Below are 41128 nucleotides of genomic sequence, written 5' to 3'. Positions count from 1 at the left end.
CCTGCGTCCATCTGCTTCAACGCGGCGATCATCTCCGCTTCCGTGTGCCGGCTCCGAGACATGCTCCTCCCCGATCTTTCGCTTCCGCGAAACTGTGAAATCATACTCAGTTGTGTGCGGATTTAGGGGAGCAGGTCACGTGCTGCTTCAGCTGTTCATTCCGTACTGCAAGAAGATGTACCAACTCATGGGGCACTTCGCATGAAGGCAGTTCGTCGCTTGTCCCAAAATCTTAATTGCCCGCCCCGCCAAATTAATCGGACGCGCTACCCGAGGCGTCACTGCTGCGGCGAATGATTTTACGGCTTCAAGCAGTGAGGTGTAGTGCAAAGAAAAGCCGCAAAGGGTCGGCCACCCGCCATTATCCTCTATTGGGTGCCGTGTCCTGGGGTGCCTTGTCCATTTCGGGACGCTGGCTGCGAGGCTATTACGTTTTGGGATTGTTAAGGTCGCTTGTAGAGCAGTACAGTTTGTCGCATGAAGAGTTCGCTGTCCTTGTGTCTTGTAGTTATTGCCGCGTCAGCAGTTGCGATTGCCCAAGAATCCTCATGCCCCGCAGGGACGTCGCGCGTTTCGACCGCGTATGGCTCCTCCTGTGAGGCCAACTTCCCAGACACGCCTTGGCGAGATGGTAAGCCGATGTCGCCTGTCGACCGCCTCACGCACGCGGCAGGCAACTCCCCACAGACACCGGGCGAGATTAAACCGTCGCAGGTACCGAACGAGATTCAAAACTATGCGCCTTACAGCATCGCTCTAATGCCGGACCGCCCTGGTGCTGAGGTTGTTCTCCCTTTTCTAACGACTGAAAACAAAATAGCCTTTTTCCGCGTTTCGCACGTTGTACAGGCGTCAAACGAGAACAAACTGCTTGGGCGACCAATTTCCTACGGCGAAGTGATCGCATTGATTGGCGAACTGCAAATCGAAGTGAACCGCCTGAAGCAGGAAAACGAAAAACTGTGGGCCGTTGTAGCCAAGTCTTCACCGCCGCAGACAATTGTCGTTCAGACACCGCCCGCGCCGGCACCAGCCCAGCAACCCAGCAATGATCGCTTGATGAAATACTTACTGCTCCGACAGCTATTTCCTTCACCGCAGCCTTACGCGTTGCAGCCTTTGCCGCAGCCCGTAGCGCCACGGTCTAACTCCCTAAACTGTACAACCCAGTACGTCGGAGCTACGGCGTATACCAATTGTCAAAAAAATTGACCGCCCGCTCAGATCACCACGCGCGATGAGTGCGATGCAGGCGGCTGCCTTGTTCAGGGGAAAAATGCGACCATTCGTAATGGGAGCTTTTCGTTTGGGATATTCCCGCACGATTCGACAGGTAGTCCGAATTCAGAATCGCCCAGTTGACATTCTGATAGCACGTCAACTAGTGGACCTTCGCAGCGTCCAAGCTCGCGACAACAATGCCTATGGCGATCTAGCCCTGTCCCCACCACCCCATGAATCTGCCGACTAGGTAAGCGACGAAACAGAGCGTGCAGAAGCCAAAGAATGCCCCGACCACTTCCCGAGTGTGGGACGAGGTATTTTCCTCCCACCACTTCACCACGCCGGTCACCACGTACAGCACGCCAATGCCAACAAGGGCGCAGCCGAGCAGAACACAAAGCTGCTTGAAATCTTCCATGTTCCATCACTGAGCCCGCACTCTAGCACCAGAACAACTCTCATGACGATCTCTCGCGCTTTCCTGCGCGCCTTTATTCCCTTTCTGGGCAACTGGCGGCCTCCGAAATGAAATCCAGAGTCTCCACCGGTTTCACTCGGGAAGAACAATTGGGGGCTGGCCCGCCCTTTCCGTCCACACTCACGAGGTTGCCCCACCCTTGTCTCGCCGGAGGGAACTTGCCCTGAGCGGACCGATGGGCGAGACAGGGTGGGAGATTTTCGCTACCGGCTACCGTCCCTGCGAATCCAATTCCCCACACCATCATCCAACTCCCGTAACCGCGCGCCACCCACTAACTATCTGGTAACTTTTCATCATCGCGTATTGGCCTATAATTTGCCTGGTCCGCGCTAATCGCGGCAGCTCACGGTAACCGTGCCAATTCGACGGTATACCGTACGTAAGTTATTGAATTATCATGTAGGGCAGGGGAGAGGGGTAGGGTAACCACGGATACGATATCAAGTTTGTCATCGTTACCAACTGTGAACGCTTTCTTGAATGGCGCAAGCGCGCTTCTGATCGTCGCTGCGCGCAATTCCATTCGCCGCCGAAACATCGCCCCGCATCGCGCCCTGATGATTTCCGCGACCGTGACTTCGTCGCTGTTCTTCGCCTCGTACGTTTACTATCACGCGCACGTTGGCAGCGTTCATTTCCGCGGCCAAGGCTTGGCGAGACCGATCTATTTCGCCATCCTGATCACGCACACCCTGCTCGCCGCGACCGTTCCGCCGCTCGTCATCATCACCCTGACTCTCGGCTTGCGCCGTCGCGACCAACGCCATCGCGCCATCGCGCGTTGGACGTATCCGATTTGGTTGTATGTTTCCGTCACCGGAGTTGTGATTTACTTGATGCTGTATCAGCTTTTCCGCGCCTGAATCCATGCCCCTCGTGAAGCTCAAGATCGATGTCGGTGGAACCATTGGCCACGAGGCCTGGTTCGCGCTGCAGCAGTTTCCCGAAAGCCAAGGCGCGTTCTTCGGCCCCGAGTTCGGCTCCAGCGGAGCTTGTCAGCATCCTGCCAACATTCCGCATCCCAAAGGCGAATGGATCGGAGCGGAAGTGTTGGTCGCCACCAGCCTGCTCGCGCAGTACGCCATGTCGCATTATCTGGAGCAGGAGCGCGTGCTCGACGTCGATATCGAGGAGTGAGGACTCTTGCCTTTACCGACTCCGATCGTGAAAGACCCTAACTTCGAGCGCAAGGGCATGTCGGTGCGCAACCGCATCCTCTTCTTCGTCGTCGCCTGGGCAATCGTGCTGCTGCCCTTTCTGTTCTGGCGCAGCACCTGGTTCGGGCGCGCGCTTACCGACCGCGAGCTCGACCAGTACATTCACGACCAGCAGAAGCCGCGCCACACGCAGCACGCGCTGGTGCAACTCGGCGAGCGCATGGCCCAGCGCGATTCCAGCGCCGAGCGCTGGTATCCCGACGTCGTGCGCCTAGCCTCCAGCCCGGTCGAGGAGATCCGCAACACCGATGCATGGATCATGGGTCAGGACAACACGCGTCCCGAATTCCACCAGGCGCTGCTGCCCATGCTGCACGACCCTGCGCCGATGGTGCGCGCCAACGCCGCGCTCTCGCTCGTCCGCTTCGGCGACGCCAGCGGTCGTCCGCAACTCGTCCTGATGCTCCAGCCCGCTAAAGTCACTGCTCCGCAAGCAGGCCGCGTGACCGACCTCGCCAAGGTTGGTGAAGCGATCCGCCAGAACGGCACCATCGCCAAGATCGAAGCCCATGGAAACGCCGTGGAAGTGCGCTCGCCGATCGCCGGACGCGTGCGCTCCTTCAGCGTCGCGCGCGGCGCGCAGGTGCAGGCTGGAACCGAGCTGGCGACCATGGATCCTGCTCCCGAGCAGGTCTGGGAGGCGCTGCGCGCTCTCTATCTCGTCGGAGGGAAGGAAGACCTTCCGGTAATCGCCGCTTACCAGAAGAGCCTGCCTAACATGCCCGAGCGCGTGCGCGAGCAGGCCATCCTGACCGAGAAAGCGATCCTGGAGCGCGAGAGGAAGCAGTAGCTATGCGGCAGGTTTGGTGGTGCGGCGATTGGCAACTACGAACGCCGCCAAGAACATCGCCAGGGAAAAGCCGACCAGGACAATCAGCGAAGTGCTGACGGCAAAGGTTGCGCTGGCAGGGAACAGCAGCGTCCGCAGCGCTTCGGTGCCGTAGGTCAGCGGATTGATGCGCATCAGCAGGCGAATCCAGCCCGACGCTCCGGTCAGCGGAAACAGCGAGCCCGAGAGCAGCCATAGCGGAATCAGGAACAGGTTGATGACGGCGTGAAAGCCCTGCGTCGAGTCCATCGGCCAGGCAATGACGAAGCCCAACGCGGTCAAGCAGAACGAAACCAGAAAGACGGTCAGCGCGATGAGACCAAGCTGCGCCAGGCCGATGTGAATGCGCAGCGCGGGCGCGAAGCAGAGAAACACCAGTCCCTGAATGGTCGCCAGCGTGGTTCCGCCCAGAACTTTGCCCAGCACGATCACTGAACGATGCACCGGAGCGACCAGCACCGAAAGCAGGAAGCCCTCCTTGCGGTCCTCGATCACCGACATCATGGTAAAGATCGAGGTGAAGAGCACGATCATGATCAGCGCGCCGGGAAAGAAGTAGTCGAGATAGTGCTCGTTGCCCGCGCCGCTGCCGCCGCGGAAGGAAGTTCCGAAGCCTGAGCCAATGACGATCCAGAACACCACCGGCGAGGCGATTACTCCCACCACGCGCGAGCGCTGGCGGTAGAAGCGCACGATCTCGCGCCACCAGAGGCTGAGCGCTGGAATCACCGACCCGACCGATGTCGGTGCGACGGTTGCTGCCATGGTTTGGGTTTGCGAAGCCATGGTCGTTGGCCGTTGCTCGTTCGTCGTTGGCAAATCACTGGCGGTCAGCGGCACGTTGTCCCTCAGAGTTCTTGTCCTCGGTCCAGAATCTGTGTCCGGTGCGATGGATGAATACGTCCTCCAGCGTCGGCTTGCTTACCGATATAGATTGAATCTCGCCGGGAAAAGCTTCGACAACATCGGTGACGAAGCGATGGCCGCTTTCGCGCTCCAAGCGCACCTTTCCGGCAATCACGGTCGCGTCCAGGTGGTAGCGCCCGTGGATGCGCCGCGCCAGCGATTCCGGATCGGCAGTTTCCAGCAGAATGACATCGCCGCCGATCTCGTGCTTCAGCTCTGCGGGAGTGCCCAGCGCAACCAATTTGCCTTCGCTCAAGATCGCCAACCGGTCGCAGCGTTCCGCTTCTTCCATCAGGTGCGTGGTCACGATGACGGTGACGCGTTCCTGCTCGCGCAGGATGTGCAGATATTGCCAGAGGTCGCGGCGCGCTCCCGGATCGAGGCCGGTCGTGGGCTCGTCGAGCAGCAGCACCGACGGATGATGTAGCAGGCCCTTGGCCAGTTCCAGGCGCCGCTGCATGCCGCCAGAGAAGGTTTCGGCGCGGTCGTTGGCGCGATCGGCGAGCCCCACCCTTCCTAGCATTTCCTCAATGCGCGATTTCAGCGGCGCTCCGCTCAGTCCGTATAGGTGTCCGACGTGGCGCAGGTTTTCCTCCGCGGTCAGCTTGATGTCAATGCTCTGCGCCTGGAAGACGACGCCGATGTGACGGCGCAAGCCGGTTGGGTCCTTCGCGGCATCGTGACCCATGATGACGGCGCGCCCGCTGGAGGGAAGCATGAGCGTGGAGAGGATGCGGAAGAGCGTGGTTTTGCCGCTGCCGTTGGGGCCAAGCAGGCCGAAGATCTCCGCCGGACGCACTTCGAAGGTGACGCCGTCGAGCGCGGGCCGCCCCTCGTAAAGATGGCGAAGTTCCTGCACCTGGATGACCGGCGCGGCGGCGGCAACTTGTGGCGTGAGTTCGGCGGACAAGGCCACAAGACATTCTACAAGCTTCGGGCATCAGGTGTCAGGCGTTACCGGGCGCCCGTGCGATGTCACCCGAGATGAGAGACACTTGTCCACGGACCCGTCTTGCTTTGGTTCTTGGTCCCCTGCCTCGACAGGCGGTTTCAGGCCGCCTTGCGAGTGTGGCCCGCCATCTCGGTCGAGCGGCCGCGCTGCGCGAACAGGTTGTACACGCAGAGCAGCGCGGCTGCGCCCAGGATGACCAGGCCCATCGAACTCAGGTCGAAGCCGTCGCTGGCACCCGCAAGCTTGCGCAGGAAGCCGCCGACAATTCCGCCGCAGACGCCAATAAGCACTGCCGGCAACCAAGCCCGATCGCGGTCAAACCATATGGTCGAGAGCGCACACCCAGCCACCAGTCCTCCGAGCACCGCCCAAAAAAACAAAGCAGTCATGCCACCCTCCTTGTCGAACTATATATCGTGATACGATACGTTTACATCGTAGCACGATGTTAGTCGCTCGTCAACGGGAAAAAACTGGCTGCGGCTCAGCGGCTAAAGGGAGTCACAATTGGCAGCTTGCTGATGGAAATATCCCATTCACATTCGGCGCCGCAAGGCTTGACTCCGAATGACGTGCTAGCTAGCGTAGGGTTGCGTTCGTGATGCGCGATGCTGGAGGCCACGCCGTGCATTTCTCTCTCCTCTGGTTGCTTCTTGCCGCCGTCCCTCTGCGGCAGGTCCCGGAAAACACCGGAACCAAGATGACGATCCGTCACGGTTTCGGCGGAAATTCGAGCGAGCAGATCATCTACCTGCAGGGAGACCGGAAGCGGATGGAATTCCGGAATTCCCTGGGAGGGACAAAAGCAGATGGCTCGCAGCAATGGTTATCCGGGCCGCGGCTGGCTGCCATTACACGGTGCGACTTGGGACAGACGTTTGAGTTGAATCTTGATGCCGGCGAATACGTGTCGGCACCCTATCCTCCGAAACCGCTGACCAGAGAAGAGGTCGAGGCGCGTGGCTTAAGCAAGCTGGAGATGTCCCAGTCTAAAAAGCCGACGCTACGAATCGAAACAACTACGGTGGATACCGGCGAACGAAGAGAGTTTTTTGGACGCACTGCGAGACATGTCATCACCACAAGAAAGCAGACACCGCTTGAAGGCTCCCACTCCGAAGCACAAGAAACGGTGACGGACGGATGGTATATCGATCTCGACCCTCAAATTTCGTGCGAGCGGAGGTTGAGTGTGGGGAAACGAGCTCACAGCTATCTGATAGCAGGGAGCCAGCCGGCCGAAAAACTTGAGTTCGTCGATATCGGGGACCCAGAAACAGGATTCGCCGTGCAGTTGGTAACGGCTTCGAAAGACACGTACACACTGCCGGACGGAACCAAGAAGCAGACAGATGCAAAGAGTGAAACGCTAGTGACACAGCTTGAGCAAGGGTCGCTCGATCCGGGTCTCTTCGAGATTCCCTCGGGATTCAAGCATGTGCAACAGATCGAGCGAAACCCCAGAGTGCCAGCATCCTCGAGTCAAACGATGGATTTGTGGGAACGGCTCAAGACCAGGGTGGCCAGCCTTCTTAACCGGTAGACGCCGTCTTCCGTATCTCAGCGGCTCAAACCGAAGCTCAATTGGTGGCTTGGCGGCACGGCTGCGTTCCTGATTCAGGATTGTCCTGAGTTCCGTAACGGATCGGCCGGCGTCATGCCACCGCCGCAGGAGTCGACGTCGTAACTGACCCGGTTGATGTCCGCGGCGGCAGGAAACGTTCGCCAGCCAGGCTTGCCAGTGAGAGTTATTGCGCGTTCAGCATCATCAACGCGAAGAGCAGCGGCAGGTAGAAGACGGTGGCGAGCAGAAGCTGGCGGGCGCGGCGCTTGGAGTGGCCCGAGGTCAGCGGCTGCTTGAACGCAGCGAGGCGGACGCCGACATAGAAGAAGATCATGCCCATGACAGCCGCGCCAAACAGATAGATGTTGCCGGACATGTGCAGCAGCGTGGGCGCGAAGCTGGCGGGCAGCAGCGCGATGGAGTAGAGCACGATCTCGCGCGAGGTCGCTTTGCCGGTAGCTTCAACCACGGGCAGCATGCGGATGTTGGCGCGCTGGTAGTCCTCGCGGTAGAGCCAGGCGATGGAATAGAAGTGCGGGAACTGCCAGAAGAAGACGATGGCGAAAAGGATGAGGCCTTCGAGTTCGATGCGACCGCGAACCGCCGTCCAGCCCAACAGTGGCGGCATGGCGCCGGGAAAGGCACCGACAAAGGTGCAGACGGGCGAAATGCGTTTCAGCGGGGTGTAGGCGGCAAGATAGACGATGGCAGTGGCGAGCGCCAGGCATCCGGTCAGCAGGTTGCAGTAGAGCGCCAGGTAGAGCGCGCCGCCGAAGACGAGAATCCCCGACACCATGGAAGCGTGGACCAGCCCCATTCGTTTTGCGGGCAGAGGGCGATGGGCGGTGCGAAGCATGAGGGCGTCAACGTCGTGCTCGAAGACCTCGTTCAGCGCGGCACTTCCGGCGGCGATCAGAGAGATGCCGATGAGCGCGTGCAGCACCGGCCAGGAGAGCCGTGCGACACCGGCGCGCGGGGCGGCAAAATAGGCGCCGGCCCAGGCGCTGAGTACGATCAGGCTGGTGACGCGGAGCTTGATGAGCTCGGAATAGTCCCTAAGGAACGCCCCCACCCTATCGCTCCAAAACCGGGAACGATCAGGGTGGGGCAACCGATCGTGCGTCACCGCTTCGCGGATGGGAGGTGTGGCGGTGCTCATATGGCCACCGGCTTGGCGTGGGCGGGGACGCGTTCTGCGATCGGGATGGCGACGTGGCGCCATGCCTGGATGGCGATGATTACGGTTGTGGCCAGCAGCAGCGCGCCGATGGCGACGTGCGCTACGGTGGCATAAACCAGCGGCATTCCGGGCTGGGGCGCGTCCCGCCCCCACTCGACGCGGGTGAGCCAAGCGCCGAATCCAAGCGTGAGCTGGACCATGAGCAGGGTCAGCAGGATGAGCGCGGGCCGGCGAAGTTGCGGCACCTGCGAGTATTCGCTGAGCACGCGTACGATGGTCCACAGCAGGATGAACGTGACCACAGCAGCACTGATGATGTGCGGCAGCAACTTGATGCCATGATGGCGGAAGGCGGCGCCCAGCATCAACTGCACGTACACGCAGGCCACGGCGGCGGTGGCAAGGAAGGGAAGGCCCGGACGCTTACTGGGAAGCTGCATGCGCGGCTCCTGTACCCAGGTGCGCCCGGTAAAGAGCCAGATGGCAACCACGAGGCAGAAGAACGTCTGAGCGAGCGTGGCGTGGGCGGAGGAGATGCTGGGCGGCAGGAAATTCAGCACGGTGATGCCGCCGAGAATGCCCTGCGCGATCACCGTGGCGAGCGCCGCCCAGCCCAGCTTGCGCATCCAGGGACGGCGGTCAACTTTCGAAGTCCAAACCGCCAGAATGATAGTCAGCAGGCCGATGAATTGGGCGATGATGCGGTGGCCGTGTTCCCAACGGATTCCGCCGACCAGCGGCACGGTGAAGTAGCCGTAAGTGATGGGCCAGTGATGAAACGAGGTGGGCCAATCAGGGACGGCGAGGCCGGCGTCGTTGCTGGTGACCAGGGCGCCGGCGATGATGAGCAGAAAAGTGCAGAAGGCGACCAAGGTCGCGAAGCGATGGTGAGCTCGATTGAATGGTGTGGTCAGCGAATGCATAACAGCAGAGGCCCGTGGTTAGTGGCCAGTGGCACGTTCAAAATCCTTCCACGTACAGCACGCGTTTCGTCGATCCTCCTAACCCACGGCTTACGCCGTGGGTTAGGTTCTGTCGCGTACAGCGCGCTCTGACTCGATCTGCCGGCTTCACGCTGCTGCTGCGTATGCGAGGGCGCGTGTGCAAGACAACAGCTTCAGGGCTACTGTGAAGCCTTCATGGTGAAGTCGGCGGTCTTAGCTTCCTTGGGGCCGACCGTCACCTCCTGAGTCTGTTCGCCGAGTTTCTCCTGCACGACGGCGATGGTGTACTTGCCCGGCGGGAGCCCCTTGAGCGAGTACTTGCCATCCTTGTCGGTGACCGCGAAGAACGGGCTCTTGACGACGTTAATGTACATCTTCATCCATGGATGCTGATTGCACTTGACCGGGAGCATAATTTCTTCGCGGGCGAAGGTTTTCTCGATGGGAGCGGCCTTAGGCGGCTGCGACTCGTTCCACTCGCGGTTGTCTTTCGGCGTGGGGTGGATGTTGTGGGTGGTGGGGTCGCTGTTGATTACGCTCAAGGTTTGCCCGGTCATGATGCCGAGGACGTGCGGGTGATAGCGGCAGCCCATCTGATCCAGCGTGACGGCCTGCTTGGGAACGTCGAAGGTGCGGCTGCCAAGCCCGTCCTTGACGTAGACGAAAGCGTTCTCGAGATTGCCGTTGTTCACGACCAGGGTCTCGACCGTATTCGCGCCTTTGCAGGCGGGATCTTGGCTCATGTCGATTTTGGCAGGCTTAGGCGCGGCGCCTGCGTATTTGACCGTGCCGCTGATGCTGCCCGCAGTGGCCTGGTCGATGGGTGTGGCGGGGGCAGCAGCGGCCGCCTTTGCCTCCGGCTTGGCGGCGGCCGGCTCCTCCTTCTTGCTGCAGGCGGACAACAGCAGCACGCCGAGGATGGTCAGCGCGAGCAGTACGACTGTCGATCTAATTTTCATAATGTGACTGCCTCTCCGTTCAGTTATTGAGGGCCTGACAAATCCAGCTATTTTAGCGCGAGCCACCTGCCCCGGCTGTGCCCGGGGATCGCCTGTTCTGGGCCAAGCCCGAGTTGGAACCGGATCTGGAGCTGCTGGATGACTTGTTGCCCGGCACAGCGCCGCGCGGCAACTGGGCCGAGAGGCGGCGCTGCTCCTCCGGCGTCAATTGAAAGATGTAGCGAACCAGCAGCTTGGTTTGATCGGCGGGATAGTTTTGCAACGAGGGCGGAGTCGGCCCCGCGAAAACAATGCGCCCGTTTTCCTTCTTGAACAGGCCGGAAGGCATGGCGGTACCGGGGCTGATGTTAGCTGGGTCCATGAGCCAGCGCTCGGTCCACCCGGGCTTGAGGCGCTCCTTGGCGAGCAGGAAGTTGGGCGCGGTGGCGGTTTTGTCATGGGCGGGATCGCCGGTGGCGTGGCACTTGAGGCAGGGCGCGGCTTGGCTGGTAAACAGGGCGCGCGCCATGTCGGTTTCGGCGGCGGTCAGGAGCTGCTGCTTCTGCGGGATGTAAGGCATCGGCTGCTGGGAGAGCGCCTGGAAGAAGCGTACCAGCTTGCGCAGCTCGTTTTCGGAAAAGAAAAACGTCGGCATGCGCACGGCGAGATAAGGACGTACGCCGTTGCGGTGCTGATCGTTCGGGTTCGGGGCCATTGAGGGATTGGCCAGAAAGCGGAGCAGCCATTCGGGATCCACGCGCGCGCCTTCGGTGAGCAGCTTGGGCGGCAATTGCTCCTTGGCGTCCTGATAGCGAGGCACGGTTTCGATGGCGGTCTTCTGGCCGGGGGTGAACTGGTGGCAGCCGACGCAGTTGTACTTGCGCACGATCCACCAGCCTTCCTGGATGTCGCGACGGGCATCCTCGGGACGGTACTGATAGCTCGCGGGAAGGGAAGTCTCCTGGCTGCCAAGAAGGAACGTGGCGAGAGCGCGGATCTGTTCCTTGGTGAGGTGCGGATCCGGCATACGAAGTTTTTCAGTGTCGCTCTTGATCATGCCCTGGTCGTAGACGTTGGGCATGGCGAGCTTGTGCTCGAAGAAGCCCTTGTGGTTGTACCAGGGGGCGTGGGCCGGACCTTCGGGTAGGCGCGCGCGGAGGGCGGGATCCTGGATCGGCTCCTTGCCACTGTCCTCGGCGACCTTGGTGAGCAGCGCGAAATCGAGGCGCTCGATGGGCTTGCTGCCTTCCGTGGTGAGCTCGGTGCCGATGCGACCTTCCTCTTCAAGTCCGGCGATTTCGTGGCAACCAGCACAACCGAATTGCTGGATCCACTTCTTGCCCTCGGCCTTGAGCCTGGGATCATCCATGTAGGGCGCCTCGGGATAGGAAGAGGGCTCCTGCTTTTTCTGCGCGAGCAGGTAGGTGGCGATGTCGGCGACCTCGTCATCGGCAAGGCGCAGGCTGGGCATGACGGTCATCTGCTCGACTTGGAGCTCGTGGCCGTCGTTGGGACACTTGCTATGGTCGAAATCGAAGACGTAGGGCAGGCCGTGCTTGCCGTAGTCCTCGGGGCCGATGTCCTTTTTTTCGTAGGCGCAGTAGGGTCGCGTGCGGACGCGCGGGTTCTTGATCCAGCGGACGATGTAATCGTAATTCGCTTTTTCGCCCAGGCGCGAGAGGTTGGCAGCGAAGTCGCCGCCGATCTGGTCGCTGCCCTCGCCGATGGAGTGGCAGGCTAGGCAGCCGCGGGTTTCAAAAAGCTCCTTGCCGCGGGCAGCGTTGCCGGGCTGGGCCCTGGGCAGAGGATCGGTAAGCGCGGTCTGCCAGAGGTATGCCGCGATCGCCCTGATCTGATTGTCGTTGAGGCGGAAGTTCGGCATCTTGGTGTTGAGGCGGAAGTCGGTGGGCTTGTGCAGCCAAACGGGGATCCAGTTGCGATTTAGTTTTTCGCGGACTTCCTTGAGGTCGGGGCCGATCTTCTTCTCGTCGCGCAGCAGGGAATTGGAGCGGAGATCGAGTTGCTCGATGCGGCCTGCGATTTTGCTGTTCTCGACGCGCAGCGCCTCGGCGCGCTGGTTGAGTTGAATGGCTTCCTGGTTTGTTTCAGCCTGATCAGCCTGCTGCATGGCGATGGAGGCCTGGTGCAGGTTGTCTCGCTGCTGCTGCTCCATTTGCTTGATCTGCTGGCCGATGTTGGTGAGTTCTTCGGGCTCGCGATCGTAGCCCTCGTAGCGATGGCATCCGTTGCACCCGCGCTGGCGGAAGAGGAACTTGCCCTCGCTGATCACCTGGCCGACCGAACCGGCCTGGATGAACATGTCCCCCTGATGGCAGGTTTGGCAACCAGCTTCCATGTTGGCCTTGCGGAACAGCGGCCACAACCAGTGCTCGTAGCGGCCGTGCGCCTTTTCCACGCTGGTGGTGGCGCGACCGTTGCCCTGATGACAGGGCGAGCAGCCGAACTTGTCGGGATCGTGGATAGTGAGCAAGTCAGTTTCGGGATGGCTGGTAAAGGCGAGGGCGTAATCGTCAGGAGACTTGCGGCCCTTGGGAGTCATCAGCGCGGCGGTGAGGCGAACGGGTTCACGCGTGCCCATGTGGCAGGACTCGCAGCGGTCCACGATGTTGGCTTCCGCGACGTTGATCTGAACAATTTCCGGGTCCCAATTGGCGATCTTGTTCTGCAGCCCGCGGAGCGCTTCGGGCGGGAGCGACACCAAGTGCTCCTTGATCCAGGTGTCGCGGGCGAGCTTGGCTTCGTTGATGGGCTTGAGCAGGTCGCCGAGTTGACCGCCGAGCCGGCCTTTTTCGTCCTTGAGCTGGTTATACGTTTCTTCAAGTTGCTGAAAGTTATATTTCTTGCTGCTGCCGTCGGGATAGCGAACCTCGAATTGCTGTGCCTTGTACTTGTCGAGGTCCTTTTGCTTGGACGCCTTAGAGCTAGGGCTGTCGTCGGTTTCGATCTCGTAGGTGAGGGCATTGACGTAAGCGCGCTTGTCGGTGAAGACGCTTTGGACGGCGAGGATATCGGCGGATTTCTCGGCGAGCTGCTTGTTGATGTCCTGGATTTTCGGCTCGGCGGATTTGTAGGCAGACTGGTAGGCGTCGTTGAGGGCACGGAAGTCGGGGTTGTTCTGCAGGTCTTTCTCGGCGTCGGCGGACTGCGAGCGCGCCTGCTTGAGGAACGAGATGTAGCGCTCCTGGAAGACGCGCTGGTAGCGCTTCCATGGGCGCTGGCCGTAGTCCTCGTCCCACATGGCCCACAACAGGGTTCCGATCAGCACCACGATGGCGACGGTGTAGTGCAGGGCATACGATTTGGTGGTGATCGGGTCTGACTCGGGAATGGATTGCTCGGACACCGCGTTCCTCCAAAAGCGTCGTGGCCGTTGGTCGTTAGCGAGTGTCGTCAGCGTTAGCGCCAACGACCAGCGACCAGCGACCAACCGACCGTCACACGTTGAACCAGGGCGTTATCCACACGTACTTGATGTGCAAGCTCAGGCGCAGCAGCATCTTGATGGGCAGCGCGACCATGGTGAGCATGAGAAACATCATGATCTGGTACTGCAGCAGGCTCATGCGGCGCCAGTCCTTGGGCATTTTTCGGCGGAACAGGGCGGTCATGACAAAGCCGCCGACCGCGAAATAACCGCCCACGACGATGGCGCCAAAAATTCCCTTGCCCAGATTCGAGGTGATGCCGAACAGGTCAGGCAAGTCGCGGTTCACCTCGTAAATTAATCGGTTGTGGTCCCAGGTCTGGCCGGGCCAAAACCACTGCCAGCCGGGACCGCGAATGAAGGTGCCGATGAGGATCATTGAGACCCAAAGGACTAGAAAACCGAAGCAGAAAGTGGCAATGGAGAACTTCCGTTGCTTCAGGGTGTAGTAGCCGCTGCCCAGCGGATTCGTATCAATGTAGGGAATCACCATCAGGCCGACGATGATGAGCGTGGGCATGACCACGCCGGCAATCCACGGGTCGAAGTACACCAGCATCTCCTGCAGGCCGAGGAAGTACCACGGAGCTTTGGCAGGATTCATGGTCAGGTTGGGATTCGCCGGCTCCTCCAGCGGCGCGCTCATGGTGATGGACCAGACCATGAGGATGGCGGTGACGATGATCGCCGCCAGAAATTCCATACGCAGCAGGAAAGGCCAGACGTGGACTTCCTTCTGCCATCCGGGGCGGAAGGGCCAGGTCTTGCGATGGTGCGTCTTCGCGAGCTCGGGATCGGCTTCCAGTTGCGCGATGAGTTGGTCGTTGCCTTTGGCCTGACGGAAGGCCAGCCAACAATAGAACAGCACCAGGGGCAGCAGGGCCGTGATGGGGATGTTGTCAGGCGTGGTCGCGATGGTCCAGAGCTGATGCCAGTTCATAAGAATTCCAAAGTTTCAGTTTCGGCTTCAGTTTGTCAGCTTCTGACTTTTCCACTTTGCTGAGACAGAAACTGAAACTGAAACAATTTGTCTAAGCTCCTGCCGCCAACTGCGCCCGGCGCGGCTTGTCGGCTTCGGAGGCGAGCATGACCGGAGCGGGACCGGAGATGCCACCATCCTTCCGCACGCGCCAGAAGTGCACGATCATGAAAACCGAAGCGATGATCGGAATCGCGATGCAATGCCAGATGTAGGCGCGCAGCAGGGCATTGGCGTCCACAATGGAGCCGCCTAACAAGCCGAAACGCACGTCGTTGTAGGGCGTCATACCGAGTTGCGAGCCGAAAGGTCCTTCGTTTCCGAGCAGCGGCGTGGCGCGCGCCATGTTGGTGCCCACGGTGACGGCCCAGAATCCGAGCTGATCGTCGGGCAGCAGGTAGCCGGTGAAGGAGAGCAGCAGCGTGAGCACGAGCAGGATCACGCCGACGTTCCAGTTGAACTCGCGCGGCTTTTTGTAGGAGCCGGTGAGAAAGACGCGGAACATGTGGAGCTCGACGGCGATGACCATTAGGTGAGCCGCCCAGCGATGCATGTTGCGCAGGATCTTGCCGAAGGGAACGTCGTGCTCCAGGTACAGCACGTCGCGGAAGGCCTGCACCTTGGTCGGGTGGTAATAGAACATCAGCAGCACGCCGGTGAAGGTGAGGACGATGAACAGGTAAAAGGTGATTCCGCCCATGCCCCAGGTGTAGGGGTAGCGCACGGAGTCGCGATTGATCTTGGCCGGGTGCAGGTGCAGGAAGACGTTAGAGAGCACGCCGAGAGCGCGGTTGCGCGGGGTCTCGTCGTGCTTGTGGCGAAAAATCGAGGTGTAGACCTGCGTCTTGGTGGGGTCCTTGACGCTTTCGATCTGCTCCTTGACCTTGCCGGGCATCTCGGTGCGGAAGGCTTCGACCTCTTCCTTCACGATGATGCCAATGCCTTTCTTCCCGTTCTTGGGCGCGCCGGAGGCTCCGTCACCGGAAGCGCCATTGCCGGAAGCCCCGTTACCTTTTACGTGATCATCGGCCATAAGACCCTCTGGAGTTATCGGTGATCGGTCGTCGGTCATGCCGCGCGTAGCCGCGAAAGACGCAACCGAAAACCGTAAACCTAGTTCCTACACCGAGAGGAACGCTCCCGGATCGTCAAAATGACTAGCTTGGCCCTTGGGCCATTGATACAGGCGCCCGACGTCCACCAGGACCTGGCCGTCGGGAGCGACCTCGACGTGGGCGCGGTCCATAGGGCGCGGCGCCGGACCTTCGAAGTTGATTCCCTCGCTGTCGTAGCCGCTGCCGTGGCAGGGGCACTTGAATTTGTTTTCGCTGGGCTTCCAGTCGGGTGTGCAGCCCAGGTGCGTGCACTTGGCGTAAATCACAAACAGGCGTCCGGGAATGCGGTCCACCCAGATGCGGTATCGCTGCTGGAGCTTGGTGTCCACGCCGAGACCGAAGTCGGATGGATATCCGATTTTGAAAACCGTGCTCGGCTCAAACAGCGTGCGTGGCAGGAAAAAGCGGAAGAACGCCAACAACCATGTTGCGAGAAATGCGACCACTCCGGTCCAGACCAGACGTCGGCGCTTGGCGTCAATCTCGGTGCCGATTCTTCCGGCGCTGCTGACGCCACCGGCGGCGGCGGCTTTCGACGTGCCAACCGCAGGCGTGCCGACGTACTTCACCGCGGAACCGGTGCGCGCCACCTGAGATACGGCGGACATGGCCGCAGCGGGCCTTGCGGCAGGGGCAGCCGCGGGCCTGGCGGACGCGGGCGCCGCAGCAGCAGCGGCAGGGAGCGCAGCCGGGGGCGGAACTTCGCCCAGCAGCAGGGCAAGGTCGGCATCGGTGAGCGGCGGAAGATTGTTGCGTTTGCGGCGCGCCTGCTCGGCGGCGAGGGAGGACTTGCTCCACTTGAAGCCGCTCTTCATCATTTCAGCGGCGGCGGGGCTGGGAGTGGCGGAAGCTGCAGCGGGAGCCGGCGGTGGAGCGGGTGCGGCGGCGGCTGGGACGGACGGTGTCGGGGCGGCTGGTGCGGCGACTTCACCGCCTTCCCACGACATGGGCTGACCCGCCTTAAGAGCTTCAATGTCCTCGTCGCTGATCAACTGCAGGCCGGCACGCTTGCGGTACGCCTGTTCGGCCGCGATCACGGAGTTATTGAGCGGTTTGCGCGGCCAGGCCGGAAGCCGGCCCAACTCGCCGCCGGCCACAGCCTTGGATCCCTCATCAACCATTCTTCTTCACCCCTTGGCCACCACCCGCATGGCCTGGGAGGCGAACGCGGGCTCCTTTCTTGCCGGCTCGACGCAGGCGATGACCAATTGGGCCAGCGCGCCGATGAATTCCAGGGAAACGTTGAGGCCCTCGGTCATCTCGAAGCGCGTGATGCCGGCCTGCGTGGCCAACGCGCGGCCTTCATGATCAATCTCGCCCAGGGTCTCGACGTGGTCCGAGACAAAAGAAATGGGCACCACGCAGACGTCCTTGATGCCGGCGGCGCCCAGTTCGCGGATGGTCGAGCGCAAGGATGGCTGCAGCCACTTGCTGGCGCCGACTTTGCTCTGATAACAGAGCCGATGGCAATTGAGCCACCCGCCGCGCCGCATGAGCAGCGTGGCCGTTTCCTCGATCTGCCGCTGGTAGGGATCGCCTTGCTCGACCACCGCCACCGGAACGCTGTGCGCGCTGAACACGAGCACGACATCGTTGGGGTCAGGGAAGCGAGAGAGAGCTTCGTCTACGCGATCGGCAAGGGCATCGAGGTAAAGCCCGTTGCGATAGAAGTCATGGATGCAGGAGACCTGGCGTCCGGCTGCAGAGAATTTGCGGTTCCATTCGTTGAGGCTGCTGCCGGTGGTGGTTTTGGAGTACTGCGGGTAAAGCGGGAGCAGCACGACATGGTCGCAAGCCGAGGCGTCGAGGGCGGCGACGGCTTCCTCGGTGAAGGGATGCCAATATCGCATGGCGACAAAACAGCGGGCGTCAAGACCTTCGGCGCGGAGCCGCCTTTCCAGCGCTCCCGCCTGGCGCTCGGTGTGGCGACGAATGGGCGACGCGCCGCCGATCGCCTTGTAGTGGTGCGCGACTTTGCGGGCGCGCGTGGTCGAGATTAGCTTGGCGAGCGCCTTGCGGCCAAGGCTGGCGAAGGGAAAGTCGATGATGTCGGGGTCGCAAAATAGGTTGTAGAGAAACGGCTCAATGGCCTCGATGGAATCCGGGCCGCCAAGCTGGAACAGAACCACACCCACGCGACGACTGGTTCGCGCCATCCGGAAGAACACCCCACAGTGCAGAGCGATGATATTCAAAACGTCCGCTGCTCGTCAAACGGTGAGTGGAAAACAGGTGTCCTGAAAGCCGCGCTGGGTGCGGGTTTTGGAAGAGCATGTTTTTTGCAGGATGGTGGTTGGCAATTCGCACCCGGTAGTCCGTAGCCCGTAGTCCGGCCCGGACTACCGACTACCCGCTAGTTACACGACACAAGAGGAGAATGGTCACGCTTGGCGAATCACCGGTTCCGCCTCCGCCGATTTCGGCTGGGCTTCCATGGCCTCGATGATGGCATCGGCGAACTGGGAAGTGGTGGCGCTGCCGCCCACGTCGCGGGTGCGCTTGGTCTTGTCGCGATAGACTTTCTCGATCGCATTGCGGATTCGCCACGCCGCCTCGGATTCGCCGAGGTGGCGAAGCATGAGAATCCCGGAGCGCAGCAGGGCGGTGGGATTGGCGATGCCGCGGCCGGCAATGTCGGGAGCGGAGCCATGCACCGCTTCAAAAATGGCGCAGCCCTCGCCGAAATTGGCGCCGGGAACGACGCCCAGGCCGCCGACGAAGGCGGCGCAGAGGTCGCTGATGATGTCGCCGTACAGGTTTTCCAGCAACAAGATGTCGTACTGATACGGATTGGTGACCAGTTGCATGCAGGTGTTGTCGACGATGTGCTCGCCGTAGGTGATCTCCGGATATTCGTGAGAAATGTTGCGCGCGCAGCGCAGGAACAGGCCGTCGGAGAGCTTCATGATGTTGGCCTTGTGGATGCAGTGGATGCGCTTGCGCTGGTTCTTGCGGGCGTACTCGAAGGCGAAGCGGGAGATACGCGTGCACGCCTTCTCGGTGATGATCTTCAGGCTCTCGACCACGCCGGGCACGACTTCGTGCTCGATGCCGGAATACAGGCCCTCGGTGTTCTCGCGGATGATGATCAGGTCTACGTCGGGATAGCGCGTGGGGATGTGCGGAAGATTGCGGATGGGGCGGAAGTTCGCGTACAGCTCAAAGCGCTTGCGCAAGGCGACGTTGATGCTGGAGAACCCACCGCCGATGGGCGTGGTGATGGGGCCTTTGAGCGCGACCTTAGTGCGCTCGAAGGAGTCGATCAGCGCCTGGGGCAGATATTCCTGGTATTTCTCGTAGGCATCGGCGCCGGCTGCCTGGCGCTCCCATTGGAACCTCACCCCGGTGGCCTCGAGGATGCGCACCACGGCGTCGGTGATTTCGGGGCCGATGCCGTCGCCGGGAATGAGGGTGACAGTGTGGGTCATGGACGTGGCCATTGATCAGTCTTTCGCGTCGTAGAGCAGCCTCGTCACGGAGGTTTCTTACCGCGCGCGCATGCCATGCCAGCCTACGTTAGAGCAAGCCCATGGTTGCTGTAAACCAGGGCTGAAGCCCGTATCCGGCAGAAGCCCGCTCACCCTAAAGGCCAGAGCTTCCACCGTAGGATATGCGGCTAAGCCGATTTTGGAATCTTCCAGCACCTCTGGTTGACGGTGTCCGCTGTTACCGTTTGGTAACGGCAGCAGACCCCACTCCCCCCATCCCATATCGGAGAATCAACAACTTACCCACGGTATACCTTGAAAGTCGCACGGTAACCGTTGGCGTCCCGGCGAAGCGCGTTTATTATCGCAAACATAAACAGGCCCTATGAAAACACAACACCTCTCCGCCGACAAATCGCATTCTCAGCATAGCGGGTCGGAGGAGAAATGTCTGTGACATGCAACACAAAAATGAGGCTTTGAAGGCGGGGGATTTCCCGATTTGAGGCTAGACAAACCGACGCTCCTCGTTCAAAAAATATGGGCCTGGTCTTCGCCCCTAATTTCTATTCTCTTGATACGCACTCCCGTGGGTTCTTCAACGAAATAGATTGCGGTCCCAGAAAGCCTTCTTCGTCAGTTGCTCCGTACCACATTTTGCTTCCCCAATACCGGTCAGCGGAGCCTGTTCGAACCACTCCGCAGCGTGCACCTCATACTTTTTGGATTCCTCGACGAAGTGAACGTAATGTTTGCCATCGACGACTTCCGAGTGGACTAAATACACGCCGGGACGCAGCGTGACATCTCCCACCGTGGCCTGGCGGTCAAGGACGATCTCGCCTTTTGTCGTTCGCTTCCATGCACTGCAGCTGCTCGGCAGCAATGGCGCTGAGCGCGACAAAAGCCATGACGATTAGAATGGGCCAAAGTTTCCTCATGGCCACCTCCTGACGCAAAGGAGAACCAAGATTTCGGCTCGGCTCGCGTCCGCTCTGGTCAACTAGGTGAATTATCGGCTTACTAACGGAGATAGATGAGGAGTTGCATGAAATATTTTGCGCTCGTTCCCGGGTTGGGAAGCTGAAGTGATCCGCCTTCCCCCTCAGCTTCCTGCGGCGCTAAGCAGCGCCAGGTCCCGAGCCGATCCGGAATTATTGTTGTGAACAGCCCTTAGCGTAAGTTACGCCAGAAATTGGGACTGCCGGCACGAGTCTTTCTACTGCGTTTTCGCTCCTGTAGTTTTCGCCTTCACCGGTTCCACCATATCTTTTGCTTTCAGCAGCTCCTTCAACTCCAGCATGAACTCCTGCACGTCCTTGAAATCCAGGTAAACCGAGGCGAAGCGCACGTAGGCGACTTTGTCGTGGCGGCGCAGGCGATTCATGATCAGTTCGCCGATCTCGCTGGTCTTGCGCTCGCGTTCCGGGGAGTTGATAACGAAGTCTTCGGCTTCGTTGACGATCTGTTCCAGCTTGCCGATGGGAATGGGCCGCTTTTCGCAAGCGCGCAGCAGCCCGTTGAGAACTTTCTGGCGATCGAATTTTTCGCGCCGGCCGTCCTTCTTGACCACCATGTAGGGAATTTCGTCGATGCGCTCGTAGGTGGTGAAGCGCTTCTCGCACTTCAGGCACTCGCGGCGGCGGCGGATGGATTCGCCCTCCTTGCTCTCCCGCGAGTCGACCACCCGGTCGTTTTCAAAACCGCAGAACGGACACTTCATCTTGGGGCTTCCATGTTTCGGGTAACAATAGATTGTACACAAGTAGGCTTCAGGCTTCGGGCTGCAGGCTTCAGGCCGGAGAGCAAAGCCTAGGCTTGAGGCTGCAGGCTTCAGGTGGGATGCGCTGAAAATGAGTGCCACCACCGAGTCACCGAGTTCACCGAGACTCACCGAGAAAAGAGTTCAAGAGATGTGTTCGGTGTGTTCGGTGTTCTCTGTGTCTCGGTGGTGAAACAGAAATGGACCGCACCTAGAGTTTGCGGGTCTCGCCGGGAGCCTGAAGCCCGAAGCCTGGAGCCCGATGTTCGAGCGCTTTCTGATCGTGCGCTTCATGGGAAATCTTGCGCAGCGAAAGGTGCTCGCGATGGGCCAAGACAAGTCCGACGGGAATGACGGCCATGAAGGTCACCAGCCAGAGCAGGATGCCGCAACTGACGGCGAGTTCGGGCGGGATGCCGTAAATGACCTGCAGGGCGCTGATCACGGCAAGCTGACTGCCGCCGCCCACGGCGGGTAACTGCACGACCGAGCCGACCATGCTGAAGCCCATCAGCAGCAAGGTGTGACCGACATCGAGGTCGGCCAGATGAGGCCGGTCGCCAATGCGCTTGACCAAGTGATTGCCCTTGTACAGCCACAGGCCGTGGTCGTGGGGACGGTCGTGGCGTTCGATGCGAAAGCCCTTGGGTTCAAGCGCGCTGCGTAGATCCGCGAGCGTCGTGTCGTCCAGCGGCTGGCCGGCGAAGAGGGGATTGTCCGCCATCTTCGCGGTCTCCGCGTCCACCGAACGCGGCTCCGGTTTTTGACCGGTAATCTTGGCCTGGCGCCAACCGGGTTCCGGCGGGTAGGCGTGCGCCACCTCGCGGTAGGCGAGCGCGATGATGAACCAGATCGCCAACGACAGCGCGGTGAGCTGGAGAAACGAGAGGCGATCCTGGATGGTGTTCAGGCCGATGCCGAAGGCGCGCGTTTTCTCCTCCAGATGCTCGGCCAGCTTCCGCGAAAAGGGGCTCACGGTGCGGTGGAGGAAGGCGGCGACGCGCGGCCCTTGGGTGCGGATCAGGTAGCACAATCCCGACACCGCGGCCACCAGCGAAAGCAGCAGCAATGCGGCTTCGCGGAATCTTGGAATATACGGGTTGGACTGAATGCTGCTGGGCACAAAAACATTGATCGCCATCAGGACGGCAAAGGCGCCGACGTCGAAAATGCGCTCCACCGTCCAGACGCCGATCTGCGAGGACAGCGACACGTTCTCCTTCTTGGAGATCAGGTAAGGCCGGACGAACTCACCCGGCCGGCCCAGTAATGCCAGCCCGGTAAAGCCGATGAAAGTGGGCGCAATGAGCCGGGAAACAGGCGCGTTACAGATCGGCTTGAGAAAAACTCTCCAGCGCACCGCCCGCAGGTAGTAGGTGGAGTAGATCAGTGCGATGGCGAAAAAGATGTGGAGCTTGCCGATGCCGCTCGTCTCGGCGCGGAAGCGAGCCCAGTCGAAAGTTCGCCAGTGCTGGATTTGGAAATACACCAGTACTGCAAGCACGACAATGACGACGGCGCTAGTGAGGACTCGCTTCGTATTCATCGGCAAGGCGGGGGGCACATACCTCAACTTAAACGACCCCGTCACGGAGGGTCAATGCAGCGCCCTATGTTTTGAAGCAAGGTCAGGAGCCCGGAGCAGGCGCGACGGCGGGCTTAACGGCGGTCTGAGCCGGCTGGGCGGGAGTCGTCTTCTTGGCTTTGGTCTTATGAGCATTCGGTTGGGCCTTGCGCGCCGCCAGCTTCTTGCGATTGAAATCGCGGATGACGCTGGCCACGTAGGCGCGCGTTTCGTGATAGGGCGGGACCCCATGGTACTGCTCGACGCGTTGTGGCCCGGCGTTATAGGCGGCTAGCGCCTTGGCGAGATCGTTGTCGTAGCGTGCCAGCAACTCGCGCAGATAACGCGTGCCCCCGTCCACGTTGGCCTGGGAATCAAAAGAGTCTTTCACGCCCAGTTTGGCGGCGGTGTCCGGCATAAGCTGCATCAGGCCGCGCGCTCCCTTGGGAGAAACGGCCTTGGGATTGAAGCCGCTCTCGGCGCGGATGACGCTGTCAATCAGGTCGGCGTCCAACAGGTGCTTGTCGCTGGCGGCGGCGACGACCGACTTCAGGTCCCTGACGGCGGGCGGCGTGGGCGCCGCGGCGGGTGGCGGCGGCAGTGGCAGTTGCTCTTGCGAGAGAGAAACAATGTCCGCGGTGGCAACGTCAATGAAACTGTCGTCCCCTGCGTCAGTAAACAGCCGCGAGGTTTCCTGCATGATCTGGCGGTGATCGAAGCGCATGCTGAAGCCGTTGCGCAGGGTGGCCACGTATACGATGCCGGGCGTGGACGCGGTGGCCGCCGGCAGCGACACGGGTGAAAGCGATTCCGCCATGGCCGCGGACACCAGCACGATCACGCAACCTACAATTTGCGCCAGACTTTTCATTGCTTAACGATCATTGCTTACCGATTGCTCCCGCGCCCACACCCAACACCTGCTCCACCGCGACGGCGACACCGTTCTGCTCGTTGGATGCGGTCACCCTCCAGCCGAACCGCTTTAATTCTGGACAGGCGTTTCCCATAATAACGGGTACTCCCGAGAACTCAAGCATTTCCACGTCGTTGTAGTTGTCACCGATGGCCATGACCTGGTTACGAACGATACCGCGATGGCGCGTCCAGCGCTCCAGGGCATGGCCTTTGGAGCAGCCCTGATTGAGGACGTCCAGGATGGTGAGATCGCGGGCGACATATTCCGTTTTTAAGACCGTGATTTCTTGGGACATCCCAGCGGCGGCGAGGCGCGCCTGCGCCTCCACCATGCGGGCGATGGTACCGCAGTACATGATCTGGATGGGATCGGCAACCAGCGCGTCCTCCAGCGGTACGACGCGCTCGATATAGGCTTCGTTCTTTTCCATCCAGCGGCTGATGGAGCCGTGTAGTTCGGCGGTGCGTTCCACCACCAGCGAGCCCCGGTCTTCGCGATCGAAGGTGAGGACGGCGTTGCTGCGAAACTCGTTCATGTGGCGGATCAGCTTGCGCGCACTGGCGGCGGGCAGCTTGTCGGTGAAGAAGTGCTCGCCCTGCGTGGACTTGGTGACCGCGCCATTGGAGCTGATCAGCCAGAGGTCGAATCCCAGCGCCTGCGCGATGGGCAGGGCAAACATGTGGCGGCGGCCGGTGACCAGCACGACTTCGACGCCGGCAGCGTGGGCGCGGCGAAGAGACCTCAGGTTTGCCTCGGAAATCTGGAACTGAGGATCGAGCAGGGTACCGTCGATATCGATGGCCAGCAGTCGGATGGGCGGCTTCACTGGGTCCTAATTCTACCGGGGTCAGCGGCGGATGTCTTGTACGAGCACCTAAGTACTTCAGTACCTGAGTACCTTGCATGCTGAGCACCGGTTGCTGCCGCGAATGCTCACAGAGGCACGTAGGGTACCTAAGTATGTGAACAAGTTGTTCGCGCAGGCGTGCAGCGCGCCTACACCGCTGTTGCCGATTCTACTTGCCGATAAACGATAAATAGTTTATTGTTTATCGATAATGATTACGTCGAAAACCACGATGACACATTCGATGGCGCTACGCACGACCTGCGTCACCTTGCGTATCCTGATCGTCCTCAACTGGATTTTCGGAACCCTGATCTTCGCGCTGCTGGCGATCAGCTTCCAGGCTGAGGAATGGACCTGGCGAGCGCTCGGCGCCGGTGCGGTCGCCGGTCACGAGGGCATCGTCGCCGGGATGCGCTCAATCATGGTGATCGGCATCGCGGGCATCCCCCTCGCCTATGTCGTGTTAAGCCGGCTGCTCAGGATCGTCGAATCGGTGCGCACGGGCGAGCCGTTCACCAAGGACAACGCTGGGCGGCTGCGGACCATCGCCTGGGCGCTGCTCGGCCTCGAGCTGCTCCACATCGGCGTCGTCGCGATTGCGTCCGCGGTCTCGACCAAAGAAGTGCCGCTGCGGATCAACGGCAATTTCCAACTCACCGGTTGGCTAGCCATCCTCCTGCTGTTCGTGCTCGCGCAGGTGTTCCTCGAAGGGACGCGCATGCGCGAGGATCTCGAGGGCACCGTCTGATGGCCATTCTGGTCAAGCTCGACGACCTGCTGCACGAGCGGCGCATGACGCTGACCGAGCTCGCCGAGCGCATCGACATCACGCTCGCCAACCTGTCGATCCTGAAGACTGGCAAGGCGCGGGCGATCCGCTTCTCGACGCTCGAGGCAATCTGCGACGTGCTCGCCTGCCAACCGGGCGACCTCCTCGAATTTCGACCCGATTCGGGCGCGCCGGAGAGGCGCCCGTCCGTGTCGCGTGATGAGATTGGAGATTTGAAATGACTTCCACTGCTGCCACCGTTTCACCGGCCGTTGCGGCCCCCTTCGAGAGCGAAGTCTCTCTCGCTCGGCTCTACCTACTGCGCGCGATGTACCTGCTGCTGGTCATCGGCGGCGCCATCGTGTTTCTGCCGCAGTTGATAGGCCATGAGCCGACGGCGCGCGGGGTAATCCCGAGCATGCTCGGCGCACTGTGGGTGCTTGCATGTTTCGGGCTTCGCTACCCGCTGCAGATGCTTCCGATCCTTCTCTTCGAGCTCGTGTGGAAGACAATCTGGCTCATCGATTACGGGCTACCGCAATGGATGGCGGGCGTGCGCACGGCGCAATTCACAGAGGATTTCAAAGCGATCGCGTTGGCCCCCGTGATCTTCCTCGCGATTATCCCGTGGGCGTACGTTTTCCGGCATTACCTGAAGGAGCCGGGGGCACGTTGGCACTAGGCACCGTGAGTATTGCGCGTATCTCCGACTAAATCGTTGCCGGCGGGCGGCACTAAAACCGAAACACCAGCCCGCCGGTGGTCACGATGTTGTGCTGGCGCTGGTCAAAATTGCCGAGGTTGAAGCCGAGGCCGCCGGAGTAGAAGTCGCGCACTTCGCCGCGGACGCTGAGGTAGGGCGCGATTTTTACGTCAAGGCCACCTCCGTAGTCAAAGACGTTCGTGTTGGTGGTGTCGGAAGCGCCTAGCTGCCGCAGCCCGGAGTTGGCGCTGAAGTGAGCCAAGCCGCCGCCCACGGCAACCCACGGCGAGACGAAAAATCCGGGCGCGAACTTCACCCGCAGCCCGGGCGCGACAAACAGCGCCGAGTAACTCGCCGACGATGTCAGACCGAACGTCGTGACGTGAGAGTTTAGTGTTCCCACCACCGGCACCTCGACATAGGCGGACAGCAGCGGGACGGAAGCGATGCGATAGGCCACGCTGCCCTCGATCGCCGCAGCATTGCCGACGCCGGTGAGGTTGACGGGGAAGTATCCGCCGGCGCCAACGGCCAATTCAATCTTTTGCGCCACAGCGGGCACGGCCAGGAGCATGCTGACAATCGAAATCAGGATGGCTGTCTTGCTGGTTTTGCGCACAGAATTCTCCTCCGGATAAACGTTGGATGCACGTTCGCAGGATTGTGGGTGGCCAGATTCGAGAGCGGCATTTATGCTGGTGCGCGTTTGATCCCAGCAACTGTTCCTCGGGTCAGATACCCGAGCCCAACAGTCGAAGCGGCGTGACCGATGAAACGGTGGCTGAAACGGTGGCGAATTCGCATCCTGCTCATTCTGGCGGTAGTGGGGCCGGGATTCATCACGGCGAACGTGGACAACGACGCCGGCGGCATCCTGACCTACTCGCAAGCCGGGGCGCAGTTCGGCTACTCACTGCTGTGGACGATGATTCCCACCACCATCGCGCTGATCGTGGTGCAGGAAATGGCATCACGCATGGGCGCGGTCACCGGCAAGGGACTCAGCGACCTGATCCGCGAGGAGTTCGGCTTCCGCATCACCTTCTTCATGATGGTGGCGCTGATCGTCATCAACTTCGGCAACATCCTCAGCGAATTTGCCGGTATCGCCAGCAGCCTGGAGCTGTTTCACGCCAGCAAGTACATCACCGTACCGGTGTGCGCGGCCTTCGTGTGGCTGATCGTGGTGAAGGGCAGTTACAAGAGCGTTGAGAAGGTATTCCTGATGGCGTCCTTCTTCTACATCGCTTACATTTTCGCGGGCGTGCTGTCGAAGCCCCACTGGGCGGAAGCCATGGTGAGGACGGTAACCCCGCCGCCGCGCCACAACGTGTGGTCGGATCCGACGTACTTATACATGACCATCGGCGTAATTGGCACTACCATTGCGCCTTGGATGCAGTTCTACCTGCAAGCATCAATCGTGGAAAAGGGGATTACCGTGCGGCAGTACCGCACCTCGCGACTGGACGTGATCCTGGGGTGCGTATTCGCGGTGGTGGTGGCCTGGTTCATCGTGCTGGCATGCGCCGCGAGCTTGCATGTGCACGGCGTGCGTAACATCGAGACCGCCGCCCAGGCCGCCATTGCGCTCCGCCCCCTGGCCGGCCGGTATGCATACCTGTTGTTTGCCGCCGGGCTGTTCAATGCCTCGCTGTTCGCGGCTTCCATCCTGCCGATTTCAACCGCGTACTCGGTGTGCGAGGGTCTGGGCTTCGAGTCGGGGGTGGGGAAGAAGTTCCGCGAAGCGCCGGTCTTCTACTGGCTGTACACGGCGCTGATCGCGGCCGGGGCGGGCGTGATCCTGGTCCCGAATTTCCCCTACATCAAGGTGATCCTGTTTTCGCAGGTGCTGAACGGCATCGCGCTGCCGTTTGTGCTGGTGTTCATGGTCATGCTCATCAACAAGCGCGAACTCATGGGCGAGCACGTCAATTCGCGCTTTTACAACGTGGTCGCGTGGGCCACCACCGCCGTATTAATCGCGCTGACGGTCGCCTGGTTCGTCACCCTTGGCAAGGGCTAGCATTCCATTTCGGGAAAGTCCAAATGCTACAAAGGGGAGCGAATCGCCTAGGGCGGCTAGCCCCTATATTTCATTTTCCATAGCCCGACTATGGATTCAGGAACCAGTACCTCCGATCCGGCCACAAACTGCTTGTAAGTAGCTGATTCTAAATTGCCAAGCTTTGGTCGCCGACGTGCAAAGCTTAGGCTAGTATTCCCCAGACGGACACAGATTCACAAAACGGAGGCAGTATGGACGCTGCGTTTACTCGCCGGTTGATTACAGTGCTTGCGATCACCGTCGTAATTCTCAGCTTGTTATCCACGGCGGCGCTGGCCGACGAACTGTATGCCCGCGTGCGCGGCACAGTCACCGACTCCAGCGGCGCGGTGGTACCAGGCGTAGCAATGAAGATCACCAACCCTGCTACTGGCTTCTCGAGAACGACCACGTCGAGCGGCGATGGAACCTTTGAGTTCATCAACCTGATTCCCGGCACTTACGCCATCAGCGCCACCAAGGCCGGGTATGCCACCACCACGGTTGGCGACATCAAACTGTTGGCAAACCAGACCTTTGTCAGCACCGTGAGCCTGAAGGTGGGAGCTGTCACCGAGGAAGTGACCGTCATCGCCAACCCTGCCCAGGTCGAGCAGACCAGCATACAGTTGACGGCCACCATCAGCGAGAAGACCATCACCGATCTGCCGCTGAACGGCCGTAACTGGGTCACCTTGCAGCAGACCCTGCCCGGCGTAGTTCTGCCGGACACCCGTTTCGGAACCAATTACTCGACCAACGGCAGCCAGGCGCAACAGAACAGTTACCTGATCAACGGCTCGGATTCCAACGACCTGCCGCTGAACAGCCCGCTGGCGCCGCCCAACCCGGACGCGATCTCGGAAGTCCGCATGATCACCAACACGATCAATCCGGAATACGGGCGCAACTCGGGCGCGATCATGAACGCGATCACGAAGTCGGGAACGAACTCGTTCCATGGCACGGCTTTCGAGTTCTTCCGCGACACCTCGCTGAACACCAAGAACTACTTCCAGCTCCACCCGGCCAAGTTCCACCAGCACCAGTACGGTGGGACGGTTGGCGGCCCGATCATCAAGAACAAGACTTTCTTCTTCTTTAGTCTCCAGAACACTCGCAACGTGGTTCCCTCCACCCAACAGACGGGCATCACCACGGTGTATACGCCGGCGCAGTTAACCGGTAACTTCAGTGCAATCAGTTGCACGAAGTCCGGGGTGCGCGGGACAGGAGCCTTCTGCCTCGATCCCGCTAAAACCACGCCCTTTGCCATCGGTGGATTCCCGGCAGGCACGCCGTGGATCAACGTGCTCGCTGGGGGCAGTACCGCCAGCGGCGCGCCAGTACAGGTTCCCGGCGGAGCAGCTTCCTTCAATGCGCAGGCGGCTTCGCTGGTAAAGCAATTTGTGCCTTTGCCGAACCTGGGAACGAACCAGTTCACCTTCAATCCATCGCTGGCCGGCAGGACCAACCAGTACATCGGGCGGTTGGACCAGAACGTCGGGTCGAAAGACGCATTTTGGTTCTATGCTTACGCGAATAACAACGCGTCGGTCGACGATCTGCCCTTCACCGCCTCCACTTTGCCGGGCTTCGGCCAGAAGAGCTCGGCGTTTACGAAGCAGTTCACGGCCTCCTGGAGCCGCACCTTAAGCAGCTCCATGCTGAACGAGCTCCGTCTTGGCTATACGCGCCTGTACTTCCAGGCCGTGTTTCCGATCGCGCCAGTTCAGCCGAAGGATGTTGGGTTCACCAACATCTTCCCGCAACTGCCCAGCGGCGCCGGATATCCGGCAATGACCATCACCGGCTACTTTGGGCTGGGTTTCTCCACCAACGGTCCGCAGCCCCGCAAGGACCAGACCTACCAGCTCACCGACAACTTTAGCTGGGTGCGTGGACGGCACAGCATCAAGGTCGGGTATGAAGGTCGCAAGTTCCAGGTGTGGAACCCGTTTAGTGCCCGGAACAGCGGCTCGTTTACGTTCAACAACAGCGCGACGTTCGGCACTGGCGATCCTGGCCTGAACTTCCTGCTCGGCATTCCAACCGGCTACAACCAGGGGTCGGGTTCGCTGATCATCGCGCAGGCGTATGAACATTACGCCTACGTGCAAGATCAGTGGCGGATGCGCGACAACCTGACGCTGACCTTCGGCACCGGCTACCAGATCGATCAGCCGATTCAGGAACTGCAGAACAACGGGATTAACCGCGTCTGCATAATTGCCGGACAGCAATCCAAGGTTTTCCCCACCGCTCCGGTGGCCTACAACTTCAACGGCGATCCCGGTTGCAACAAGGGCGGCGGCGCCACCACCAAGTACAACCACTTTGGACCTCGCGTCGGCTTCGCCTACAGTCCGAACTGGGGCAGGATTTCCGGCGGACCGGGGAAGATGTCCATCCGCGGCGGCATCGGTCTCTATTACAACCGCGGCGAAGAAGAGCTGAACCTGCAAGACTTGGGCAACCCGCCGCTCGGCCTGACCAGCACTGGCGTCGGAGACCTTCATCTGGCGCCGTCGTTCCCGGATCCTTGGAAAAACATCGCCACCGGGGTGTCGATAACGAACAAGTTCCCGTTTGTTCCTCCGGCGCCGGGAAGTGTGATCGACTTCACAGCCTTTGAGCCGTTCTTCATCAACGTGTTCGATCCCAAGTCCACCATACCGCGCGCGGCTAACTACAACCTGACCGTGGAGCGCGAGCTTCCCGGCCAGACCATTATGCGCGTGGCCTATGTAGGCTCGATGGCACGTCACCTGGTCGCCTCCTACTCCTTCAACTCGGCAACTCCGGCCGGCGTTGCGGACTGTCTGACCAATCCGGCATGCTTCAATGACCCCGAAAACGCACCGGGCAACTTCCCGAGTCACTACCCGTTCGACCCCAATATCTTTGCCCAGTCGGGTATGCAGCACACGAACGCGAATTCGATTTACAATTCGCTGCAGGTCACCGTGGATAAGCACCTCAGCCACGGCCTGCAGGTGCTGGGTACCTACACCTGGGCGCATGCCATGGATCAAGGGTCCAGCTTCGAGGATATTGCGTTCCTGGCGAACGGCGGAAGCGATCCGTACGGCAACCTCAAACGCGATTACGGCGATTCAGCCTTCGATACCCGTCATCGCTTCACCGTCAGCTCCAGCTACGACGTCCCGAACCTGAACAAGCTGAGCATGTTCTCATGGATGCCCAGCCGAGTGATGGGCGGATGGCGGTTAACGGGCATCTACGCCTGGCAGACCGGCCAACCGATCATCTTCCAGGACAACAGCGACAACTCGCTGACCTGCGCCGGCAACTACACGTTCTATGCCTGCCCGGATCGTCCGGACGTGGTCTTTAAGCCGAAGGCTCTGGATCCGCACACGGCCGTATTCGGGACTTTGAACCATTACTTCTTCGACCCGGGCGCGTTCGAGCCAAATGCACTCGGTACGCTGGGCACGACGCGCCGTGGCTTCCTGCACGGTCCCAGCTACGCCAACATCGACTTCGCCCTTCAGAAGGACACGAAGGTCACCGAAGGCACAACCATCCAGTTGCGCCTCGAGGCGTTCAACCTGTTCAACCACACCAACTTCGCCAACCCGACCGGCAACAGTTCTTCGGCCAACTTCGGCCGGGTCACCTCGATTCGTACCAACACGAATTCACGGTTGGTGCAGTTGGGCGCAAAGTTCATCTTCTAAGACGAACCTCCTGCAACACTTTGGGGCATCCGGTTTTCCGGGTGCCCCTACTTTTTGCCTCGGGATTGGCGGAATTCCTAACTCCTCAGATCCGACCATTCTTAAGTGAAATCACACAAACTCGCCGCGGGCGAGGTCGTCCACCAGCCCGGCGTCGGCTTCCAGAAAATCGAACTCCGGCAGTTCTTTGCGCGAAACCCAGCGCACATCCTTGAAGATGCGGTTCTCAATCTGGCCGGCGAAATCGTTGACCACGAAAAAGCGCAGCTCGACCGTGCCGCCGTGCGTGTAGGTGTACCGGATGCGTGTGATCTCGTCCCCGATGGTGGCGTCAATGCCGAGTTCTTCGTCCAGTTCGCGGCGGAGAGCATCGCGCGGCTGCTCGCCGGGCTCGATCTTGCCGCCCGGGAACTCCCACTTCAGCGGAAACGGCTGGTGGCGGGTGCGTTGGCAGATCAGGATTTGCGGATCGCCGGTAGCAGGAGAAGCGGAGCGATCGTCCTCGCCCGCATTGCGGCGCCGCAGGATCAAGGCGGCGGCAACGCGCGTGATGGACCGGCCACGCGTGGTTTTCTTCGCGCCGGGCTTCATCTTCAGCCCTGCTTCTCGATCATGCGCCCGACAAGTTCGGCGCAGTGCTCCACCAGCTTGCGGTCGTCGGCGGTGAAAGCGGCGGGGAAGTGACTGTCAATGTCAATCTCGCCCACCACCTCGCGGTGCACGAAGATGGGCACGACGATTTCCGACTTGGTTTCGAGGGAGCAGGCGAGATAGCGGGAATCCTTGTTGACGTCGTCCACGACCACGGTTTTTCCCGTGGAGGCGGCGGCGCCGCAGATGCCCTGGTTGAGCTGGATGCGGGTATGCGGGGTCATGCTGCCGACGAACTCGCCCAGGTGCAAGACGCGCTCGCCACCGGCTTCATCCCGGATCATGTAGAACCCGACCCAGTTGTACTTGAGCATGCGCTCGTGCAGTCGCGCACAGATGAACTTCATGAGTTGGTCGGCGGAGCGCGCCGAAAGTGCCAGTTCGTCGAGTTCGCGCAACAGGTCCGCGGGCTTGATCGCTGGGGTCATGGGTGATATTAAAGCACAGAAGCGGCGATGCTTCGGATGCCTTCGGCCATGGGAAACAGGTCGGGATGAATGGCATGGCTCAAGGCACGCAGGCCGCCGAGCAGGGTGGGAGCGGGTGTGTTGAGCAGTTCGTCGCGCACGCAGAAGACGCTCCCAGTGCGCGCAGCCGGCAGGTCGTTCCATTGGCGGTCGCGAATGATTTTCTCCAGCGGGACACGGTCGCCGGCGCCGCACCAGGCGGCGATGACGATCTCCGGGTTGTTTTCGCGGACCTGTTCCGCGGTCGTCCGCTGACCGGGTTGGCCGACAAACTCGCCCCCGGCGGCTTCCACCATCTCCGCCACCCACGGCTGCGAATGGATCAGCGGTTTGCCCCATTCCTCACAATAGACGCGCGGGCGCAGCTTGGCTGAAGTGCGCGCGGTGACGCCGGCAATGACATTCCTCATCTCGCCGATCACGGAAGCGCCACACTCGGCCACGCCGAGAATTCCGGCGATGGCGGCGATATCCCCATAAATGTCGGCGAGTGTGCGCGGGGCCAGCCCGAGGAATCGCACGCCAGCCCGCAGAATTTCCGCCACCGCTTTTTCCTGGTAGGGGACGGCGGCAATGACCAGGTCGGGTTGGGCGGCAAGAATCTCCTCCGCCTGCGCCGTCCAGGAATCGGAGACGATGATGCGTCCGGCGGCGGCCTCGGGACAGACATCGGCGCAGTAGCGCGTGCAGGCGACGACGGAATCGAGCCGTCCCAGGCGGTCAAGGATGACTGTCGCGCTGGGCTGGAGAGAGACGATGCGGCGAGGCGTATATGAGGTCATCGCTGAATAGAATCTTGGTAGCTCGTAGCTGGCAGATGGTGGCTCAGCTACGAGCTGCCAGCTACGAACTACCCAGGAGTGGGTGCATCGTTCACCACGAACCGCTCCAGGTCCGCGATGTCGGTCTCCGGCAATTTCTGCCAGCGCGATTTCAGGTATGCCCACGGAATGTGGAAGAGCAGCACCTTGGGACTGAATTTGGACGAGCTGTGAATCCAGCAGGAATGAGTGCACCAGCACTTCGCTTCCGGGATCGCCTTCACCTCTGCGCGCATCAGCGACGAAGCCAGCGCGGCGGAGAGGTTGCAATCGAAATCCTGCACCCGGCCGAGCTTGGGGCGCTGTTCGCAGGCGCGGAAGTGGCCGTCGTGATCGATCACGATGGTGCTCTGACCGGCAGTGCAGGCCATCGGCCAAGCCTTGTCGCTGTAATGGTTTTGCTCATGAATATCGAAGTGAAACTTTATGTTTCCCAGATAGTAGGCCCGAGCCAGCGCACGCGGCAACGCCGGCAGGTGAGAAAACAGTTGCTCGGCGTAGCGCTGGTGAAAGAACATCAGCCGCCGGTGCAGCGCGACCAGTTCCTGGCGCGGCAGGCGCTTCAGCGAAGCGTCCATCGGATCGCCGCGGATGATCTCGAAGTAGTGACCGTCGGAGTCGGTCTCGCGCATCATCTTTTGGCCGAGTTCGACCAGTTCGCGATAGTTTTCCGCCGTGACGCAGGTGACCACGTTGCGCCGCAGCCGCCGCACACCATGCCACTTGCGAGCCGCCATGTCCATGGTCGCCAGCGTCTTCTGAAAATTGTTGGGCACGCCGCGGATGGCGTCGTGGGTGTTGGCCAGCCCGTCGAGTGAAAAGTTCAGGTCGATGACCAGCTCCGGGCAACGCTGCAACAGCGCTGAGATGACCGATTCGATTTTGGCCGGGAGCAGGCCGTTGGTCGGCAGGTTGATGTGCCGCACGCCGTTGTTGACATAGAAGAGCTCGATGATCTCGGCCAGCTCCTTGCGCATGAAGGGCTCGCCGCCGGAGATCCAGAGCTTGTGAAACTTGGGCGCGGTGCGGCTGAGGTTTTCGATCTGCTGCAACGTGAGATCGCGGCCCTGGTTAAGTTCGTCCCAGTAAAAACAGGTACGGCAGAGCGAATTGCAGGTCGAGGTGACGAACAGAAACACCGACTCCAGCCCGGCAGGACGAAATGCCGTCTTGGCGTAATGGAAGTAGTCGAACCCCACCAGGTGATTATATGCGGTGGCCCGCAGTTCGTAGTCGGTAGTCCGTGGCCCGTGTTCCGGAGGTGACGACCCTCTCGATCCCATGTTTCCAGACTACCGACTACGGGCTACCGACTAACCTACCAGCTACAATTCCTACATGTACTCCGCCCAGGTTCTGGACCACTTCGAACATCCGCGCAATGTTGGCGAGTTGAACGACCCGACGGCCATGGCGCGAATGGAGAATCCCGCTTGCGGTGACGTGATGGAGCTGTCGTTGCGTGTTGAAGGAGAGCGAATCGTCGAGGTGCGCTATCGCACAAAAGGATGCGTGCCCGCGATTGCCTGCGGATCCGCCTTAACCGAAATGATCGCCGGTAGAACCATCAGCGAGGCGCGCGCTATGCGCCGGATCGAGCTGGTGATGAAGCTCGGCGGCCTGCCCATCGCATCCCTGCACGCCAGCCACTTGGCGATGGACGCGCTGGCGGCGGCGCTAAACCAATTAAGAATGAAGAAGTCAGAATGAGAATGTCAACGCGCTCGGCTTTTCATTCTTCATTTTGACTTCTTAATGTTTTAATGTCTTCCGGCCGATACACCGTCCACCGGCGCTGCCGCGCAATTTTTTCCAGATCAGGATTGGGATTGATGGCGAAAGCGTGTTTCGTCAGCTCCATCATCGCGAGATCGTGCACAGAGTTTCCAAGGACGGCGTCCGGCAAGCGCGGCAGCAATTCGTGGATGGCGGCGGCTTTCAGTTCGTCGGTGGGAACGCGAATCAAGCGGTCGGTGCAGCGGCCGTTCTCATTCTCTACGCAGGCGGCGATCACGCGCGCCGCGGGAATGCAAAAGCGCGCAGCGCCGGCGCGAACCACCCAGTCGTTGGTGGACGAGATGGCCCACAACTCGCAGCCCGCATCGGCCAGGCGCCGCGTCAATTCCGCCATCTCCGGGAAAATGCGCGGCACGATGCGCGCGGCGAAAAATTCGGCGGCGGCGCGCTCCAGCATGGCGCAAGCCAGCCCGGCGTGAATCGTGACCATCTCGCCGCACATCTGTTCTTCGCTGACGCGACCGGCGCGATAGTCGTCATACCGTGCCTTCGCCCAACGGGCAACGTCCTCCGGCAGCAGGCCGCGCTCCATCTCCCAATAAAAAAACCGTTCACCGGCGTCGCCACTCCACAGCGTGCCGTCACAATCGAAAACGGCGAGGCGTGGGCCGAGATTCAGCACCGACGCAATAAACTCCTCGGCGCGCGGCGAGAGGGAAGTGTGGGAGCTTTGAGGAGTGCTCATCCGCTGGCGATCCGTTGGTAATCTTCGGGCGTATCGACGTTCCAGGCTACCAGAGGATCGTCCACGCTCACATACTGGATGCGCTGCAGGTGCGCGTGCTCGACATCGCGCGCGGTGACGGTGGGCGGAGCCGACAGGAACGCATTGATCATTTCGCGCCCCACCACCAGGGGGTGTCCATTGCGCTCACCGTGTCGTGGAACCACCGCCCAGATGCCCTCCGGGGAGCGCTCCAGAAAACGATCCTTCAAAAGCGCCACCGTGGCAGGAGTGGCGGGCGGGCGGTCCACGAGTGCGATGATCGCCGCATCGCGACCGCGGTTCATCACCTCCTGCAACCCCAGACGCAGCGAGCTGAACTGCCCGCGCTGTGGCTCGCGGTTGACGACCAGAAACGCGCTCGCCGCATACACCAGCGGCTCCAGGTTGGGCGTGTTGTCGCCACCGACCACGATTACCATATCGGTGAGCGGAGCCAGCAAATCAATCGCCCCGCCCAGAAACGTTGAATCTCGCCACGGCAGGAGCGCCTTGTCGCGCCCCATGCGCGACGATTCGCCGGCGGCGAGAATGACTCCGCAAAAGCTGGGCGAACGTGCCATATGCAAAAGGGTAACAAATCGCGCTTCCTCTGGCTGTGATGTTCCTAACCTTTTCTCGGGGCGGACGTCTAAGCTGCTGGGAGTACGTCTAGACTCCGAGGCTGGAGAATGTCCGCATGCGCTTCCGAACGCTTGCTGTCCTGCTCGCCTTCTCTGCCGCCGCCTACTCGCAAAACTCGCAAGACCCCGTTACAGTGCAGCAAGAGACGGCGATCACGGCCGAGCGGCGCGGCCCCAGGCCCGACGCTTCGAACCCGAGCGTCGCGCCGGAACAACTCAAACGCGGCCGCCAGATGCTGGAATTTGCCGAGGCGCAGGCTTCCGGCCTGGAGGGCGGCATGCGCGCCTATGCGCTGCGGGAAGTGGCGCGCGCCTACCAGCCGACCAACAAGAAGAAGGCCCTGCAATTGATGGAGGACGCGCTGGCAGCGACACGCGCCATGGACGACGACAGCTTGCATACCAAGAGCAAGCTGGAGGAGCAAATCCTTCAGGCACTGGTGCCACTGGCGCCGCAACGCGTTGATGAACTCCTGGACCAGGTCGCCCCAGAATCCCGCGGGGCGGTGTTGCGCAGCCTGCTGCAGTACTACCAGAAGAACAAAGATCTGGATCACGCCTTGCAGGTCCTCTATCGGGCCGGGGCAGAGAAGGAGATGCCTTACGATGCTGCCGCCAGCATCATGTCGGCGCTTCCGCCGGAACGCTCCGCCGATCTGGTGAACACCTTCAATGTGGCGCTCGTGAGCTACCGCAACAACCAACACACCGGCGCCATGATGGGCGGAGGAGACTTCGCCGACCTGATTACTGGTTTCTGGCGCAAGGTTCCCAAGGGAACCGTACTGGAAGCCATCGCCGAGGTGCTCAAGCAGGCCAAGGCGCAAGTGGAGCGCAGCAGCGGTTTGCGCATCTCGATGGCCTCGAGCAAAGGCGCGGTGGCGTTTAACTCCTATTACGAGTTCCGCCTTTTTCAGCTCCTGCCCGTGCTGAGGGAATTGGATGAATCGGGCGCCAAGAAGATGGTGGAGGATTACCAACAGGTTCGGACGCTGCTCGCCAAGTACCCACAAGGCACGAGCTCGCTGAACCCGACGGACGGTCCGAATGAGTCGCAATTCGGCACTATGAGCGTGACCGATGGCCGCGCTCCCCAGGGAGGCGGTAATCGCGGGCCGCGCATCCCATCTGCCATCGAGATGCAGCAAATGTCGAAGATCGTTTCCGATGCCGCCGCGCATCCCCAGGACGCACTCGCCAGTGTGCCATTGATTGCCCGTCCGGAACTGCGCGCCCAGGCCTATCAAATCATCGCGCGCAACATTTGGAAGAAGAACGCGAGCGTGGCGCATCAGGCGCTGGAAAAACTCCTTGACCTCGTCCCGCAGCTCGACCTCGACCAGCAACTTCGCACGCTTGCTTCGGCGGCAGACACGTATGTCTCCATGGATGACAGCGAAGCAGCCAAGAAGACCGTAGAGAAGGGTTTGAAGGCCGCGGACAAGGCCTATGAGCGGGACAGCAACGCCGATGATCCCAACAAGGCGCTCAAGGCGTACTGGCCTTCGACGGCGGCCTACCGCAGCTTCCTCCGCCCCGCGGCGCGCATCTCACCCGCGTGGGCCACCAAACTGGCCAATGAAATCTCCGATCCCGAGATGAAGGTCGTCCTCCAGATCACGCTGGCCGAGGCATGGCTCGATATTCCAGCCGGTTTCACCACCATCATGACCAGCACGAAAAAAGGGAATCGAATGATGATGGACATGAACTGAGGGACTGCATCCTGGCCGCCGCAGAAATGCAGGGAGGCCCTACACACCCCACCATCCGAGTCGCTGGCCTGCCTCGCCTGCCTGATCCTCTGGTGTACCCCTGCCATAGCTGTTGTGGTACTTTGATCCGTTTCCAATTGCCCGCCGAGGGATGGCCGAGGAGCGCGCCATGAAAGCAGTCCGATTCCATGAGTTTGGCGGCCCGGAAGTCCTGCAGTACGAAGATGTCCCCGATCCTCAACTGCGTAAAGACCAGGTGCTGGTGCGGGTGCGCGCCTGCGCCATGAACCATCTTGACCTCTGGGTCCGCAAGGGCCTGCCTGGTGTGAAGTTGCCGCACCTCTTGGGCAGCGACGTGGCCGGGGAGGTGGTGGAGGTCGGCGAGTACGTTACGGGGTTGCAAAAGGGCCAGCGCGTGATCGTTGCGCCCATGGTTTTCTGCGGGCACTGCCACTTCTGCGCCTCCGGCGTGCAGAACATGTGCCGCGACTTCACCGTGCTCGGCAACGGTGTGGACGGCGGGAATTGCGAGCTGATCGCCGTGCGCCGCGATTTCGTCATTCCCATCCCCGACTCGCTTAGCTTCGAAGAAGCCTCGGCCGTGCCGCTGGTCGGACTGACCGCCTGGCACATGATGGTTACCCGCGCCCAAATCCGTCCTGGGCAGAACGTACTCGTGTTGGGCGCGAACTCCGGCGTCGGCATGGCCGCCATCCAGATTGGCAAGCTGTTTAACGCCTACGTGATCGCGACCGCCGGCGACGAACACAAAATACAGCGAGCGCGCGAGCTCGGCGCCGACGAGGTCATCAACCACTACACGCAGAAAATCTCCGACGAGGTCAAACGCATCACCAGCAAGCAAATGTGCGACATCGTCATCGAACACGTCGGCCAGGCCACCTGGGGCGAGAGTATGAAGTCGCTGAAACCGGGCGGCGCCATCGTGACTTGTGGTGCGACCAGCGGCCCCAAAGCTGAATTCGACCTCCGCGTCCTGTTCGCCAAGCAACTGGCGTTCCTCGGATCTTACATGGGCACCATGGGCGAACTGCACGAGGTTCTGAAGCACGTCTTCAGCGGCAGGGTAAAGGGCGTGGTGGACTCCGCTTTCCCGCTGGCGGAAGCCCGCGCCGCCCACGAGCGCATGGAGAAGAGCCAGATGTTTGGGAAAATCGTGCTGAAGCCATGACAACGAACTGACAATCTGTATTATCAAGTATTATACAATTGTCAAGGAGGCCCGCTATGCCTGTACACGAAGAGGTGTTGCGGACTGCGAATGAAATCGCTTCCGTGCGCCATGACTGGAGCTTCACGCCCGATGAGATCGTGCGTGCTCTTCCGCACCTCAACCAGAGTTCTGTCCGAACCCACGTTGTAAGCCGATGCTGCAAGAACGCTCCACAGAACCACGCTCACAAATGGAATTACTTTCAGCGAACTGGTCGTGGCCAGTACCAAATCGAGCCCGAGTATCGCCGCAAGCAGGCAGCGCCGCCGGTACGGACCTCGAACTCACGCAAAGGAGCAGGCGCGCCTTCGCTTCGCGAGATCATTCATTGCGTCGTGAATTCAGACGGCGGCATTTACGTTGCCGAATGTCTGGAATTCGCGGTTGTCACGCAGGGCAAATCGCTCGACGAGTTGGTTGAGAACCTCCGCGAAGCAATGGCTCTCCACCTGGAAGATGAAGACATGAATGCTGTCGGTTTTGTCGACCAGCCTCGGATCCAAATAGTCGTGGAACTGCCGCTCGCCGCATGAGCAGGCTGCGAAAAATGTCGGCCAGCGATGTTCTTCGGGCGCTGGCGAGCTTTGGTTTTGCGGTAATGAAAATCAGGGGAAGCCACGCCAAACTGCGACGAGTCTTAAAACATGGGGAACGCCAGACTCTGAGCGTGCCGATTCATAAGAGCATCGCTCCGGGCACCCTGCGCGCGATTTACCGCCAAGCGCTGCGCTTCATTCCGGAAGAAGATCTCAAGCCCTGGTTCTTTCATCAGGACCGGTGAATCGGATCGGCCCGTTCGTTATGGCATCCAATAAGGTAGGGAATTACAATGGAGCACCCATGAACGGCGACGAACGCTTCGAGAATCTTGAGGGCAGCCATCAGCACGAGCCCAAGGGCATCATCCGCGAGGTCAACTTCGGGGAGGTGCAGCCCGAGGGCATCATCATGACCACGCTCGACAACGCGGTGAACTGGGTGCGCAAGAGCTCGCTTTGGCCGATGACCTTCGGCCTGGCCTGCTGCGCCATCGAGATGATGTCCATGGGCGCTTCGCGCTTCGATATCGCGCGCTTTGGAGCCGAAGTGTTTCGCCCGTCACCACGCCAGTCCGACCTGATGATCATCGCCGGGCGCGTCTCGCAGAAGATGGCGCCCGTCATCCGCCAGCTTTGGGAGCAGATGCCGGAGCCCAAGTGGGTGATCTCGATGGGCGCCTGCGCTACCTCCGGCGGCGTGTTCAACAATTACGCGCTGGTGCAGGGCGTTAACCAGGTAATCCCGATTGACGTCTACGTCCCCGGCTGCCCTCCGCGTCCCGAGCAGTTGATCTACGCCATCACCCTGCTTCAGGAAAAAATCCAGAATGAACGCGGCTCGTTCAAGGACGCGCTGAACCTGAAATAGCTTCATTGACGAAGCTCCAGCAGCAAAAGCAAAGAGCACCGGATTGCTCCGGTGCTCCCTGGCTCGTACCCTCCCCCAGGTACTTCGCCAAACTTTGTTTCCGGTCAGGCCTACTGCAGCGGGCTATCGCTGGCGCTGGCCTGCTGGCTGACGTTGTAGCGGATCACGC

The 41128-nt window shown here is 60.6% G+C and carries 41 protein-coding genes; 16 read left to right on the top strand and 25 right to left on the bottom strand.

Translation table 11 applies throughout. From position 1 onward, the window contains the following. Positions 1–639: 639 nt before the first annotated feature. Positions 640–1212, top strand: coding sequence for a hypothetical protein (locus LAN64_13110; protein ID MBZ5568776.1), 573 nt, complete (start codon positions 640–642; stop codon positions 1210–1212). Positions 1213–1432: 220 nt separating this feature from the next. Here LAN64_13110 and LAN64_13105 read toward each other — a convergent pair whose 3' ends face one another. Then, the gene (locus tag LAN64_13105) at positions 1433–1642 is read right to left on the bottom strand and encodes a hypothetical protein (protein ID MBZ5568775.1); all 210 of its coding nucleotides are present in this window, start codon (positions 1640–1642) and stop codon (positions 1433–1435) included. A 500-nt stretch (positions 1643–2142) separates the two neighbouring features. On the opposite strand from LAN64_13105, the gene LAN64_13100 reads away from it, so the two are divergent. Genes LAN64_13100 through LAN64_13090 form a run of 3 tightly spaced genes read left to right on the top strand, consistent with a single transcriptional unit; the run spans position 2143 to position 3712 of the window. Next, positions 2143–2568: a DUF420 domain-containing protein gene (locus LAN64_13100; protein ID MBZ5568774.1), complete on the top strand. Its 426-nt coding sequence runs from the start codon at positions 2143–2145 to the stop codon at positions 2566–2568. A gap of 4 nt (positions 2569–2572) precedes the next feature. Continuing rightward, positions 2573–2842 (top strand): hypothetical protein, encoded by a 270-nt coding sequence (locus LAN64_13095; GenBank protein ID MBZ5568773.1) that lies wholly within the window; start codon positions 2573–2575, stop codon positions 2840–2842. Between the two features lie 6 nt (positions 2843–2848). Beyond that, entirely contained in the window at positions 2849–3712 is an 864-nt protein-coding gene (locus LAN64_13090) for a hypothetical protein (GenBank protein MBZ5568772.1), read from the top strand. Here the strand turns inward: LAN64_13090 and LAN64_13085 are convergent, their stop codons facing one another. From LAN64_13085 to LAN64_13075, 3 genes are all read right to left on the bottom strand, one after another. Next, positions 3713–4516 carry an ABC transporter permease gene (locus LAN64_13085; protein MBZ5568771.1) on the bottom strand — a complete coding sequence of 268 codons (804 nt, stop codon included), beginning with the start codon at positions 4514–4516 and terminating at the stop codon, positions 3713–3715. A 55-nt stretch (positions 4517–4571) separates the two neighbouring features. Beyond that, a complete protein-coding gene (locus LAN64_13080) occupies positions 4572–5567 on the bottom strand; it encodes an ATP-binding cassette domain-containing protein (GenBank protein ID MBZ5568770.1) in 996 nt (331 codons plus the stop codon). A gap of 140 nt (positions 5568–5707) precedes the next feature. Continuing rightward, positions 5708–5998, bottom strand: a complete 291-nt coding sequence (locus tag LAN64_13075) for a GlsB/YeaQ/YmgE family stress response membrane protein (protein MBZ5568769.1) — start codon at positions 5996–5998, stop codon at positions 5708–5710. Between the two features lie 236 nt (positions 5999–6234). Between LAN64_13075 and LAN64_13070 the strand changes: the two genes are divergently transcribed. After that, complete coding sequence (locus tag LAN64_13070) at positions 6235–7152, top strand: hypothetical protein (protein ID MBZ5568768.1); 918 nt, start codon at positions 6235–6237, stop codon at positions 7150–7152. A gap of 205 nt (positions 7153–7357) precedes the next feature. Here the strand turns inward: LAN64_13070 and cyoE are convergent, their stop codons facing one another. The 14 genes from cyoE to LAN64_13000 form a co-directional block, all read right to left on the bottom strand. Continuing rightward, the gene (cyoE, locus tag LAN64_13065) at positions 7358–8332 is read right to left on the bottom strand and encodes a heme o synthase (protein ID MBZ5568767.1); all 975 of its coding nucleotides are present in this window, start codon (positions 8330–8332) and stop codon (positions 7358–7360) included. Continuing rightward, the gene (locus LAN64_13060; GenBank protein ID MBZ5568766.1) at positions 8329–9276 is read right to left on the bottom strand and encodes a COX15/CtaA family protein; all 948 of its coding nucleotides are present in this window, start codon (positions 9274–9276) and stop codon (positions 8329–8331) included. The genes cyoE and LAN64_13060 overlap by 4 nt, the downstream gene beginning before the upstream one ends. Positions 9277–9476: 200 nt before the next feature. Continuing rightward, complete coding sequence (locus LAN64_13055) at positions 9477–10256, bottom strand: carboxypeptidase regulatory-like domain-containing protein (protein ID MBZ5568765.1); 780 nt, start codon at positions 10254–10256, stop codon at positions 9477–9479. 52 nt (positions 10257–10308) lie between these two features. Then, the gene (locus tag LAN64_13050) at positions 10309–13599 is read right to left on the bottom strand and encodes a cytochrome c (protein MBZ5568764.1); all 3291 of its coding nucleotides are present in this window, start codon (positions 13597–13599) and stop codon (positions 10309–10311) included. A gap of 91 nt (positions 13600–13690) precedes the next feature. Continuing rightward, a complete protein-coding gene (locus LAN64_13045) occupies positions 13691–14620 on the bottom strand; it encodes a cytochrome C (protein MBZ5568763.1) in 930 nt (309 codons plus the stop codon). 91 nt (positions 14621–14711) lie between these two features. Then, on the bottom strand, positions 14712–15554 hold the full coding sequence (locus LAN64_13040; protein ID MBZ5568762.1) for a cytochrome b N-terminal domain-containing protein: 843 nt from the start codon (positions 15552–15554) through the stop codon (positions 14712–14714). A 225-nt stretch (positions 15555–15779) separates the two neighbouring features. Further along, entirely contained in the window at positions 15780–16895 is a 1116-nt protein-coding gene (locus LAN64_13035) for a Rieske 2Fe-2S domain-containing protein (protein ID MBZ5568761.1), read from the bottom strand. 6 nt (positions 16896–16901) lie between these two features. Next, positions 16902–17930, bottom strand: coding sequence for a ferrochelatase (gene hemH / locus LAN64_13030; GenBank protein MBZ5568760.1), 1029 nt, complete (start codon positions 17928–17930; stop codon positions 16902–16904). 225 nt (positions 17931–18155) lie between these two features. Continuing rightward, the gene (locus tag LAN64_13025; protein MBZ5568759.1) at positions 18156–19202 is read right to left on the bottom strand and encodes an isocitrate dehydrogenase (NAD(+)); all 1047 of its coding nucleotides are present in this window, start codon (positions 19200–19202) and stop codon (positions 18156–18158) included. Between the two features lie 598 nt (positions 19203–19800). After that, positions 19801–20088 (bottom strand): hypothetical protein, encoded by a 288-nt coding sequence (locus LAN64_13020; protein MBZ5568758.1) that lies wholly within the window; start codon positions 20086–20088, stop codon positions 19801–19803. Between the two features lie 333 nt (positions 20089–20421). Beyond that, complete coding sequence (nrdR, locus tag LAN64_13015) at positions 20422–20925, bottom strand: transcriptional regulator NrdR (protein MBZ5568757.1); 504 nt, start codon at positions 20923–20925, stop codon at positions 20422–20424. 250 nt (positions 20926–21175) lie between these two features. Next, positions 21176–22510 carry a flippase-like domain-containing protein gene (locus LAN64_13010; GenBank protein ID MBZ5568756.1) on the bottom strand — a complete coding sequence of 445 codons (1335 nt, stop codon included), beginning with the start codon at positions 22508–22510 and terminating at the stop codon, positions 21176–21178. Positions 22511–22592: 82 nt separating this feature from the next. Continuing rightward, the gene (locus tag LAN64_13005; GenBank protein MBZ5568755.1) at positions 22593–23345 is read right to left on the bottom strand and encodes a lytic transglycosylase domain-containing protein; all 753 of its coding nucleotides are present in this window, start codon (positions 23343–23345) and stop codon (positions 22593–22595) included. A gap of 64 nt (positions 23346–23409) precedes the next feature. After that, on the bottom strand, positions 23410–24273 hold the full coding sequence (locus LAN64_13000; GenBank protein MBZ5568754.1) for a Cof-type HAD-IIB family hydrolase: 864 nt from the start codon (positions 24271–24273) through the stop codon (positions 23410–23412). 265 nt (positions 24274–24538) lie between these two features. Here LAN64_13000 and LAN64_12995 point away from each other — a divergent pair, with 265 nt between their 5' ends. The 3 genes from LAN64_12995 to LAN64_12985 are packed head-to-tail and all read left to right on the top strand — an operon-like array spanning position 24539 to position 25748. After that, positions 24539–25045, top strand: a complete 507-nt coding sequence (locus LAN64_12995; protein MBZ5568753.1) for a DUF2975 domain-containing protein — start codon at positions 24539–24541, stop codon at positions 25043–25045. Continuing rightward, a complete protein-coding gene (locus LAN64_12990) occupies positions 25045–25308 on the top strand; it encodes a helix-turn-helix transcriptional regulator (GenBank protein ID MBZ5568752.1) in 264 nt (87 codons plus the stop codon). Before LAN64_12995 ends, LAN64_12990 begins: the two co-directional genes overlap by 1 nt. Then, positions 25305–25748 (top strand): hypothetical protein, encoded by a 444-nt coding sequence (locus LAN64_12985; GenBank protein ID MBZ5568751.1) that lies wholly within the window; start codon positions 25305–25307, stop codon positions 25746–25748. Before LAN64_12990 ends, LAN64_12985 begins: the two co-directional genes overlap by 4 nt. 52 nt (positions 25749–25800) lie before the next feature. On the opposite strand, the gene LAN64_12980 is transcribed toward LAN64_12985, so the two are convergent. Further along, positions 25801–26388, bottom strand: a complete 588-nt coding sequence (locus LAN64_12980) for a porin family protein (protein MBZ5568750.1) — start codon at positions 26386–26388, stop codon at positions 25801–25803. Between the two features lie 150 nt (positions 26389–26538). Between LAN64_12980 and LAN64_12975 the strand changes: the two genes are divergently transcribed. Both LAN64_12975 and LAN64_12970 read left to right on the top strand, forming a co-directional pair. Then, positions 26539–27795 (top strand): Nramp family divalent metal transporter, encoded by a 1257-nt coding sequence (locus LAN64_12975; protein ID MBZ5568749.1) that lies wholly within the window; start codon positions 26539–26541, stop codon positions 27793–27795. Positions 27796–28028: 233 nt separating this feature from the next. Further along, entirely contained in the window at positions 28029–31520 is a 3492-nt protein-coding gene (locus LAN64_12970) for a carboxypeptidase-like regulatory domain-containing protein (GenBank protein MBZ5568748.1), read from the top strand. Between the two features lie 111 nt (positions 31521–31631). Here the strand turns inward: LAN64_12970 and LAN64_12965 are convergent, their stop codons facing one another. From LAN64_12965 to LAN64_12950, 4 genes are all read right to left on the bottom strand, one after another. Beyond that, positions 31632–32111 (bottom strand): (deoxy)nucleoside triphosphate pyrophosphohydrolase, encoded by a 480-nt coding sequence (locus tag LAN64_12965; protein MBZ5568747.1) that lies wholly within the window; start codon positions 32109–32111, stop codon positions 31632–31634. 2 nt (positions 32112–32113) lie between these two features. Continuing rightward, complete coding sequence (locus tag LAN64_12960; protein ID MBZ5568746.1) at positions 32114–32599, bottom strand: GAF domain-containing protein; 486 nt, start codon at positions 32597–32599, stop codon at positions 32114–32116. An 8-nt stretch (positions 32600–32607) separates the two neighbouring features. Then, positions 32608–33420, bottom strand: coding sequence for an ABC transporter substrate-binding protein (locus tag LAN64_12955; GenBank protein MBZ5568745.1), 813 nt, complete (start codon positions 33418–33420; stop codon positions 32608–32610). A gap of 68 nt (positions 33421–33488) precedes the next feature. Continuing rightward, positions 33489–34742, bottom strand: coding sequence for a radical SAM protein (locus LAN64_12950; protein MBZ5568744.1), 1254 nt, complete (start codon positions 34740–34742; stop codon positions 33489–33491). Between the two features lie 55 nt (positions 34743–34797). Between LAN64_12950 and LAN64_12945 the strand changes: the two genes are divergently transcribed. After that, a complete protein-coding gene (locus LAN64_12945) occupies positions 34798–35169 on the top strand; it encodes an iron-sulfur cluster assembly scaffold protein (protein ID MBZ5568743.1) in 372 nt (123 codons plus the stop codon). Between the two features lie 22 nt (positions 35170–35191). Here LAN64_12945 and LAN64_12940 read toward each other — a convergent pair whose 3' ends face one another. Together LAN64_12940 and LAN64_12935 are read right to left on the bottom strand one after the other, a co-directional pair. After that, a complete protein-coding gene (locus LAN64_12940; protein ID MBZ5568742.1) occupies positions 35192–35941 on the bottom strand; it encodes a haloacid dehalogenase-like hydrolase in 750 nt (249 codons plus the stop codon). Beyond that, a complete protein-coding gene (locus LAN64_12935) occupies positions 35938–36543 on the bottom strand; it encodes a nucleotidyltransferase family protein (GenBank protein ID MBZ5568741.1) in 606 nt (201 codons plus the stop codon). The genes LAN64_12940 and LAN64_12935 overlap by 4 nt, the downstream gene beginning before the upstream one ends. 116 nt (positions 36544–36659) lie before the next feature. Here LAN64_12935 and LAN64_12930 point away from each other — a divergent pair, with 116 nt between their 5' ends. The 5 genes from LAN64_12930 to LAN64_12910 all read left to right on the top strand — a co-directional run bounded on the left by LAN64_12930 (position 36660) and on the right by LAN64_12910 (position 40959). Beyond that, positions 36660–38318, top strand: a complete 1659-nt coding sequence (locus LAN64_12930; GenBank protein MBZ5568740.1) for a hypothetical protein — start codon at positions 36660–36662, stop codon at positions 38316–38318. A gap of 169 nt (positions 38319–38487) precedes the next feature. Continuing rightward, the gene (locus tag LAN64_12925) at positions 38488–39510 is read left to right on the top strand and encodes a zinc-binding dehydrogenase (protein ID MBZ5568739.1); all 1023 of its coding nucleotides are present in this window, start codon (positions 38488–38490) and stop codon (positions 39508–39510) included. A gap of 362 nt (positions 39511–39872) precedes the next feature. Next, positions 39873–40085, top strand: coding sequence for a type II toxin-antitoxin system HicB family antitoxin (locus tag LAN64_12920; protein MBZ5568738.1), 213 nt, complete (start codon positions 39873–39875; stop codon positions 40083–40085). Further along, entirely contained in the window at positions 40082–40333 is a 252-nt protein-coding gene (locus tag LAN64_12915; GenBank protein ID MBZ5568737.1) for a type II toxin-antitoxin system HicA family toxin, read from the top strand. Before LAN64_12920 ends, LAN64_12915 begins: the two co-directional genes overlap by 4 nt. Before the next feature lie 59 nt (positions 40334–40392). Next, the gene (locus LAN64_12910) at positions 40393–40959 is read left to right on the top strand and encodes an NADH-quinone oxidoreductase subunit B (GenBank protein MBZ5568736.1); all 567 of its coding nucleotides are present in this window, start codon (positions 40393–40395) and stop codon (positions 40957–40959) included. The last annotated feature ends 169 nt before the right edge of the window (positions 40960–41128 follow it).

This window comes from Terriglobia bacterium (genome assembly GCA_020073185.1).
In the GTDB taxonomy this organism is placed as follows: Bacteria; Acidobacteriota; Terriglobia; order Terriglobales; family Acidobacteriaceae; genus JAIQGF01.
Note: the sequence above shows the minus strand (reverse complement) of the source record. Positions and strands in the feature narration are given on the sequence as shown.

Bases quoted from the DNA above. Each gene is read 5' to 3' on its own strand.
- LAN64_13110 (MBZ5568776.1), top strand. From the start codon at position 640: ATGTCGCCTGTCGACCGCCTCACGCACGCGGCAGGCAACTCCCCACAG.
- LAN64_13105 (MBZ5568775.1), bottom strand. From the start codon at position 1,642: ATGGAAGATTTCAAGCAGCTTTGTGTTCTGCTCGGCTGCGCCCTTGTT.
- LAN64_13095 (MBZ5568773.1), top strand. From the start codon at position 2,573: ATGCCCCTCGTGAAGCTCAAGATCGATGTCGGTGGAACCATTGGCCAC.
- LAN64_13085 (MBZ5568771.1), bottom strand. From the start codon at position 4,516: ATGGCAGCAACCGTCGCACCGACATCGGTCGGGTCGGTGATTCCAGCG.
- LAN64_13075 (MBZ5568769.1), bottom strand. From the start codon at position 5,998: ATGACTGCTTTGTTTTTTTGGGCGGTGCTCGGAGGACTGGTGGCTGGG.
- cyoE (MBZ5568767.1), bottom strand. From the start codon at position 8,332: ATGAGCACCGCCACACCTCCCATCCGCGAAGCGGTGACGCACGATCGG.
- LAN64_13060 (MBZ5568766.1), bottom strand. From the start codon at position 9,276: ATGCATTCGCTGACCACACCATTCAATCGAGCTCACCATCGCTTCGCG.
- LAN64_13055 (MBZ5568765.1), bottom strand. From the start codon at position 10,256: ATGAAAATTAGATCGACAGTCGTACTGCTCGCGCTGACCATCCTCGGC.
- LAN64_13045 (MBZ5568763.1), bottom strand. From the start codon at position 14,620: ATGAACTGGCATCAGCTCTGGACCATCGCGACCACGCCTGACAACATC.
- LAN64_13040 (MBZ5568762.1), bottom strand. From the start codon at position 15,554: ATGCCCGGCAAGGTCAAGGAGCAGATCGAAAGCGTCAAGGACCCCACC.
- LAN64_13035 (MBZ5568761.1), bottom strand. From the start codon at position 16,895: ATGGTTGATGAGGGATCCAAGGCTGTGGCCGGCGGCGAGTTGGGCCGG.
- hemH (MBZ5568760.1), bottom strand. From the start codon at position 17,930: ATGGCGCGAACCAGTCGTCGCGTGGGTGTGGTTCTGTTCCAGCTTGGC.
- LAN64_13025 (MBZ5568759.1), bottom strand. From the start codon at position 19,202: ATGACCCACACTGTCACCCTCATTCCCGGCGACGGCATCGGCCCCGAA.
- nrdR (MBZ5568757.1), bottom strand. From the start codon at position 20,925: ATGAAGTGTCCGTTCTGCGGTTTTGAAAACGACCGGGTGGTCGACTCG.
- LAN64_13010 (MBZ5568756.1), bottom strand. From the start codon at position 22,510: ATGAATACGAAGCGAGTCCTCACTAGCGCCGTCGTCATTGTCGTGCTT.
- LAN64_13005 (MBZ5568755.1), bottom strand. From the start codon at position 23,345: ATGGCGGAATCGCTTTCACCCGTGTCGCTGCCGGCGGCCACCGCGTCC.
- LAN64_12995 (MBZ5568753.1), top strand. From the start codon at position 24,539: ATGGCGCTACGCACGACCTGCGTCACCTTGCGTATCCTGATCGTCCTC.
- LAN64_12990 (MBZ5568752.1), top strand. From the start codon at position 25,045: ATGGCCATTCTGGTCAAGCTCGACGACCTGCTGCACGAGCGGCGCATG.
- LAN64_12985 (MBZ5568751.1), top strand. From the start codon at position 25,305: ATGACTTCCACTGCTGCCACCGTTTCACCGGCCGTTGCGGCCCCCTTC.
- LAN64_12975 (MBZ5568749.1), top strand. From the start codon at position 26,539: ATGAAACGGTGGCTGAAACGGTGGCGAATTCGCATCCTGCTCATTCTG.
- LAN64_12970 (MBZ5568748.1), top strand. From the start codon at position 28,029: ATGGACGCTGCGTTTACTCGCCGGTTGATTACAGTGCTTGCGATCACC.
- LAN64_12965 (MBZ5568747.1), bottom strand. From the start codon at position 32,111: ATGAAGCCCGGCGCGAAGAAAACCACGCGTGGCCGGTCCATCACGCGC.
- LAN64_12960 (MBZ5568746.1), bottom strand. From the start codon at position 32,599: ATGACCCCAGCGATCAAGCCCGCGGACCTGTTGCGCGAACTCGACGAA.
- LAN64_12955 (MBZ5568745.1), bottom strand. From the start codon at position 33,420: ATGACCTCATATACGCCTCGCCGCATCGTCTCTCTCCAGCCCAGCGCG.
- LAN64_12950 (MBZ5568744.1), bottom strand. From the start codon at position 34,742: ATGGGATCGAGAGGGTCGTCACCTCCGGAACACGGGCCACGGACTACC.
- LAN64_12945 (MBZ5568743.1), top strand. From the start codon at position 34,798: ATGTACTCCGCCCAGGTTCTGGACCACTTCGAACATCCGCGCAATGTT.
- LAN64_12940 (MBZ5568742.1), bottom strand. From the start codon at position 35,941: ATGAGCACTCCTCAAAGCTCCCACACTTCCCTCTCGCCGCGCGCCGAG.
- LAN64_12935 (MBZ5568741.1), bottom strand. From the start codon at position 36,543: ATGGCACGTTCGCCCAGCTTTTGCGGAGTCATTCTCGCCGCCGGCGAA.
- LAN64_12930 (MBZ5568740.1), top strand. From the start codon at position 36,660: ATGCGCTTCCGAACGCTTGCTGTCCTGCTCGCCTTCTCTGCCGCCGCC.
- LAN64_12925 (MBZ5568739.1), top strand. From the start codon at position 38,488: ATGAAAGCAGTCCGATTCCATGAGTTTGGCGGCCCGGAAGTCCTGCAG.
- LAN64_12915 (MBZ5568737.1), top strand. From the start codon at position 40,082: ATGAGCAGGCTGCGAAAAATGTCGGCCAGCGATGTTCTTCGGGCGCTG.
- LAN64_12910 (MBZ5568736.1), top strand. From the start codon at position 40,393: ATGAACGGCGACGAACGCTTCGAGAATCTTGAGGGCAGCCATCAGCAC.